This window comes from Rossellomorea sp. QJM3NY_18 (assembly GCF_056173145.1).
In genome coordinates this window covers 1,473,186-1,529,710 of sequence record NZ_CM149659.1, presented here as the reverse complement: position 1 = coordinate 1,529,710, position 56,525 = coordinate 1,473,186, and the positions used below count along the sequence as shown (strand labels likewise).

Genomic DNA, 56,525 nt, shown 5'->3' with positions numbered 1-56,525 from the left:
TTTGATCAGCTTACTTTTGGCGTGAGTGATTTTATCCGTATTTTCAAAAATGGCCTTTGTTACATCGTAGATGACGTCTTCAGAAATGTCAGCGTTCGTCACAAGCATGGCACGAACCGCAACCGTTGTCACTGCATCATCCACTTTACTGTATGTTCCAGCCGGGATTTCATCTTCTGAGTAGTAAGGATACTTCTCGATCAGCTCACTCACTTTTCCTGACTCAACAGGTACGATCGCAATGTCTTCCGTTGCAGCCAAACCTTCAACTGCTCCAGTCGGAGTACCAGACGTGATGAATGCCGCATCGATTGTACCATCCTGGATTCCTGTCGTTGAATCATCAAATGATAAATTACGAGCTTTTAAATCTTCCAGTTTGATGCCATGAATTTCGAGGATTTGAGTGGCATTCAGTAATGTACCAGAACCAGCTTCACCTACAGAAACGACTTTTCCTTTAAGGTCTTCAACTGATTTGATACCTGAATCCTTCGTTGTAACGATCTGGATTGTTTCTGGATAAAGAGTCGCAATACCTCTTGCGTTCTCTACTTTGTTGTCCTTGAACATTTCTGTACCTTCTGACGCGTAAGATGCAATATCCGTTTGCGTAAAAGCGATTTCAGTTTTGCCGTCTTTCACAGCGGCCATATTCTCAGCAGATGCACCTGAAGTAGATGCCGAAGACTTGATTCCGGTTTCATCTTCAATAATCTTAGCGAATGTTCCGCCTAACGGGTAATATGTACCCCCTGTTCCACCTGTAGCAATTCCAATGAAGTCAACCTCTTTGTTACCTTCACCATCAGATGATGAACCTCCACCTGATCCGCCGCCACATGCAGCAAGAACGACAGATAGAACTAGAAGTAGTGCAGTGCTTAGAAACAAACTGCGTTTTTTCATATTCTAATTCCCCCTATTAAATTTTATACGTTAACGTAATAATTGTAACACAGCCTGTAACAATCTTGTCAAATCAAATACATAAACTTTAAACATTTTTCATAAAAAAACCTTTTATACACAGCCCTTGTCCTACAAGTTCCCCCTATTCTGAACCTGCTAATGTATAAGGAATGTATAAAACACTTACAAGAAATACATCCTATTTCACCTGCGACGTATGTTTGTCCACACAAAAAGGACTGAAGATGAATTCACATTCTTCAGTCCCCCGCTGTTATATATCAGATTGTCTATTAGCCGATTAGTTCCTCGTCCTCAAACTTCAACTTATCTTCTTCGGAAATATTCTCTTCACGGTCCCTCAAGCTATGGGCAATCCTTGAAGATGCATTTGCAGCGATGCTTGCTACTATATCATCTAAAAAGGTATGGACACCCTTTCCGTTTTTCGTATCCAATTCACGGATGATGCCTATCTTATTTTTGTCAAGATGACCAAAAGTGGTCACGGCTATGCTTCCATATCCAAGGGCAGCCCCCAGCGCGATGGTCTCATCGACTCCAAACAAGCCCTCATCCGTTTCCACGATCGATTGAAGAGGTTCAGAAAGCTTCTTCTCTTCAGCAAGCTGATCCAATTCCACCCCGACAAGGATGGCATGCTGAATCTCCCTTTTTAATAAGACTCTCTTTACACTATCAATGCAATCTTCCATAGTAAGCTCAAGATTATATGGAAACTGCATTTCAAAGACGATTTCAGCTATATCTTCTATCATCACTCCCCGATCTTTCAATCTTTTTAAAGCAGCTTTCGTAACATCTCTTGAATGGACAGGTTTATTCATTGGTATTCCCCTTTCTAAACAGCCATGAATTTACTAAAAATTATAACACTCTTTTGAATTTTCGTATTGCAATCCGCTTTTGGGAATTCTGAAAGAGATTATGGTACAATCTTTCTGTAAACGTTAACACTGATCTTAGGAGGCTACCGTGATGACAACTGCAAGAGGAACTGTAACCGAATTAAACCTCTTTAGCAAAGAATTAAACGAAGAGATGAAGATGCTGGTTTATTTACCGGCAACCTACTCTCCCCTTTATAAATACACCCTGCTCATTGCACAGGATGGCAAAGATTACTTCCAGCTGGGGAGAATCCCGCGGCACGCGGATGAATTGCTTTCAAACAGGGAAATCGAAAATATGATCATAGTGGGGGTCCCATACAGGGACGTAGAGGATCGCAGACGGAAGTATCATCCCCACGGTGAGGAAAACGATGCATATATCCGCTTTCTGGCACATGAACTGGTCCCCTATTTAGATGAACATTATCCGACGTATCATATGGGGATGGGACGGGCTCTGATCGGAGATTCATTGGGTGCAACCGTGTCTTTGATGACCGCATTGAAATACCCGAACACATTCGGTAAGGTCCTCCTTCAGTCTCCTTTCGTCGACGAAAAAGTCCTTGATGCCGTGGAAGACTTCACACAGCCTCATCTGTTAAGCATTTACCATATAATAGGTAAGCAGGAAACCGATGTGAAAACGACAGATGGCAAAGTAAAGGACTTCCTGAAACCAAACCGACAGCTTCATGAAACATTCGATCAAAAGGGATTCAGCTCCTTTTACGATGAATTTGACGGGGATCACACATGGAAGCATTGGCAGCATGATTTAAAACGTGCATTGAAATTAATGTTTTAGCTGAACTAAAAGGCATAGGGTCTCTCCCTTGTCTCTCAGAACAGCCGTGAGCTTCAGGAATCACCCCATTGCTCTTTCGTTCGCCCTATATTAAATTTTTGAAAAATTTGCTATACTATACATATGACAATGATAGTAAAATAGAGGAGGATTGAAGAAAATGAATTATGGTATAGTCATTTTCCCATCGAAAAAGCTACAAGATATCGCGAACTCTTATAGGAAACGCTATGATCCTCATTACGCATTGGTTCCGCCACATTTGACATTAAAAAATGTCTTTAGTGCAGACGACGATCAAATTAAAGATATCGCAGGAAAGCTTTCCGTGATTTCAAAGAAATATGATCCATTCAATTTAAAGGTGTATAAAGTAAGTTCTTTTCAACCTGTAAACAATGTGATTTATTTCAAGGTTGAATCAAAGCCTGAACTACAAGGGTTGCACGATGACATGCATAATCAGAACTTCATGGGTGACGAACCGGAATTCGCTTTCGTACCTCACATCACGATCGCCCAGAAGCTTTCGAATGATGAACATTCGGATATTTTTGGATCATTGAGCATGCTGGGCATCGATCATGAGGAAACAATCGACCGCTTCCATTTGCTTTATCAACTGGAGAACGGTTCCTGGACCGTATACGAAACATTCCGATTAGGGAAGGAACAGTAAACGGTGAATGTCGAAGTTGCCAAGTCAGAACAGCAGATCCAAGAGGTATTCTATATACGAAAGACCGTCTTTGTAGAGGAACAGCAGGTTCCTCTGGAAGAAGAAATCGATGAGTATGAAAACGACTCCACCCATTTCGTTCTCTATGATGAGGACAAAGCGGTCGGTGCCGGGCGGTTTCGCATTCTAGATGGAGTTGGAAAAGTAGAAAGGATCTGCGTCCTTAAATCCATCAGAGGAAAAGGTGCCGGACGTGAATTGATGCTCGCCATTGAAGAATATGCGAAAAGGCAGCCATTATCACAATTGAAATTAAATGCCCAAACATATGCCATTCCTTTTTACGAAGGATTAGGATATCAGGTTACTTCCGATGAATTCCTGGATGCCGGAATTCCTCATAAAACAATGAAAAAAACCATCTGAATAGAACAGAGAGTCCAGTTTCAGGCTTGGATTCTCTGTTCTTTTTTGTTAATCCCTTCGTATATTCACAACTACTCCCGGCGATAATGGTGAAAGGTATGGAAAAGGGGGGAAATCATGGAAATCAAGTCCATTGCCATCGAATTGATCGTTGGATATTTTGCTCTACTCATTTTGACAAAAATCCTCGGAAAAACACAAATCACCCAAATATCAGCCTTTGATTTCATTTCCGCTTTAATTCTTGGTGAACTCGTGGGAAACTCCCTTTATGACGGGAAAACAACCGTCTACCAAATACTCGCCGCCATTTCGATTTGGGGAAGCCTGATATTCATTACTGAATACTTCACTCAAAAATCTAGGCGGTTCCGACATATGCTTGAGGGTACCCCTTCGTTAATCATCAATAAAGGACATATTAATTTTTATGAATTGAAAAAGAATCATCTGGATTTGAATCAACTTCAGCATTTACTTCGGGCAAAGGATGTATTTTCTGTAAGAGAATGTGAATACGCTCTTCTTGAATCAGACGGAACGTTGAGCGTCATTCGAAAGCCACTATATGATATGGTACAACGACAGGATCTTCAACTCCCCATCAAGGCTGCCACCCTCCCTCTTGCCTTTATAGTTGATGGTGAAATTGTCTATGATAACTTAACCCTTGCCGGACAAGAAGATAGTTGGTTATTGAGAGAAATAAAAAAACAAGGCTTCGACTCCTCCAAGGATGTACTTTACGCAGAATGGGAAGAGGGAAAAACCTTGTTGGTTCAAGGGTATTAACGGGGTTTAATGAGCAGTTGATTGTTTTGAATCAAAAATGACAGGAGTGCCTTCCGTTCAAGACTTGTGAGATATGCTGTGACCGATGTTCTGAATAGCAGCCACTGCCCCACATTCGAGACGGTGATCATATGTAGTTCCAAGTATTCCCGCATGATGTGATCGATTGTCTTTCCGTTAGGACTTGTATTTACCACACTTAAAAGGGAGTTCATTCTTTCCTCATGAAGTTCGATATTCTCCTTCACGGTTTCAGTGATGTCTTCTTCGAATCGGCCATGACCAGGTATCGCTCCTTTACAGGAAATGTGAAGGAGTTTTTCTAATGATTCCAGTGTTTGGTCTGCATCCACAATAAAGGGGATCACATGCTTCTTCAGGGTCTCACTGCCAAAATAACTGTCTGCTGCATATAAGATATCATCAACCAGGAGACCTGCTTGACTATGTGAATGCCCTGGTAAATTTATGACGTCGAAGGTGAACGGCCCAATGGTGTTTTCGCCCGTAAATAATTCTCTATCCACCTCGACTGCCTGTCCCTCAAGAAATTTATTCCTTAAGTCATTTATAGGGACAGCCCCATTGAACAAATAGATGGGTTCTAAAATGGAATTCTCGATGATGGCTTTTTCAAATTTCAGGGCAAACAACGGAATATCATACTTACTCTTAAGATAGTGGGCACCGCCAAAATGATCGGAGTGGGCATGGGTGATCACGCAGTAATCGAGGGGGAGTCCCTCTCCGTCCAATATCCTCTTCACCTTCTTAACAGCCGAATCGTCCAATCCGCTATCGATTAAAAGCCCCTTTCCATCTTTTACACAATAACCAATCGTAACCGCACCGGTAAATGCATAGCAATGTTCTGTGAATTTCTGTAGTTTCAAGTCAAATACCTCCATAGAATCGGTTCACTACACATATTCGTTAAAGTGTGTACCTTTTCCTGTGAGCTCTGCTAATAATGCGGAGGGGATGGATGATTTACTTAGTTTCTCGTATGGAGCCTTTACTTGATTGAAATGTGGAACTTGTTCGCTTGTTCCTTCCGGATGAGCTTGTGATTTATTTTTCAGTGGTTTAATCGGTTGCACGGGGAAAAAGCTGAAGTGGTTTTTATCAACCTTGATTTCTCTTTCCTGATATTGTTTGTATTGATAGTGCGGAATCGGCGCAATGTATCCCATTTTTATGACCTCCTTGGTTTTATTTACCCAATTTCAGATTGTTAAAAACTTACTCAAGCTTACTTTTTTGTCTCTGAAACCTTCCTATAAATTAGAAAGAAGAATTAACATAAAATACGTGGTTGCACGTTTTTTATGTCCATTCTCCTTGATGTTTATTCTTTCTTTTATTTTTTTCCCTTGTTTAACATATTGGAGATTGTTCCAAAGTCCAATTGCTTTCCATCGTTCACGATCGATTGGACAATTTTATCTTCCATTTCCTTGTTTACAGGTTTATTGGCGATTTTAGATACACGTTTGATGACGCTTCTAACCGTAGCTTCATCTTTGAAATTTGCGTTTTGTAAAGAGTTCGCAAGCTCTAACACTTCGTTCATGTTAACGCCTGTCTTCTTCTCTAAATTCTTAAAAAAGTTATTATTCATTTCCATCACGCCTCCTTTTAACTATAAGCATCATATGTAAAAAAACCAGGAGCGTGAATTGAATACCAAAATAAATAAAAATTGAAGATGAATGTAGCCTTCTTAAAACAAAATCCGCTTAAGCAAGGGTTGCTGGTTTTCAGACATATCGTCTGCTCGGGCTCTGTCTATCAGTGTACGGTGGGATGGCAAGGGGAACCGCTCCGCTTTCCGCGGACGTACGGCCGAGCCTCCTCAGCTTTCGCTTCCGGGGTCTCGGCACGCCCGTTTTCCGCAGGAGTCTACGCAGTTCCCCCTCACCATCAAACAAGATTAGTGTGACAGAGCTCAGGAGTGACATAAGCAATTTTTGAAAAATGACTTCTACTAAAGAAGTCACTCTCTACTCTTACTACTTTTGTATAAGAAAGACAGCTTTTAATCTTTGCATGTGCAGATATTTATATTAGGCATGTTTAAAATTATGCTTTAAGTAAGTTGATTTCCGCTGCAGGTGCTCGCGAAAAGCGAGCACCTGCAGCGGAAATCAACCAAAACGTCACTCTTTTGATAAGTATATATATAAACAAAACAAAAAGACAAAATCTCTCCAATGAGGATTCTGCCTTTTGTACCCCTTTCTAACAGAAGCTTGCTCCTACGATAATCAAGAGAATGAAAAGCACAACGATCAATACAAACGTTGAGCCATAACCGCCGCCATATCCACAGCCGCCACCATATCCACAGCCACCGTAACCATATCCGTACATAAATATCACCTCTCTTTTACCTTTAGTCTCTTATAACATATGAATAAAGAGAGGAGAACGTATGGGCTATTGGATATTTTATTGTGTGTTTGTCCAATCGAACAGGTCGAAGGTCAGGTTCCCTTCAGAATCCAATTGTGCCAGAAAGACGGATTCTACCTTGAGTTTTCTTTTAGACAGCTCACGAACTAACCATGCCAAAGGAAAACCTACTTCTGAGAGGGCTTTTTGATCGATTTTTCCATCTGTGATGACGGCTTGAGGTGGAGTGGATTTTTGTGATATGTCAAATACATCTTCTCGGACAAGGGGTTGTTTTTCTTTCTTCAACAAAACACTTAAATCACCGTTTGTGTCAAGGGACGCAAATTCCACATCGGCAACGCGGAACACATCCTTTTTCCGTAATTGTTCAAGCATTTCATCAACGGAATACTTCTCTTTCTTCAAAGCTTTTTCATCAATATTTCCATCCTTTATGAATACCGTAGGCTTGCCTTCAGCAAACCTCCTGAAGCGAATACTCTTCAAGGACAGAAAGGAAAACAGGAGGGGAAATGCAAACCATAATAGGATACTCATAAGCCCTTCACTCAATGGCAGATTCAAATCCATTGAAAGGGTCCCTGCAATGCTTCCAACTGTAATTCCAGTGATATATTCGAAGAAGGACAATTTCGACAGCTGTTTTTTCCCCAATAATTTGGTGATCGCAAACAGGGAAAGCAGGATAAATATACTTCTTAGTGCCACCTGTAAGTATTCAGGCATATGGGTTCACCTCTATCATCCCTTCGGTTTGAACAGGAGCGCACCAATAAAGCCGAAGATAATGGCGGATGAGATCCCGGAACTTGTGACTTCGAACATACCGGTAAGGACGCCTACCAATCCATGTTCCCCGGCTTCCTGCATGGCCCCGTTTACGAGTGCGTTACCGAAGCTCGTAATGGGAATGGTCGCTCCCGCCCCGGCAAAATCGATAAGGGGCTCGTATAATCCGAAGCCTGAAAGGATGGCTCCCGAGACTACCAGCAGACTTAATGTGTGCGCCGGGGTCAGTTTCGCCACATCAAACAATAATTGACCGATCACACAGATGATTCCACCTATTGTAAAGGCCCAAAAAAACATCGCTAACACTTGGTTTCCTCCTTTCAGAACTACATATATTCAATCGACACCGCATGAGCGATACAGGGAATCGACTCACCTTGTTGAAATGTCAGGGGTGATAACAACGCGCCAGTCGCTATGACTAAAATGCGTTTATACGTTCCTTTTTTCATTTCGTTCAATAAATGACCGTAAAGTACGGTGGCTGAACATCCCGGCCCACTTGCTCCTGATTGAACCGGCTGGTTTTCACCGTAAATCAGCATCCCGCAATCTTTAAATAGATGATCAGGCAGGGTGAATCCCTTTTGTTTCAACATTTCTACAGCCGTCTGCCTTCCAATTGTGGCAAGATCCCCTGTAATAATGAGGTCATAGTATGAGGGGTCCCTTCCCAGATCCTGAAAATGACCAACAATCGTATCTACAGCTGCCGGGGCCATGGCGCCACCCATATTAAATGGGTCCTTCAACCCCATATCCACCACCTTCCCGATTGTTGCAGATGTCACTCTCGGAGTCGGCATAGAGACGGATGTCCCTTCTCCAATCACAGCATAGCCGGCACCCGTAACCGTCCATTGGGCCGTCGGAGGTTTCTGGCCACCATATTCAGTAGGGTAACGGAATTGTTTTTCCGTTGCCGAGTTGTGACTGGAAGCACCTGTAACCACATGACGGGCTCCATGATAATTCACTAAAAAGGCAGAAAGTGCGAGACCCTCCATTGATGTGGAGCACGCACCGAACAATCCGAAATAGGGAATTCCATTGGTTCTTGCCGCAAAACTTGAAGGGGTGATTTGATTGATCAGATCACCGGTCAAAAAGAATTGAATATCGCTTTTTTGCAGAGATTGTTTTTCGAGAGCGATCTGAACGGCGTCCTCAATTAGAGTCCGGTTGGCTTTTTCGTACGTCCCCTGCCCCATCCATACATCATCGTAAAATTGATCAAAATCTGCTGTGAGGTTTCCTTTTTTCTCAAATGGCCCACCGACGACACCGGTTGAAAGGATGGCCGGGTTTCCAGGAAATATCCACGAACGTGTACCCTGCAGCATCAGATCACCCCCAGCTGGATTAAGATGGTCTTGATTAAAGCCACGACAAAGGCTGAAAATACCCCGAATACAATGACAGAGCCTGCCAGTTTGAAAATATTCCCTCCAACTCCGAGGACGAGCCCTTCTGTTCTATGCTCAATGGCGGCAGAAATCACGGCGTTCCCGAAGCCTGTGACAGGGACGGCACTTCCTGCCCCTGCAAATTGGCCGATGTGGTCATACACCCCGAAACCCGTCAGAAGCATGGCGAGAAAGACCATCGTCGCAACTGTAGGGTTCCCTGCAGTCTGCTCAGTGAAGTTGAAATAATAAATGTACATATACGTTACCGCCTGTCCGATTAAACAGATGAAGCCTCCCACAAAGAATGCTTTAATGACATTTTTCAGTAGGGGCCGCTTCGTTTCATATTGCTTTTCTAACTGCTCGTACTTCTTTTGTTCGGGTGTTTTTGGTGTTTTCCCCACGAAACATTCCTCCTACGTTTTCTCTTTTTGCAAATTCACGATATCACGAAATCTGTTTTCAGCATCCTTTTTTGAGATTGACCCTTTTTTCAGTCTTTCTTTTAAGCGGATGGTTTCGAGGAAGATTTTATAGTCACTGGACAATATAAAATCTTCCTCAGGATATTTATCTTCCAAATAGCGATCCATTTTCTTTTCGATACTTTTCATTTTAAATCTGTGCAAGTGCTTCACCTTGTAAACAACGAGCGTTTCTTTCTTTCCCTGGATGACAGCGACATCGTAAAGCTCCTTCATTTTGGAAATTTCCCTTTTGATGGTATGACCGTAACTGTCAGTCTCTGGATTGTCTACTAGTTCAATGGGTGGCGGGTTGGTTTTCTTCATCAGTGCAATTTTACTATCGCTTCCATCTTCCTTATTCGCACATCCAATCAATACGCATAATGAAAGTGGAATGATGATCCTTTTTTTATTCATGACAGATCCCTCTTTTGTTTGTACTCACCTTTATTTTTTTCATAAAGTCGTTTTTTATGAAAAAAAAAGACTGCCCAATTGAGCAGCCTTAGCTTTTTTTTACTTTTGATCCGCAACCGCACCCTTTTTTCTTAGTGGATGAGTTTCCTTGTTTCTGTGTATTTGCAGAGGTTTTCTTCACTTTTTATTTCCTCCTTTATCCTGTTTCCCTTTTTATTATATGTGAAGGAACCTGAGCTTGTTTCCACTAATTACCTAGAGCTTCAATCCGTTTTCCAACTTTGTACTCGAGCTTCCAGCAGGGCAGCGATTCCCGCAACGGCTAAAAGCGTGATGAGTGGAACGAAGTACAAGGGTAAAAAGAAATAACCTCCATATAGAAAACCGGATACCCATATTCCCGTACACCAATAACAAGACAATAACTCTCCGATAAACCCTTTTAAACCACTTTTTTTAGGAGAGAGATAAATCGCCTCTTCCCCGTTCTCTTCCACTTCAACATATTCATCGAAAAATGGAGCCCTTAAGAACTCAGTGATTTTATCGAAGACAATGAGATGGGTCAACCGGAAGATGGCTAAGCCAAGTGCGATCAGTTCAATAAACGTAAGTTGCAATGGAAAGACTCCCTTCAATTCACAAATTATACAAGCCCAAATTTACAAAAGAGGGCAGATGTCCGTTACCTAATTGCCTACATGACAATATGTTAGTAATGTAAATGAAATTCATTTTAAGGAGGAACTTCTATATGGGTTGCGGAAGAGATAAAGACAATAGTTCAAAAAATCGTGGTTGCGTATGTCAAGCCGTCCGTGCTATTAAAGATATTCAAGACGAAGCAAATCAAGAGTGTAACGATTGTAAAAATGATTGTTTCCTTGAGCCACTTGGTTCAATGGTAAGTCCTACTAACCGCTTGAATACTCGCATCTTCAAGTTGTATCTTAAAAACGGTGATACGTTTAAAGCGCATATCAAGGGATGCCCTTGGAAATCACCATTTTTCCGTGTAAAGGAAGTATTCGATAACTGCTGTGCGACTCTTCAAGTGTTAAAGCCTGACTATGCTGATGGTTCTGGTTCTGGTTCTAGATCCGGATCCGGGTCTGATATGGAAACTATGGGCACTAACACTGAATGGGTATTCACCGGCGAATGTATCACAGTTGACCTTGATTGCTTCTGTGCGATTCAATGTATCAAAGACGTACACGTATTCCTTGAATGCGAAGACTAATCAACATTTCAGATGAAAGAAGCCAGTCGGGTATCCCGCCTGGCTCCTTTTTTATTGCAGCCCGATCATCTTGATGGATTGTATCTCATTCTTCCTCATTTTCACTTCTTCGCCGTGAAAGCTTTTGATAGTGATATCATCCCCCGTTTCCTCCACAATGACTCCTTTCACAGCCACCTGACCATTAGCAAACTCACACGGAAAGGGTACTTTGCCGGAAATACTTTCAGAAATGTAGTCTAATTTCTCTTCTATGGACAATTCTCGGAATGGCTTTAATTTCCTGAACGCAGAAGCGGACGTCTTCCGTTCAGGGAGTTGTGGGACCGGTTGGACATTTGGTTCTTCCAGGTGCTCCTCCTGGTCCAAGAATAACTTCTCATCAACATATTTATCTTCTTGCACCCCTTGGCTCAATGGTGTTTCCAGGTCTGGTATCTTATTACTTTTACTACTCTCAGCCTGGTTGGTTTTCTTGACTGAGCGGTAAGTAACTTGCATATTGCCCTTCACTTCTTCTAATCTCGGCTGGTTTATATACAGCAAGGGTTCTCTCCCCGCTTTTTTCTCTTTTCTCATTAAGACACCTCCTAATTGATCTCCACTTTTATATGTATGCAGAAAGCGCCCAGGGGTTTCATGTTTATGGAATATAAAAAAACGGCTGAGGGAATCTTATCCCACAGCCGTTTTTTCTAAAATTATCCCAGTACGTGATAGCCTGAATCTACATGAAGGTTCTCTCCAGTAATTCCTCTTGAGTAATCACTGAAAAGGAATACTGCCGTATCTCCGACCTCTTCCTGTGTCGTATTGCGGCGAAGGGGAGCACGCTCTTCGATTTCTTTCAGGATGCTATTGAAGTCCCCGACACCTTTGGCTGACAGGGTACGAATCGGACCTGCAGAAATGGCGTTCACGCGGATACCGTGTTTTCCAAGATCGCTCGCAAGATATTTCACACTCGCTTCAAGAGAAGCTTTTGCCACTCCCATGACATTATAGTTCTGCATGACTCGTTCTCCGCCCAGGTACGTCATGCTCACGATGCTTCCACCTTCAGTCATAAGGTCCTTAGCCACTTTTGCCACTGCAGTCAGCGAATATGAGCTGATATTGTGAGCAAGCAGGAAGCCGTCTCTCGTCGTATTCATATAATCTCCGGCAAGCTCTTCTTTATTGGCAAAGGCAATACAGTGAGCCAGACCATGAATGGTTCCCACTTCTTCTTTAATAGTGGCAAAACATTTTTCGATGTCTTCATCATTCGTCACATCACATGGAAGTATGAGTGAATCTTCCCCGCCTTCCAGTGTTCCGGCTAAATCCCTGACACCTTTTTCAAAACGCTCCCCTGCATATGTAAAAATTAAACGTGCACCTGATTGATGCAGCGAACGGGCGATACCCCACGCGATACTGCGCTTATTCGCCACCCCCATTACCACATATGTTTTACCTTTTAATGAAAGAGTCATTATTATCCTCCTAATTAATACATGTTATTAGTACCTGCTACTAATTCTACCGCACTCTACTATAAAAGAAAAGAGAATTTCTATGTTATTCTCTTTTTCACATCTTCCATTTGCACGAGATGCCTCTGTTCATGTTTCCCGAGAAGCTCAAGTACTTGCCATATCGGCATGTCTCCAAATCGGTGATGGTTCATGGATTGACGATTCAAGCCTTCTTTCGTGTATTTCTCCAGAAAGTGTGTGGTGAGAGAACGTGACTCGTCCAATGCTTTCATCAAATCGTCCATTTTCTGAGGATCACTGGAAGGCTCGATGGGTGCTATCAGTTTTTGTGATGGATCATCAAATACAGATAGATCTACATCGGATTCGCTTCTACCCCCTCCACTTTTTGCAGAATCATTGGCCAAAGTCAAAAAACGCGTTTCCGCTCCGGCCAGATGAAGAACAATTTGTGCAATGGTCCATTCCTCTTGAGAAGGTTTTTGATTCAGTTTTTCATAAGGCAAACCCTCTATACTTTCCTTTACCTTTTTTCGAATCTCCACAATCTTGGTTTCCCACATATTCTTTTCCTCCTTCTTACCTTACATTATCTATTAGGGATGAGGTCATGATACTCCTTTATAAAGTGAAAACTTCCCAAGAAAAATGTTTCTTGGGAAGCAGGTTTCATGTTAGCAGTATTCACAGAATTCGAGCTCTCGTTTGAGTTCATCGACGTATTCTTTTGTACCAGTGACTATCAGGCGGTCATTCATGTGAAGTTCTGTATCCCCATGGGGAACGATGGAGTCCTTCCCTCTGAAGATCCGGACGAAGATAACATCTCCCGTGAATGGGAATTTCCGGAGTGTCATTCCTTCAAACTGACTGTTCAACATGCGGATTTCATACAGGGATGTTTCCTGATTGGTCAGGATGTTCATGACGGAAGGTGATTCAATGAGCGCCCTTAATAAAGCTTTCGTTGATAGGAATACAGAATATACTTCAATATCTTGTTCACGAAGGCTTTCATGCAGATCAGGGCTCTCCACCCTTACGATAACGCGACCTACTCCATACTCTTTTGCCGTCACTGCCAGTGTTGCATTCACCTCTTCATCCCCAGTTGAAATCACAAGGATATCCGATTCAAAGATTTCCTTCTCTTCAAGTGTATCGAGATCATAATCATCGATTTCATGGATATCGAACAGTGAATCAGCGATGCTCCGATCTGATTTATCCTGTTTCGTATGATACAGGACGGGTTCGTACAAGGAGGATTGAAGCTCCCTTGAAACGGGCATGGTTAACTGATTGGCACCCAGGAACGTAATTTTCAGCTTCTTCTCTTTTGCACTTTCCCGAGGGAAAAGCTTCTTAAAGATGATAGGTGTGATGATACATGTAATCACGGCCACCAGAATGAGCGTGCCACTCATTTGAGGGGTGATAATTTCAATTCTTTCTGCGATTTTTGCAGCAGCAATCACCAACGACAAAGTTGACGTTAGGAGAAATGCTGAAGCGATCGTCGTCTTCGTATCATACCAGTATCTCAATAAATATACCGGGATGATCTTCGAAATGAGGAAAGCGAGAACCAGTAATGGAATGAGTAAAAGCATTTTCTTGTCACTCAGTAGTGACCCAAGGTCCAGCTCTACACCGACCATCACGAAAAAAATCGGGATTAAAAATCCATATCCAAATGAATCAAGCTTATGAACCATCTCCTGATTCGGTGCAAGTAAAGATACGAGTACACCGGCAAGGAAAGCTCCCAGAATGTTCTCGGCACCCACCGTCTCTGACACGGCCACCAGTAATATGATCAAGGTGAAGACCGCACGTGTTCCGATTTGGACGGTCCCGGTCGATAGACTTCTGATGAAAGGGTTATTTTTCAGCCTCTTGGCGAGGAAGTATAATAGCAGACCAACACCAAAGAGGATCAGAAGAAGCCACATATTCCCGTGTCCTTCTCCATAAAGAGAAACGAACACAGCCAGTAAGATCATGGTCACCAGGTCTGCGATGACCGCTACCAGCAGAATGATCTGTCCGATGGCACTTTTCGTGATATGTGCCTCTTTCAGTGTAGGAACCACGACACCAAGGGATATCGTGGAGATGATCAATGTCATCAAGAACGCATTGTCAATGAGTCCAAACATGACAAACAGATAAGACAGTCCCAATGATACAAAGAAAATACCGATAAAAATGATAATCGCCAATTTCAAGCGGTTTGGTTCTTCTTTACCACTCGGCAAAAGCTCTTTTTTCTTTTTCCCGCCTGAAAAAGCCGTGAAATCAATTTCAACACCACTTAAGAACATGAGGAAGATGAACCCAAGGGTAGAAAGTGTCTCAAGCCACATGTCCTGCTGGACGAGATTAAACCCGCTCTTTCCTATAACCAATCCCATGATAATCTCCGCAATGACGACAGGGATGAAATTCAACTTGAATCGATGCAGCAAAATGGGAGTTAAAAAAGCTACCATGATCACGATCACAAGGGATGCAACAGATGCATGTTGTTCCATTCATATTTCCCCCTCTTCTTTCTATATTAGGTAATTCATAAACATTGTCGCTAAGCCAAGATATATTAAAGTACTGATGATATCATTGATCGTCGTGATAAAAGGACCGGAAGCGACGGCCGGATCCACTTTAAGCTTGTGCATCATGAGGGGCACTAATGTACCTGCGAGAGTAGCAACGAATAGTGAAATCAATACGGAGACGCCGACAAGGATCCCTAAAAAAAATTCGCCTTTCCACACGTATACAATGATGCTGACCACAATCCCGCAAGTCGTCCCGGTAATCAGTCCTGTTCCCGCTTCACGGAAGACCAGGGACATCTTATTTTCCTTTTCCAGATCCCCTGTCGCGATCCCCCTTACGGCAACGGCGAGTGCCTGAGTTCCAGTATTCCCTGCCATTCCGGCAATCAATGGGATGAACACGGCAAGGATGGCCACTTTATCCAATGTATCTTCAAACCTGCCGATGAGGCTTGCGGTGAACATTCCGAGGAATAGTAAGGCGATGAGCCAAGGGAGACGCTTCTTGGCCGCATTTATAGGGCTTCTGTCTATGGAATCCAAATCGGCGATACCGGCAAGTTTAGAGTAGTCATCGGACGCCTCTTCTTCCATGACGTCCATGATGTCATCTACCGTAATGATTCCAAGCAGATGATGTTGAAAATCAACAACGGGCAAGGCAAGGAAGTCGTAATCCTTCATCTGCCGTGCGACAGCTTCCTGGTCTTCGCTGACTCCGACAGACATGACCCGGCCACTCATAATTTCACCGATCATCACATCATCATGGCTGATGATCAAATCTCTAAGGGAAATAACCCCTACAAGCTTTTTATCATCATCCACCACATAGATATAGTAAATCGTTTCCGCATTCGGTGCTTCATTTTTCAATATATACATGGCAGACCTGACCGTCTGATTCTTTGAAATGGCCACGAACTCGGTGGTCATGATACTACCAGCTGTGTATTCTTCATAATGCAGTAACTCTTTAATCTCTTTAGCCGATTCATCATTCATGATCGTCAAATAACTGACAACCTGATCTTTATCCAGTTCATTCAATACATCCACTGCGTCATCGGCATACATATTAGAAAGCATTTCTGCTGCGTATGTAGGATTCATTTCCGCTAAGATATCCTGATAATCTTCTTCATCTATATCCAGACTTTCAAAAAGATCCGCCATTTCTTCCGGTGAAAGATAATGATACAACCGGCTTCGTAGGTCTTCATCTATTTTAGAGAAAAATTTTGCTTGATCATAAGAGTGTAATTGAACAAATTCTGAACGAAATAAATCCAGATCTTCTTCCTGAAGGGCTCTGATGAGAAGGTCTTCATCATACATTTCCTTTTCCTGCTTATCTCTGTCATTCTCCTGTTCTTGAGTTACCTCAGACATCCAATACACCCTCCTTCATAACTTCATTGAATATAGTCGTAATAATACTAGCAAATCTCAACACAATTGTCTCTTATGAAATCATAACCATCTATGTATTCCTTTGCTTTAATATGTCATACTAATGCCTGACGAATAATGAATGCAGGGATTGCTGAATCATTAATATGTCATAAAATACGGGAAAAGAAAAGGAAAAAGGCAGGTAAGGGAGTCGGATTATGATGAAAATTGATATTATCGGTGATGTTCATGGCTGTTTTACTGAATTTAGAAAGTTGACGAGGAAGCTTGGGTATGAATGGGGCAGCGGCCTACCTGTTCACACTGGTGGAAGGAAACTTGGTTTTGTGGGAGACCTGACTGATCGGGGACATCACTCCCTGGAGACCATTGCAACAGTATACGCCCTCTTTCAAAAAGATACTGTTTATTATGTCCCCGGGAACCATTGCAACAAGCTTTACCGTTATTTCTTAGGAAACAACGTAAAAATCCTTCACGGCCTCGAAACAACCGTGGCAGAACTGGGTGCCCTCCCGCAAAAGGAAAGAAATCGCTATCGGGATATGTTCATCGAATTATATGAACAATCCCCTCTATACCATGTACTGGATAAAGGAAAGCTAATCATTGCCCATGCAGGCATCAAAAAAGAACTGATCGGAAAACAATCGAACCGGGTCAAAACCTTCGTCCTTTACGGAGACATAACTGGAGAAAAGAACGATGACGGCACGCCTGTCAGAAAAGAGTGGGCACGTGACTATCAAGGCGAAGCATGGATCGTATACGGCCACACCCCAGTGAAAGAAGCACGCCTCATCAATAAAACGGCCAACATCGATACGGGGGCTGTGTTTGGCGGAATGCTATCTGCATTTAGATACCCTGAACTGGAAGTTGTGAGTGTAGCATCAAGCATGCCTTTCGTGGCGGAGAAGTTTCGTGAAGTTGAATGAGTTTTCTTGTGGGCGAAAAGAATAAAAAGAGATCCCTTCAGTCTAACTGAAAGGGATCTCTTACTGCCTATCTAGAAGCATCTTCATATCATCGGGCAAGGGGCACTCCAAGTTCATCCATTCTTTCATAATCGGATGGAAAAAGTGCAGTCTTGTACAATGAAGGGCCTGTCTGCCTATCAGTTTTACACTTCCTCCATATAAATCATCTCCTGCAAGAGGATGGCCTAAGAAGGAAAGATGAACGCGGATCTGATGGGTTCTGCCTGTTTCCAGTTTCAACACCAGGTGGGCAAATTCAGGAAACTGATCTTCCACCCTGTAATGGGTCAGGGCATATTGTCCATCTGACCGCACTTCTCTTTCAATGATGCTGTCGGATTTCCTTCCGATCGGCTTTTCTATCGAACCGGATCCATTCATAACCCCTTCTGCAAAAGCTTCATATGTCCGGTTGATTTCCCTCCCCTTCTGCTGAAGGCTGAAGAGATGATGAACGTGGCGGTGTTTTGCCACCAGTACCAGGCCCGATGTGTTTTTATCCAATCGGGTAACGATGTGTACCGTTGAAGCGAGGTCCAGTTGATTGAAATATCCCAATATGGCATTCGCAAGACTTCCTGTCGGCTCTTCTTTCGTGGGGATCGTTTTCATCCCCCACGGTTTGTCCACAACGAGCACATCACCATCTTCGTAAACGATTGAGAGAGGGATTTTTTCTGCCACCAATGTTTCACTTGTTCTTTCTTCAGGAAATCTCACCTCAAGATGATCTCCTGTAGTAAGAAGATACCGGACATTTTCTTCTTTTCCATTGATGGTGATCCTTCCTCCGTCAAACTTGACTGCCGTCAATGTACGCTTTGACAAATGCTGATCGATTAGAAACTCTCTCATCAGCTTCCCTTCATAGCCAGACGGGATGGACCACTTTAGCGAATATCCCTTCACTTTACCATTCCCCTTCATTCATCCGCTACAAATGAATCATGCACCCGTTTCCAGAACGGGAAAGGACGGAAGCGTGCGAAGCGAATTTTCTCATTTGCGACACGATATTGAATGCTTTTCACATCTTTATGAAGGAGGGATAGGTGATCAATCGTCACCAGGAAATCCGGTCCATTCACAGGCTTCAGCATGCATGTATGATGTGCAGGTAATATGAGCGGGGATCCGATGGTACGGAATACCCGATTATTGATGGAAGCCATTTCAGCGAACTGGATGGCGGGTAAGGACGGATGAATGATCGCCCCTCCCAGTGCCTTATTATAGGCAGTACTGCCTGAAGGAGTGGACAGGCATAATCCGTCGCCCCTGAACCGTTCAAAATGCTGCCCCCGGATTTCCACATCCATCACCAGGGTCCCTTCGACACTTTTGACCGTTGATTCATTCAAGGCAAGATAACGGGTTTCTTTTCCACCATGCTGATAACGGATAATCGTTTCCAATAGTGGATATTCAATGATCTGATATGGTGTCTTGGCGATGGCAATGACAAGTTTCTCAATTTCTTCAGGCACCCAGTCTGCATAAAAGCCGAGGTGACCCGTATGTACACCGACGAATGCAGTCTTATCAAGCCTCGATCTATAGCGGTGAAAAGCATATAGAAGGGTGCCGTCCCCGCCGACTGAAATGACGATATCGGGTTGATCATCATCATAGATCAGGTTGAAATCCTGGAGATACGTTCTCATTTTATGCATCAGTGTATTGGACTTTGAATCACCTTTTGATGTAATAGCGAACTTCATTCATTTACCCCCTTCAAGTCACTGTTGTTTAGGTTCAGAGCCACGCTGGTCTTTTTCCTTTTTGTTTGTGAAAATGACCTGGGCTTCCTGGATTTCTTCACGGATCAAACTCATTTCTTCATCCAGCCTGAAGGCCGCTTCGGCAGCACTTTGCAGGCGATGACGGATCTGTTCAGGAATTTGTCCACTGTACTTATAATTCAACGAATGTTCGATCGTCGCCCAGAAATTCATCGAAAGCGTACGGATTTGGATTTCCACCAGGATGTTCTTTTCACCGTGAATCGTTTGTACCGGATAGTCGATGACGACATGATAAGAACGGTATCCGCTTTGTTTCTTATGGGTCACATAGTCTCTTTCTTCAATAATTGTAAAATCCTTGCGCACGCGGAGCTTTTCCACCACCACATGAATATCCTCTACAAATTGACACATCATTCTTAATCCTGCGATGTCCTGCAATTCTGTTCCAATATTGGATAGCTTGATTCCTTTTTGATTGGCTTTATCAAGGATACTCGCGATCGGTTTAACTCTGCCAGTCACGAATTCAATGGGGGAATGAGTGTTATGAAGTTCATATTCTCCCCTCATCCCCTTAAGCTTAATCTTTAATTCATCAATCGCCTGTTTGTAGGGAGCCAAAAATTGTTCCCAGTGATTCATTCCCCTCACCTCTAAACGCCTACTTTTCAAGAAATACGTTCTCTACCTTTTTAACCATTTCGTCACCGTAGTTCCCGTTTCCTTCTATATTATCTATAAGATAATCAAGTTCTTCTATGAATTGAACTAATTCCAGTGAATACTTTTCACTTTTAGCCACGACAGCCACTTTTTCCTTAAGAGCATTTTTTAATTCCGGCCAGATTGACTCTTCCAAATATAAGTATACATATTCCTCTTCATTTTCAGCTAAGTATACGAAAGCATAGCGATCGGAGTCTGCAATGATCTGACCTGCCGCCGTTGTACCTTTTAGGAGCTCAGACTGGTCCGTATGTAAGTATAATGTTCCTTTTTCATATGTTGTGTGGTTAAATTGAATAATTTTCCTCATGCTTTTCTTCATCCTTCCATTAAACAATCAGTATCATTTTAACATAAGAAAACCATTTCATCTAAATATTGAAGTTCCCTTTTATTAAAGAGATAATAGAGGCAGTATGCAAGGAAAGGATGCTTGTGATGGCACAGGAAATTGAAATTGAATTTAAGAATCTCTTAACAGAAGATGAATTCACCCGCTTGATCTCACATTTTCATATAAATGAGGAAGATTTCATTTCTCAGGATAATCATTATTTCGATACACCGGATTATGAGTTAAAGGAGAAGCAGTCTGCTCTTCGGATCCGCGAGAAAAATGGGACGCATACGTTAACATTAAAGACCCCGTTAAAAGAAGATCTCCTGGAGACGAATCAACCCTTATCTAAAAATCAATCAGACTCACTTTTAAAAAAAGGTATATTTCCAGAAGGAGAAGTCAGAGATGTGCTGAATTCCCTTTCCATCTCTTATGAATCCCTGCAACACTTCGGAACACTCTCAACCAGCAGGGCGGAAATTCCTTATAGGGACGGACTGCTTGTCTTTGACCAAAGCTCTTACCTTCAAAAAGAAGATTATGAGCTCGAATATGAAGTGAAAGAACGTACATCAGGTGAAGCGATATTCTTAGAATTACTCGAACAGCATCAGATTCCAATTCGTCAGACAGATAATAAAATCAAACGTTTTTACTTGGAAAAATTAAAGCAGGACCGATCATGACCGATATAGAATAGGAATAAGCGTTTTATTAAAGGGGAGTCAAACATATGAATGTTCAACAGTTGAAAACGATGATGCAGCTTCAAGCCTTGAACAATCTGGGGTCAGTATCTTCTATCCAGGGTACAGCCGGTCAATCGAATGATTTGTTTCAACAATTATTAACTCAAGCCCTGCAACCAAGCCAACAAAATATAGATTTGAATCAAACACTTGGAGCCGTGAATGGAGCCCTTCTGTCCCGATCCGCCATGTCGGCTCCTATAAACACCCACCCCCTTTCTGCTCTAAACAAGGCGAACAGTAATGCCCCTCATGAAATCGATGAAATCATCACCCGTGCAGCCGATCACTTCGGCATGCCCAAAAAATTGATTCAAGCCGTCATTAAACAAGAGTCCAATTTCAACCCGGATGCCGTCAGCCCTGCAGGCGCCACAGGATTGATGCAGCTCATGCCGAGCACCGCACGGGGGCTTGGGGTCAACAACATATTCGATGCCGAAGAGAATGTATTTGCCGGTACAAAATATCTAAAGCAAATGCTCGATAAGTACAATGGGGACATCCACCTTGCACTGGCAGCCTATAATGCAGGTCCCGGAAATGTGGATAAATACAACGGTATCCCACCGTTCAAAGAAACCACGTCCTATGTCAAAAAAGTAACGGATCGCTATTTCGCCTAACGATCCCCTCATCATTCATAAAGCTGGCCGCTCATTTCGTGGCCAGCTTTTTTATAGTCTCTTTTGTTAGTATTATCAGTATTCATTATTGCTAAAGTAGCAAGTGGTGGTTGATTTCCGCTGCAGGTGCTCGCTTTCCGCGGGGCTGGCGGTGAGCCTCCTCGGCTTCGCCTGCGGGGTCTCACCTGTCCAGCGTTTCCCGCAGGAGTCGAGCACCTTCCGCTCCAATCAACTTTATGGGAATGAGGGGCAAATCAACCAGCATACACATCGATAAAACATCTTTTTGAACCGTGTGATAATAAGATCCATATTTATTAATGTTTTTACTAGTAAGCTCTGTCACGGTATCTCTTTAAGATGGTGAGGGAAACGGTGTAGATCACACAGATGGTCCAATCGACCCTTATTGACTCTTCAGCCATAATTCCCACTATTTCATGGAATTTGGGGATAGAGTGAAAATAACAGGCTACACTAATTTAGGAATAATCAGTTGATGTAAGGCGATTTGTTTGAGATATGAAAGAATGCTTGCTAGAATAAACATACAATCTAAGGAAAAAGGAGTCATTCTTATGGTCGAGAAACCACAAATGCCTTATAATCTTATCGGCGAAAAGAAACTCTCCATGCTCGTTGAAGCCTTTTATAATAGAGTATCAAATCATCCCGAGTTAGCACCGATTTTTCCGGGTGATTTAACCGAGACAGCTCGTAAACAGAAACAATTCCTAACTCAATATTTAGGTGGACCGGCTCTTTATACAGAAGAACACGGACACCCCATGCTGCGTGCAAGGCACCTCCCCTTTCCCATCACAGAGTCACGGGCTAAGGCTTGGTTAAGTTGTATGCATGAAGCAATGGATGAGGTCAACCTAGAGGGTCCTGTAAGGGATGACTTTTTTCACAGACTCGTATTAACCGCCCATCATATGGTAAATACTGAAACACCCAAGGGTTCTTCCATTGACTAGAACAAATAGCTGGCATCACCTTAAAGGGTGTGGGCGTGACAAGAAACCTCTGGAAATATATATGTTTGTTGACCCTCTTTGCCCGGAATGCTGGGCGCTTGAACCAATCCTAAAGAAATTGCACATTGAGTATGGACAATACTTCCGGATCCGCTATATTTTAAGCGGACAGCTCGCCTCCTTAAACCTTGCGACGAAAAGGAAGCAGGAAGATCTGGCACAGCAATGGGATAAAACAGCGAGTCGCTCCGGCATGTCCTGTGACGGGAGCCTGTGGATTGAGAATCCGATTGATTCACCCTATCTCGCTTCATTCGCCATTAAAGCGGCAGAACTTCAAGGAAAGCACTCGGGGATCCGCTTTTTACGTTTTTTACAAGAGCGGTTATTCCTTCAAAAGCAAGACATCTCCAATATCGAGGTACTGAAGGAGTGCGCACAGGCAGCCAAGCTTGATCTAACTGAATTCATGAACGATATCAACTCTTCTTCCGCTTCCAAAGCATTTCAATGTGATGTCAAGATCACGTCTGAAATGGAAGTTGAGGAAATTCCGACGCTTGTCTTCTTCAATGAGAATATTGAAGATGAGGGATTAAAGATTACAGGATTGTATTCCTATGAGGTATACGTACACATCATTGAAGAAATGCTTGCAACAAAGCCAGAAAAGCAACCGTTGCCTCCACTGGATGTATTCATGAAGTATTATCGGGTTGTCGCATCGAAGGAAATAGCGGTTGTGTACGATCTATCGGTAGAAGAGGTAGAGAGACAAATGAAGAAATGGACACTTCAGCAAAAAGTAAAAAAGCTCCCTGCAAAGCACGGAACCTTTTGGAAATATATCAGTCAATAATTATTTTAAAATAATTAAACATCCCTATAAACAAGAAAAGCCGATGTTGTTTCCAACATCGGTTTTTCAATACGAACAAAGGGGATGGGAGAAATTTTTCACGGTCAAACAAAGGGGTATATGTTTGCTTGTGATCAACTTCACACTGATAATATATCATGTATCCACTTGTATTGGCAAGTTGTTTGTATGGTATTTCACAATATTGTCAAAATCGAAACATGTTCTCCATTTCCCCTTCATATACATGGTTATAAGACAACTTACGGAGGGAATGACTATGCTCGCAAAAATGAAATATGGAATCCTCCTTTTACTGATCGTAATCAGCTTCTTCATAAATATCCTTGGCCTTATGCACCTGGTACCTGTTTATATCACATCACCCATCCTCTTTCTCTCACTCCTCCTCTTCTTCCACTCCCTCGGAAACCGTAACCGCTTCAAGGGCTTCAAATCGATGAAATAAATGAGGGTCGGACCTATATGATCAAATATGCCAAATTAAAAACACCCCTCCTAAAGGTAACCCTTCAGGAGGGGTGTTTGGTTCCGTAGTGTTCTTTATTATTGCAACTTCTCAAGCAGTTCTTCCATTTCATTCAGCTTTTCTTCAAAGACTTTACAAGCATCTTCCACCGGTTTGGATGTTGTCACATCCACTCCTGCTTTTTTCAACACTTCAATCGGGTAATCGGAGCTTCCAGCTTTAAGGAAATCGATGTAGCGTTCCACTGCAGGCTCCCCTTCTTCCAGGATCTGTTGACTAAGGGCCGTTGCTGCCGAGAAGCCTGTTGCATATTGGTATACATAATAATTGTAATAGAAATGTGGAATACGGGCCCATTCCAGTCCAATCTCTTCATCAATCGAAATTTCTTCCCCGAAATATTTCTTATTCAGTTCATAATACTGTTTAGTTAAGAACTCTGAAGTCAAGGCCTCTCCTTCCTGGGCTTTCTTATGGATAAGATGCTCGAATTCAGCAAACATCGTCTGACGGAAAACAGTCCCTCTGAATCCTTCAAGATAATGATTCAACAGATACAACCTTTTCTTCTCATCATCGATCGTATTCAACAGGTAATCATTTAGTAATGCTTCATTGCAAGTGGAAGCGACTTCTGCCACAAAGATGGAATAATGACCGTACGTGTATGGTTGGGAGCTGCGGGTATAGTAACTATGGACACTGTGACCGAATTCATGGGCAAGGGTGAACAGATTATTTACATTATCCTGCCAATTCATAAGGATATAAGGATTGGTGCCATATGCCCCTGATGAGTAGGCACCACTTCTCTTACCTTTATTTTCGACTACGTCCACCCAGCGATTTTCAAAGCCCATTTTCAGCACATTGGCATACTCCTCACCGAGTGGCTTTAATCCATCGAGGATCATGTTCTGTGCTTCGTCATAGCTTATATCCATTTTGACTTCCTTCACGAGTGGAGTATAGAGATCATACATATGAACCTCATCCAGACCCAGCACTTTCTTCCGAAGCTTCACATAACGCTGAAGAAGATGAAGGTTTTTATTCACTGTATCAACAAGGTTATCATACACTTCTTCCGGAATATTGTTATTCGATAATGCCGCATGTCTCGCCGAATCGTAATGTCTGACGTTGGCGATGAAATTGTCTTTCTTCACCGCTCCGCTTAATGTAGAGGCGAATGTGTTTTCAAATTTCCCGTACGTTTCATACACCTTTTTAAAGGCATCTTTCCGGACACGGCGATCACTGCTCTCCAGGAATCGGATAAAACGACCATGTGTAATGTCCACTTCTTCCCCATTTTCATCTTTGATGCTCGGAAACTCAAGGTCCGCGTTATTCAGCATGCCGAATGTATTACTTGCAGCACTGAACACTTCAGATGCCTGGGCCAGCAGCGCTTCTTCTTCAGCGGAGAGAACATGTGGACGCTGAAGGTTGATTTCCTCTAAAGCGTGCTTATACTTCTTCAGTTCATCCTTCTCCTCAAGGAAACCATTCAGCTTCTCTTCGTCAATCGATAGAACTTCCGGCACCAAATAAGCAAACTTGCTTCCTAACTGGGTATAAAGACTTTTGGCACGGTCATCGAGACCCTGATAATAGGAATTGGTCGTATCCTGGTCATAGCGCATATGAGAATATGTATACACCTTCCCCATACGTTCCATTATTTCATCCTGGAAGGCAAATGCTTTATAAAGCTGATCTGCACTATCACCCAGTGTTCCCTTAAATTCGTCTGCTCCCTTTGACATTCCTTTGATTTCTTTATATTCTTTCTCCCATGCTTCATCACTTTTGAAAATATCTTCCAATCTCCACGTTAACGTTTCATCTACCTCTTTTCTTCCAGGCAGACTTTTAATAGCTGTATCTTTTGACATATACATCCTCCATTCTGAAATCTACAGAAAATTCCTTATAGTTACATTCTCTCTCATCTACCAATTTCCTGCAACAATACAATCTTTGTTACAGCTTTTTTAATATATGCTTCCTTTTAGGAAAAAAATCATGCCTATGCTGTTCGAAGGCTGAAAAATGATCCGGGCAGCTCCAGGGTTCAGTGAGTTGAAAAGCATCATTTATTTTTCTGAGAACCTGCACCTCTTCAAGTAATCTTAAATACCCGCTTGCGATAATCTTTATCACTTCTTCGCTTTTTAGGAGAGGAAAGGAACGGAGCTCGATATGTCCTTTGATGAGTCTCCCATTTAACGCTTTGCACACACTCTCCACTGAGAAAAGACGGTCTTTTTTCAAACAATCTTTCCATACATAATATTGCCACTCTACTTCGTGATTTCTGATATGAATGCCATGGGGAATGACAGGAAGGCCGATATACAGGGGCAAATACAAAAACGTATCCCCTTCCTCGTACACTTCCCTTAAGAATACATCTGTTCTCGCCTTCTTATAATGAATTTTATTGTATATCCACTTGGTTCTAAAATCGTTCCATTTAGATAAAGAGTAGGGAGGATGAACCGGTTCATTCGGAATGGAAGGAGGAAGTGTGAACTCAGAAACGGGGATGGTGATGGGCGCTCCACTCATAAATGCCGTACCTGATACCGGAAGGAGATGGGTGTATAGTTGAAAGATGCTTCTATCCGGGAGAAACTGAAGGAGAAAATAATCCAATGATGGAGAGTATCGGATAAAAGCTTGTTGGAAGGACGTTAGATTCAGGAGCTTTTTGGACTTAAGGGGCTGGGTCAGGATCCAGAAGGGGGTAATCCTCCGTCGATGATAACCTCGAGTGCGTTGCACTATATCTGAAATCGGTATGGTTGAACACTGAATCTCGATGGCAATCTCTGCTGTATCTGTTTTCACATAAATATCTGCGACTTGCTTAAGCTCTCTAATATAATGTTCGAGACTCACTTGATTATAGAGGGAGCTGATCCTGTCATATAAAAGCTGCTTACTTAAGAGATGTTGAGGAGTCTCACCCCTCATCAACTCGCAATCAGCGCGGGACCTATGGGCAAAATGGGGTATGTTGCGGCTACCGATTCTCATGGTCAGTATAGAAGAACAATGGGGACAGACAAATGAGACATCTTTCCTTCTTAACCCTCTCAATTCCTCCCTTGAATGATGGATTGTAGTAAATACTTGCTGGTTTAATAATGCTGTTAACATAGAACACCTCCTTCTGTTATCATTCGACATAAATCATGAAAATCCTGCATAAACAAAGCCCTCAAGCAAAAAACACTTGAAGGCTTCACTCTATAACAATGGAGACATCAGTCGGGAAGTGGATTCCAAGATCCTGTATCCCATATGTCGCTTCTGAAATTCTTCCAGCTGCAATTCTTCCGATTCCTCCAGGTCATGTAAATATTCTTTTACAATGGAGGAAGTGCTTTCTGTTTTATACAGAAATGCATTCACTTCAAAATTCAAGTGAAAACTTCTCATATCCATATTTGATGTTCCGATTGATGCCATTTCTTCATCTACAATCACGATTTTACTATGCATGAACCCTTTTTGATACTCGAATATGCGGGCCCCGGCTTCCAGAAGATCAGGAAAATAAGAGCGGGAGGCATGGAATACAATCCGTTTATCCGGTTTATGGGGAACCAGTAGTCTCACATCCACACCACTTAAAGCGGCAATCTTAAGAGCTGAGAAAATATCTTCATCCGGAACGAAATATGGAGAAGCTACCCACACACTCTTTTTCGCCGACGTGATCATCGAGAAGAATATATTCTTTAATACGCTCAATTCATTGTCAGGTCCCCCCGCAATCATCTGTACTCCACCGTCGTTCGCATTTTCAAGAGGATCAGGACTTAAATATCCAGGTGTTAAGAAGTCATCGTTCGTCATATAATACCAATCCTGCAGGAAGATCAGCTGTAAGGTCCGAACCGCTTCTCCCCTTACAAACAGGTGAGTGTCCCTCCAGAAACCGAAGTGAGGATTCTTTCCTAAATATTCATCACCAATATTAAGTCCTCCCACAAATCCGATACTCCCGTCGATTACAATGATTTTACGGTGATTCCGAAAGTTGAATTTGTTGTTCAGCACAGGGATCTTGACAGGGCCGAACGCAACCACTTCAACACCTGCACCTTTTAGATCATTTATGTAGTCCTTTGATAATTGCCAGGCCCCGACGGCATCGTAAAGGAAGCGTATTTTGACTCCATTATTAGCACGCTCAATTAGGATGTCCTTAATCTGATTTCCAATTTCATCATGACGTACAATATAATACTCCATATGAATATGATGCTTTGCCGTCTTTAACCACTTTAGAATTTCACCAAATGTTTCATTTCCATTAGTAAGGAGTTTTGTTTCACTTGAAAAAGATATGGCGCTGTTCCCGATTCTTTGCGCAAGCTGAAAATGCTTCTCTTGAAATAAACCAAACATATCAGCGTTTATTTCTTTAGGACCAGGTTCAAATTTATTATACGTTTCCTGATCCAATATGTACTTCTCCTTATACATCTTCTCTTTTCTGTAGTTACGGCCAAATAATAAGTAAAAAATGAAGCCCAAAAACGGGAATGCTCCTAATACGACGAGCCATGTCAGGGTTTGGGCTGGATGACGATTTTCAAAGAAAATGAGAAACCCAATGACAATGACCGAGAATGTAAAGACAATACTAAAATACTTCACCATGCCCGAAAGATATTGATCAAAATAAAAAATATAACTTAATGCCAGGACAGCAATAAACAAAAGGACTCTTACTGTATTCTTCATATATATGACACCTTCCACCGGCTTAATGTTTCAAAAATTAAAACCCTTATACAGAGAGTGGATATAAAAAATACCGATTTCTATATGAAACCGGTATTAATCCTTACGAAAAGTGTTCACTTAACGTCTCAAAGACATGGTCATGGATGACCACTTTGCCATACTCTTCAAGGCGATGAACGGTCATTCGTGACTCATCAGCATATTCAAGCAGTATACTCAACGTATTGTCGATATCTTCTTCAGAAAAGTGTTCTTCAGAAAATTTAACATAAATAAAATATCTATCTTCGAATGCAAGCAGCTTTGTTTCTAAATGCTCCATAGGCATGTCTTTCAATCGTTGGGATAGAGAGATCGCATCTTCGAAATCATTGAATTTCAACGTGAAGTCCAATGCTACTTCTGCTTCCCCATCCTGATCCTGTTTGATTTGGAAATGCTGATCGAGAAGATCCTCTATACGCTCATCGACAGGAAGTTCCTTGAGCTTATCCTCTGGAATGGGAAGCTCGAATCGCTGGCCATCCTTTGAGACCTGAGCTCTTGTTACAAGTACTTCAAGCCCTTTGTCTAAAGCCTGAACTTGAATCCAAAGCGGTCCTTCAATTCCGAAATCTTCTTCCTGATGAACCTCATCCATCATTTCCCAGAAGAGCTCTTCACTCCGTTCGCGATTATACCAGATCTCCTCACGGTCAAATCCGCGATCTTCTATATCCCCGTAAGAAATATAGAATTTGACTGTATTTTCATTAATGCGCTCGATTTCCAATTAACACCTCTCCCTTCTTGCATGATGTTAGTGAAGGGACTACACCCTCTGAGCTCTTTCGCTCCATTGCTGGTGAAGATAGAAGATACATTTAGGTTAGTTTGTACCTTGTACTTCTATTTTATGATAAAACCTCAGTAAATGGAATTAAACTAACACCCATTTTTTCTCACAAATTCCTCTAGGTGTTTTTGACATTTTAGCGGATATTTGCAGAAAATTCAAGTGATAAAACTTATTCTAATATAAAGAGACTGACCCGAAAGGAGACGCAACGTTCCTTAAAGGGTCAGCCCCTTTTACTTATATATTCCCATACTTAGAAAAGGATACTTTAGTTTACCATTCTTTGAGCTTCGAGAAGTTGGAATGTCCGAACCTTTCTTGGAAGGAAACGTCTGATCTCATCTTCATTGTATCCGACCTGAAGACGCTTTTCATCCAGGATGATCGGACGTCTTAAAAGTCCGGGGTTTTTTTGAATCAATTCGAACAGCTCTTGAAGTGGTAAAGTTTCTAGGTCTACATTAAGCTTTTGAAATGTTTTAGAACGGGTTGAAATGATTTCATCTGTTCCATCCTCAGTCATACGAAGGATTTCTTTGATTTCATCAATGCTTAATGGCTCAGAAAATACGTTACGTTCGGTATATGGAATCTCATGCTCTTCTAACCAAGCTTTTGCCTTACGACAAGATGTACAACTAGGTGAAGTGAATAATGTAACCACGAATCATTCACACTCCCTTAAGGAATTTTTATAATATAGAGTATTTTATTTAAACGCCGTTAATTAAAATTAGTTTAAATAAGAAATCTCTATTATGTATTATACATGAATTACAGTCCCATGAACATAGTTTTAACTAATTTGTCAAATTTCCTATACAGAGGTTTAACATAGCTAAATATTCTGTTTCTATTAAGGGTTTACCCGGTACAACATGATCCTAAACATGATATTGAACATTTCCATTTTTTCATTTAGAAAACCTTATTGCGAATAGGCAATAAGGTTTTTCTTGGTTTAAAGATCTTTTAATACATCCCCATCACGTTCTTCATCTTTCTTAAGAACTTCTTCGACGGGTTGATAAGATGCACCATAAAATTTATGGTCCTTGTAGGTATGAATGAGCTCGTATGTTTTTTTCATGGATTCGAAGATAAGATCTTCAGATTCATGTCGGGGAGCCCAATATAGGATTTCCATTTCATTTATTTCGTTTGTGGCGAGTGAACGGCGGGCATATCCAATGCTGACGGCGTGTTCGAAGCCTTCACGCTTGTAGAATTTCAACCGTTTCTCTGTGTCAGTGTCATCGTAGTTCACCGGTTCGACTTCCAAAATGATCGCTTTCTTCTTTTCTTTTAACTGATCGAGTAATTTATGGCCCAGACCTTGTCCACGGGCATCCTTTGAGACAAAGAGATAATCGATAAAGATAAAGTCTTCAAGTTCGACGTACATGAGTACATGGTGGGGCCCTTCATCTTTGTGATAGATGTCGCTTCTTTCTTTTAACAGAGATTCAAGATGTTCTTTTGATTTCATTTCCTCTACAGGGAAATATTGATTTAATTTTTCATACCAGTGCATGGATCTACTCCTTTGATTGAATTTTTAAGAGACATTGACTAACGTGATACCATTATCATTCTCAGAAAAAAATAGGTTTATGTTAGATGTTAGTCTTATCCGTGGGATAATCGTACGGAATCACAGGCTGTACGCCTATGAAGAGGGTAATGTGGTTGAAAGCGGTTAATCTTACCAATACTTTAATGATAACAATATTTGAACTCTTTTTCAAATGGAAAGCAATGCTTCGGTCCCGGATTCTCCTTAAACGAGAAAAAAGACTGACCTGCATGGTTCTGAGGTCAGTCTCTTCTATTAAGGAGTGTAGTCAACACCTTCAGTATAGGAATTACCTGCATCCCACAGAAGGAATTCATTGATTCCTTGATCATTCAACGCTTTGATCTGCGCCTCTACTTCTGCTTTTCCATAAGGTTTATAGTTTCCGCTGCCAAGCCAGGAGGCGGTGAAATCCTGAAGCCATGGCCTTGAGATCGGCTTATTTTTCAGGTCAGCTATTTTCGCTTTTTCTACCTTGGAGTATTCCGTTACCAGTTCGTACGGCTGTAGATCCGGTTTTGCAATTCCGAAATAAGGTGTCCAATGACTTGGATAAATCATGGATGAAATGACATCCACATTCTCAGATATCTTCGAGAAATTCTGGCCGATACCAGGTGCCTCCGGAAGAGTTGCCGTATACCCGAAAATATCAACGGATACTTTCACTCCATATGGTTCCAGCTTTTTATGAGCATATTCCACAAAATCAGTAACGGCATGTACACGTTTCTGTACATTATCACTGTCTTCCTTCGCATACTCCCCTCCATTATAAGTGAGTTCATCATCACGCTTCTCGAATCCTTCAGGGAATCGGACGTAATCGAACTGGATTTCCTGGAAGCCCATTTTTGCTGCTTCAATGGCGATGCCTACATTATAATCCCATACTTCTTTGAGGAATGGGTTGACGAAGGAGTCCCCTCCTCCATTTGACCATACCTTATCTCCGTCTTTAAATGATAAGTCAGGCCGCTGATTCGCGAGCACCGTATCCTTAAAAACCACGACACGTGCAATCGGATAGATTTTCTTTTCTTCTAAAGTCTTTAACATCGCTTTGGGATCTTTGATATATGGCTGACCCACTTTAGCATACGGGGAAGACTCTTCCGGTTCATATGTTACATTCCCTACGTCATCTTTAATATCAATGACCATGGCATTCAAATCTGTATTATCCATTAATTTCGTAAGAGTATCAAAACGGGCTCCGCCAGCTGAATGTGCCGTGACATATACCCCTCTTACCGCATCCGGATAATCGAAGTTTAGTCCGGAATCATAGACAAATCGTGGCATTGGGCTTGTAATCTCTTTTTTACTCATTGAAAAAGCTCTCTTCTCATGTTTTACCGGACCATCTTCAGCTGCACTTGCTGACTGGAAGGGCAAGATGCACATTGTGACTACACATAAAGATGTCGCTACCTTACTCCATTTCAAAATGAACCTCTCCTCTATTAAGTATGCTATCTAGTAAATTATGTAACTCCTTATCCTATTCTAACAAGGAAATTACTTGAAAGAAAAGGGTTATTCCACCTAGTCTGTCGAAATTTCCAAGGAAATGAATATTCTTCAATATATAGTATGAATCATCTTAAGAATTAGACTTTATCAACGGAAAAAGCTCCCCTCATTGAAGGGAGCTTTTGTTATCCTCTTAGCTTTTGTATGATGCTTGATATTGTGCAAATTCTTTCTCGGAACAGTAAACGAAATGTCCCGGGACCACTTCACGCATTTCAAGATTGTCATCCTCTGTATAGTTATGAACAGAAGGATTGTACTCTTTTCTCCTGCGGGTGCGCTCATACTCTGGATCCGGTAACGGAATCGCTGATAGAAGCGATTGAGTATAAGGATGAAGCGGATTTTTGTACAGGGCGTCACTTGTTGTCAACTCTACAAGCTTCCCATAATACATAACACCAATCCGGTCACTGATATACTTCACCATGGAAAGGTCATGGGCGATGAAAAGATAAGTTAATCCTTTTTCCTTTTGAAGCTCCTGCATCAGATTGACAACCTGCGCCTGAATCGAAACGTCAAGGGCTGAAATCGGCTCATCGGCAATGATGAAATCAGGATCTACAGCAAGCGCACGGGCGATCCCGATACGCTGACGTTGTCCCCCTGAGAACTCATGAGGATAACGTCCGGCATGTTCCTTGTTAAGTCCCACTGTTTCAAGGAGCTCATGAACTTTCTTCAGGCGTTCTTCCTTAGAAGTAGCTAATCCATGAATGTCAATGCCTTCAGCAATGATATCCGCTACCTTCATACGGGGATTTAGACTCGCATAAGGATCCTGGAAGATCATTTGCATTTTACGATTGAATTTCTTTAATTGAGAGCGTGACTTCTTCCCGTGAACATCCTCACCGTTAAAAAGAACCTGCCCGTCTGTTGCATCATAAAGACGGATGATCGTACGGCCTGTCGTTGATTTTCCACAACCGGATTCTCCAACAAGTCCAAGGGTTTCCCCTTTGTAAATATCAAAGCTGATATCATCTACCGCTTTAACCATATTCGGTTTTCCCGGATTAAAGTACTGCTTTAAATTTTTAATTTCAAGTAACTTTTCTGCCATTATGAACGAACCCCCTCAACAAGTACCGGCTCTCTATAATTTGAAGGCATTAGTCTCTGCCTAACTTTCACTGCTTCTGGCGGCTCTACTTGGGGAGCGCTTGGATGTAATAACCATGATTTCACGTAGTGAGTGTCTGATACTTGATAATATGGCGGTTCCTGTTCAAAATCCACTTTCAATGCATATTCACTTCGGAGAGCGAATGCATCCCCTTTTGGAGGATTCAGTAAATCAGGCGGAGTACCAGGAATCGCTACAAGCTCCTGTTCACCTTCCGTGTCGGTTGTCGGCATCGAACCGATTAATCCCCATGTATACGGGTGACGAGGGTCGTAGAAAATCTCATCGACCGTTCCCGTTTCTACAATCTGACCACCATACATGACCGCTACACGATCCGCAACGTTCGCCACCACTCCAAGATCATGGGTGATGAAAATGATGGATGTTTCAATTTTATTTTGAAGGTCCTTCATCAGCTCAAGGATCTGTGCCTGAATCGTAACGTCCAATGCTGTTGTCGGTTCATCGGCAATAAGGATTTTAGGATTACATGCAAGAGCGATGGCGATGACGACACGCTGACGCTGTCCACCTGAAAACTGATGCGGATATTGCTTAAAGCGGGTTTCAGGGCTAGGAAGACCAACCAGCTTCAATAATTCAATCGCGCGTTTCTTTGCGTCATTTTTATTCATGTTTTGATGCTTTACAAGTGGTTCCATAATCTGTTTCCCGATTGTCATCGTTGGATTTAAAGAAGTCATCGGATCCTGGAAGATCATCGAGATATCTTTACCACGGATTTTTTGCATATCTTTTTCGGGAAGCTTCGCTAAATCTTTCCCTTCAAAGTGGATCTCCCCGCCTTTAATGAATCCCGGCGGGTTTGGAATCAATCTCATAAGGGCTTTCGTCGTTACGGACTTACCTGAACCCGACTCCCCTACAATCGCTAATGTTTCACCTTTATCTAAATGGAAATCTACACCCCGGACAGCCTGTACTTCTCCTCCATGCGTATTGAAGGAGACGTGTAGATCTTTCACTTCTAAAATTTTCGACATTATATTATCTCCCTTCCATTACTTACGCATTTTCGGATCAAGTGCGTCACGCAGTCCATCAGCCATTAAGTTGAAGCTTAGAATAACTAATGATATGATAGCTGACGGTACAAGCATCATATGAGGATATGACTGGATAGATCTGTAACCATCATTAACCAATGACCCTAGAGACGCCCTTGGTGGAGCGATCCCTAACCCGATAAAGCTTAAGAATGCTTCTGTGTATATTGCAGCAGGAACCGTGAACATTGTCGTAATGATGACAGGTCCCATTACATTCGGCAGCAAGTGTTTAAAGATCAAACGATTACTGCTTGCCCCTAAAGTGCGTGAAGCAAGGACGAATTCCTGATTCTTTAATTGAAGAACTTGACCGCGGACAATCCTTGCCATACCGGTCCAACCGGTTATGACCATCGCCATCGTAATCGAGAAAATACCAGGCTCAAATATCAGGATGAAAAGGATGACAACAATCAGATTAGGAATCCCCACTAAAATTTCAATGATACGCTGCATAATGTCGTCGACTCTTCCGCCGTAGTATGCCGAGATCCCCCCGTATGAAATTCCGATAAGGAAATCAATTACAGCAGCAAGCAACCCAATATATAAAGATACCCGTGTTCCATTCCAAGTACGTGTCCAAAGGTCACGTCCGAGGTCATCTGTACCAAACCAATAATTCTCTTTGATTTGTCTCGATTCATATACATCAAATCCGTCAGCATCTTTACCGTCGAACGGGAGCCAACCGATACCTGAAAGCGCTTCAATTTTCGGAGGCAGCTTAGCGTGGCGAATATTTTGATCACTGAATTTGTATTCGTTCATTCCGGGTCCGAATATCGCAAAGAATGCGATGATGAGAGTGATGATGATCCCAATGATTGCTCCTCTGTTCTTTCTAAGACGGAGCCATGAATCTTGCCAGAAATTGAGACTTGGTCTCTCTATCTTCTCTGCTGCATCTTCATTAGCCATCTGAGGTTGAAAGAGGTCTGGACTTAGTTGTTCTAACTTCTTTTTGTTTGCTTCCATTATTTCTTCCCTCCAGCTAAGCGAATACGCGGATCAATGATTCCATATAGGATATCTACCAAGAAGATAACACCAATGAATAAAGCACTAAAGAAAAGGGTAATACCCATAATGACCGTGTAATCGTTCGTGTTGATTGATAATACGAATTGCTCACCAAGACCAGGCACCGCAAAAATTCGCTCAACCACTAATGCCCCGGTCATAACGGCTACTGTCATCGGTCCAAGAATGGTGACAATCGGAATCATCGCATTACGGACGCCATGCTTTACAATCGTACCGGTTTTTGAAATCCCTTTAGCAGTTGCTAGTAAAATATAATCAGAGTTTAATATTTCAAGCATCTCTGTACGCATAAAACGTGCTATTGTTGCAACAACACCTACAGTTAGAGCCAGTGTAGGGAGAATCGTATGCTTGTACTCCCCCCAAAGGGCTACAGGCAGCCATTCCAATTTGACACCAACATAGTACTGAAGTAATCCTGCAAATACAAATGAAGGAACAGAAATCCCCAATACCGCTAATGTTGTGGATCCATAATCAACCCAAGTATTGTGTCTGATTGCGGCTATTATTCCTATCAGTAAACCTAAAAGAGTACCTAAAACCATTGCTTGGAATCCAAGAAGTGCGGAAGGACCAATACGGTCGCCAAGAATTTGTGTTACAGGACGATTATCATATTGGAAGGACAATCCCAAATCTCCTTTCGCCAGCCCAACCATATAGTTGATATATTGCTCTGGCAGCGGGTCGTTGAGACCGTATTTATCCAGGATGATTTGTTGTTGTTCCGGAGACAGCCTTTCTGTGTTTTGCAGTGGAGATCCAGGCAGGAGCTTCATCAGAAAGAAAGTGGCGGTTGCAATGATAAGCAAAGTGATGATCATATAAACGATACGTTGAATAGTATATCTGACCATTCTTTAGCCCCCCTTTTTTATCTTATTTTTCTACATTTTTAATTATAGCTATTTTCGACAAATTTTCAATGTATTTTTACTTTTTTGATAATTATCGACATTCACTGGAAAAGGAGAGCATATGCTCATGCATACGCTCTCCCTTTAAAGGTGTGTCTACTGAGTTAATACTTACTCAATCGAAGCCCATTTGTATGAATTATCTGCACCAAATGAATGGCGTAGAACATTCTTAACATACGGACGCTCTAGATAAGAAACACCAGCTTGGTACATTGGGCTGATCGCTTGATCATCAAACAGGATCTTTTCTGCGTCAACCATTGCCTGCCAACGTGCATCTAAATCGTCAAGAAGTTCACCTTTAGCTTGTTCAACTTTCTTGTCATACTCAGGATTAGAGTAACCCATTTGGTTATGAGCACCGTCAGTCACGAACATGTCAATGAAAGTCATTGGATCTGGATAGTCAGGACCCCAACCAGCGAATGAGAAGTCATATTGACCTTTTGATTCTAATTCAAGCTTTTGCTTAAATGGTTGAGCTTTGATCTTAACCGTTAATCCTTCAAGGTTTTGCTCAAGTTGCTCTTTTAAGAATTCACCGATTTTCTTAGAGTTGTCAGAGTCATAGTTTAATAATTCTAATTCAATAGAATCTTTACCTAACTCTTCTTTTGCTTTAGCCCAGTAATCTGCAGCTTTCTTAGCGTCAAATTCGCCGAAATCGCCTACCGCTTCACGGTACTCAGTACCATCAGGACCCGTTACGAAATCTTTTGGTACTAAGTAGTACGCAGGGATCGATCCGTCATTAAGAAGTACGTCAACCATACCTTGCTTGTCATAAGCAGCATCGATTGCTTTACGAGCGTTAACGTTTTTCAGTACTTCATTACCCTGGTTTAAACGAAGGAAGTAGACAGACGTTTCAGCTCTTGTTTTAAAGTTTTCATCAGATTTGTATTTATCAACAAATTCAGCTGAAAGTGTAGCGATATCCGCTTTGTTTGTTTCAAAAAGGTTTACACGCGTTGCAGTATCTTTTACGATGTTGAAGTTAACTTCTTTCAGCTTAACTTTATCTGCATCCCAGTAATCGTCATTTTTTGATAATTTGAAGCTTTGTTCATGCTTCCACTCAGAAAGTGTGAATGGACCGTTATACACAACCGTGTCAGCTTCAAGACCGAATTTGTCGCCTTGCTCTTCCACGAATTTTTGATTTTGAGGATAGAATGTTGCGAAAGAAAGTAGAGCTTTGAAATATGGTACCGGTGTTTCAAGCTGTATTTCTAATGTTTTGTCATCAGTAGCTTTAATACCTAATTCTTCAACTGGAACTTCACCAGCATTAACTTTAGCAGCGTTTTTGATATCGTACATGATGTACGCATACTCTGCACCAGTGTCAGGGTTTAAAGCTTTTTGCCAAGAATAAACGAAGTCGTTAGCCGTAACAGGATCCCCGTTGGACCATTTCGCATCACGGATCTTAAACGTGTATGTTTTACCATCTTCGCTTACTTGTGGCTCTTCTGCAGCCATACCAAGTACAGGCTCGTCATTTTCACCTAAACGGTAAAGACCTTCAAATACGTTGTTCATTACGTTGAATGACACTGAGTCAGTAGCCAGAGTAGAGTCCATTGATGGGATCTCGGAACTCTCTACCAAATTAAGTACTTGTTCTTTCTTTTCGTCAGAACCGCCTGCACCTGATCCTTCTTCATTGCCTTCAGTCTTCTTGTCGCCGCCACATGCAGCCAAGAAAGTACTTAGAGCCAGAAGAAGAACCAGCAAGAATGAAAACTTTTTCTTCATCTTGAAATTGACCTCCTCGTAAATCTCATATTTATTTATCTTCTAATTTTCAGAAGATTTGTTACTTATTATACATGATAGAGAAATTATTGCAATATGAATTTAACAGTTTTTTTGCAAAATTATCAGATTAGTAGGTATATTGTTGTTAAAATACTGGTATATCAACGTTTTGTCTAAACATTTTGGAGAGTTTGTCCCATTACAAATGTTACAATCGTAAATTTCATCTAAATGAAACACTTTACATTATGGATGATTTTTCATCTTCTAACGCTCCCATTCTATTATAATTATTAAAACATCAGACTAAATATAAATAATAGAATTAATACTTATTTCACTCTGTAACAGTATTTGAAATGAGATACCGTTGCTGAAAGATTTGTATATATATGAATGAGGATTGAATTATTCTTCTTCCTTCATGTATACTTTGGATAAAAACATCTTAAGGAGCATTATGAAACGATTGAAACTGTTCTACATACTTACCTTTCTTATTTTCATCATCGCCGTGGTAGTGGCTTCACTGCAGGAAAAGGGTCTGCTTCTTTCTATTATAGATAGCTTGTTTGTGATCGGGATTGCCTATATCAGCATTGGTGCCCTCCTTTATATTTTTGAAAGAGGATTTTTTAACGGGATCGTGTATGCTCTTAAAAGATTTCGCAACAGCACGAAACAGGGAAAGTATATTTCTCAGTTCGATGACCTGGATGAGATGAAAGAAGCTCACGAAGAATATGGAGTACAACGTTCCTACTCCATTACGAAATCTTTTTTACTGACCGGAGGACTGACACTCGCCCTTTCCATCATCATGACCTATCTTCTGTACACTTGAATTTACCTATTTTTTCTCATATAATATCTACATATGAATGAAATTATAAGCATGGATGAAGAGTAGTACTTTTCAGGATGATTAAAAGAGAGCTTGTGGTTGGTGCGAACAAGTATTCATTTGAAAAGGAATGGACTTCGGAGCTTTATGTGTGAAACGGAGTAGCATATAACGGGATGACCTTACGTTAAAGAGGTTCCATGCACGTCATGGACTAAGCTGGCTCTAACGGGCACTTAGGGTGGCACCGCGGAAATCATCCCATTCGTCCCTATTTTTCATAGGACGGGTGGGTTTTTATTTTGTGTAAAATTAGGGAGGAAATGAAATGAAGACAATATTCAGTGGCATTCAGCCGAGTGGTACGATCACTCTCGGCAATTACATCGGGGCGATGAAGCAATTCACCGAGCTCCAGGAAGAATATAATTGTTACTTCTGTGTGGTGGACCAGCACGCGATCACGGTTGCTCAGGATAAAATGAAGCTGCGCAAAAACATCCGCAGCCTTGCCGCCCTGTATATCGCCTGTGGCATCGATCCTGAGAAATCCACATTATTCATTCAATCGGAAGTTCCTGCACATGCACAGGCAGGCTGGATCCTGCAGTGTGTGACCTATATCGGGGAACTTGAAAGAATGACGCAATTCAAAGATAAATCTCATGGTAAAGAAGCCGTTTCAGCAGGATTATTGACATATCCACCGTTAATGGCCGCTGACATTCTGTTATATGGAACCGATCTTGTTCCTGTCGGGGAGGATCAGAAGCAGCATCTGGAACTGACCAGGAACTTGGCAGAACGGTTCAACAATAAATACAATGATATCTTTACTGTACCTGAAGTAAGAATCCCCAAAGTCGGTGCCCGTGTGATGTCCCTTCAGGACCCGTTGAAGAAGATGAGTAAATCCGATTCGAATCAGAAGGCGTTCATTACACTCCTTGACGATCCAAAACTGATCGAGAAGAAAATCAAAAGTGCTGTAACCGATTCAGATGGCATCGTAAAATATGATAAAGAAAACAAGCCCGGGGTGTCGAACCTCCTTTCGATCTATTCGATCCTTGAAGGTACTTCTATAGAAGAAATTGAACAGAAATATGAAGGGAAAGGATACGGGGCCTTCAAAAGCGACTTAGCACAGGTGGTCATAAGCGCCATCAAGCCGGTACAGGACCGCTACTATGAATTGATCGATTCCGAGGAATTGGATGATATTCTTGATCGCGGTGCCGAAAAGGCAAATTTCGCAGCAAACAAAATGCTGAAGAAGATGGAAAAGGCCATGGGATTGGGACGAAAAGAGAGAAAGAGAAAATAATCGTGGGGACCAGAGACTGCTTGTGCGGTATCTGGTCTTTTCTTTCGATTTATTCCCTGCCCGCATATAAAAAAACCTCAAGCCCTTTCCGGACCCAAGGTTTACTACGACTATTAATTTACCTTTGGACGATTTTCCACTTCCCATAGTTTCTCAAAAAACGGCTGCCCCTTTATCAAATTCTCACAGAGAGTGAGGTGCTTGTCCGACCAACCGTACTGGGTTTCTTCATATAGCATCTGCCATATGTCTTCAAAGTCCATTTCCCGTATGGTGCGGTAGCGCTCTGGTGCCCATTCGGTGTACCAATACCGGATTTCCGCCGTGTTGTTTGAACTGTGAAGTTGATCAAGGGCCATGAATAACAGCTGCTTCAGTTGTCTTTCCTTCCTCGTCAGTCCACTCATCATATAAGGATTCGGGGAAAGAATGTGATATGCATCCTCCCTTTTGCCATCCGGCTCGATGGAATACTGTACCGTTTCATGACTTTCAACCATTTCATACACCAGTTGTTCCTGTCTTGGTATGAGCCTGCTTTTTCTGATTGGGACAGTGTAACCGATTGTATCCACTGCCAGTATCCCGGTACCATCTGTCACAATGAAACAATAATCCAATTGGATCCGTTCGTGGTTTTTTCGCAGATATGCTTTTTGATAAACTTGATGGAGCAGTTGTTGAGGTAACTCTGATAGATCATTCTCGATGTAATGAAACAGTGTCGTGTCTACTTTAATCAGAGGAACCTGATCCAGTAATTCAATAACGTCCTCTTTTCTCCACTCATGAAAATGGCAGACATTGTAGCCATTTTCTTCGCCTTCGAACCAATTTACCCATACATCATGAAGATATAACATGATTGACCCCTCGCTTTGCTTCAATCTTATTTGTCAATCAGTATAGGCTAATCCGTGTTAATTTATTCCTATCATCAGGGGTTTTATGATAGTCATTATATTTTTCTGCGGGGTATATAGATCGAGAGGGTGATGATGAAGATTCCCAAAAGGAATAAATAACATTCAACACGTGTCGTGACGAAGAATATATAATCTGTAAACGTCATTCCGGTCGTAAGCAAATTTAAATACATGATTAAACTCACTCCTCCTGAAACAGCCAGTCCAAATCCTATAAAGAGCCCAAACAATTGTACCACCATACCTTCCGCCTCTATCCTTGCATTAAGATATTGGAGCCCGTCCATGCTTAGTATATTTTATGATAGGAACAGGAAGATATGACGGCACAGGACATCCTATTTTCAGGAAAATCCCACTGATTCAGCAATCCCCCTGTTTTCTATGGCAAAAATACTGAGGACGGTTCTCCTATGAGGGAAATGGTTGACGAATCCTGCTTCTTTAAAAGGTGTTGTACCAATCGATAGCCCGAGGAGTAGCCGAGCATTTTCGGAAAGGATTTCTGTCCAAGAAGGAGCTGATCGTGAAGGGGGCTGCTCCGTTTCACTTCCAAGTTAGGCTTTATCCATTTTTCGTAAAAGCGGGCCAACTCTTGTTCGTCATACGCTTTTGTCCAGGGAGCTACATACTTCTCTCCACAGTATTCCTTGACAGCATTTTCTGCCAGTCCTTCAAAGATGATGGAGTCAAGGAGCGTGTATTGGTCCTCCTTTTTGCTTAACCGCTGCATTCGGACACAGTGATGATATTCATGGACAAATAACGCTTCGTATTCTTTTGGATCTTCCTGGTCAGTAACGAAAAAGAAGATTTCATCTTTAAAGCATACCCCCGATTTTTTCATGGATGATTGGAACATCCCCCTATTTTCCTGAACGGGGAATAGATAGATCGGGACGCTCGGTCCATTCCACTTCCGCTTATATTTTTTCTCAAAGAGAGCAAATCGTTCCCAAAGTTTCTTTTCTTTCATTTTTTCGTAAATATCTCCGGCGAGACGTGCAGAGCGATACATTCCGTGTTTCGTGAGGTATTGATAAAACGATTGCTGATCGTCCTTTCCATTTTTCGTTTTCTTAAGGAGATCCAAGGGATTATCGATCCACTCTGCCAACCATTCATCTGTAGGTACAACTGCCACCTTCATCCCTCTTTCCATGCTTTTTAACATGTATATGTAAAAGAGGAAAGATTCACAACAAAAAGAGCCTGCTACATGTAACAGGCTCTTCTTTGTTAACTCTGATATTTTTTGAATACGATGGTGGCATTGTGACCACCAAATCCTAATGAATTACTCATCGCTACATTTACTTCTTGTTTTCTTGCTTCGTTTGCAACATAGTCGAGATCACAATCAGGATCCGGTGTTTCAATATTGATCGTAGGAGGAAGGACACTATCTTTCATCGCCAGTACAGTGAAAATCGCTTCAACTCCGCCTGCTGCACCTAGAAGGTGGCCCGTCATTGATTTCGTCGAACTCATGGCCAGTTTATAAGCATGATCCCCGAATACTTCCTTCACAGCCATCGTTTCGTATTTATCATTATATGGGGTACTTGTTCCGTGGGCATTGATGTAATCCATCTCTTCCGGAAGGATCCCGCCATCTTCAAGTGCCATTTTCATCGCTCTTGCGCCGCCTTCTCCAGCCGGTGCCGGGGCAGTGATGTGATGGGCATCTCCGGTACATCCGTACCCGACGATTTCTGCATAAATCGTCGCTCCACGTTTTACAGCATGATCAAGTTCTTCCAGAACTACGATTCCCGCTCCCTCTCCCATTACGAAGCCATCACGGTTGGAATCAAAAGGTCTTGATGCTTTCTCAGGATCTGGATTGGTGGAAAGTGCTGTGTTTGCACAGAATCCAGCAACGGACATTTTCGTGATGGGTGCTTCTGCTCCACCGGAAACCATCACATCCGCATCCCCACGCTGAATGACCTTGAAGGCATCACCGATTGAGTTTGTACCGGTTGCACAAGCCGTTACGGTACAAGAGTTGAACCCTTTCGCTCCGAGCATAATGGATACTTGTCCAGCTGCCATATCAGGAATGATCATCGGCACGAAGAATGGGCTCACCCGGCGATATCCACGTTTTTGGAATGTCTCGTATTGCTGTTCGAATGTTTCCATTCCCCCGATACCCGAACCGATCCATACACCGACACGATGTGCATTTTCGTCTGTGATATCAAGTTTTGAATCTTTTACTGCCATTAACGATGCGGCAATCGCATAGTGAGTGAAGCGGTCCATCTTCCTTGCTTCTTTTCTTTCCACTCCGAACTCTTCAATGTTGAAGTCTTTTAGTTCTGCCGCTACTTTAGCAGGATAGTCATCGGCGTTTAAACGCGTTAAAGGCCCTACCCCAGTCTTTCCGGCCAAAATATTCGACCAGGTCGATTCTACATCATTACCTAAAGGCGTGACGCTTCCTAATCCTGTAACCACTACACGCTTCTTATTCATTCTAATCCATCTCCTTTATCTGCAAGTTGTCGATAAGCTTCTGATACTCTATTATTTACCCCAGCGCATAATGATCGCGCCCCAAGTTAAACCGCCACCGAATCCTACCATGACGACAACATCATTCTCTTTCACTCTTCCCGCTTCAAGATCTTCAACTAAAGAAACCGGGATCGAAGCCGCTGAAGTATTTCCATATTTATTTACGGTCTTAGACATTTTTTCCACCGGCAGCTCCAGGCGTTGCCTCGATGCTTCCATGATACGGATGTTGGCCTGGTGAGGAATCAGGAAATCTACGTCCTCTTTACTTAAACCTGCCTTTTCAATTACATTAATACTGGATTCGCCCATTTGACGAACAGCGAACTTAAACACTTCCCGACCGTTCATGATCAATTTTTCATCCTGATATAAATGCTTCGCTCCTGATCCGTCCGCTCCCAATTCAAAGGCAAGAATCCCCTTGCCGTCAGGAACCGGTCCAAGGACCGCCGCACCGGCAGCATCCCCGAATAGGACGGCCGTGTTACGATCCTCCCAGTCCGTGATTTTGGATAATTTCTCCACACCGACCACGAGGACATTCGTGTACGCACCATTATCGATGAATTGCTTTGCCGTAATCATACCATACATAAACCCGGCACAAGCGGCACTGATATCCATTGCAGCCGCCTTCTTTGCACCCAATCGTTCTTGAAGGAGGCAGGCAACAGATGGGAATGGATGATCCGGGGTAACGGTTGCAACCATGATCAGATCGATTTCCTCGGGATTGATCTCCGCATCAGCGATTGCCTTCTTTGCGGCTTCGAAAGCCATATCAGAGGTATTTGTTTCATTATTTGCTATTCTTCTCTCTTCAATGCCTGTTCTCGTACGAATCCATTCATCCGAAGTATCCACCATTTTCTCAAGGTCCGCGTTTGTTAAGATCTTTTCAGGAAGATAACGTCCAATTCCAATAATACCTGTATTCATACTGGCGTTCCCTACTTTCGTTTATAATTTTTCCTATACTCAATGGTTATTATCAATTATTATGACTTGGTACTAATTTTATCGAAGATTTCTACTTTCTGCAATTATTTTTTACTTTTCACTACCTTCTACACGTTTTTGACTGACGTAATAAAAAACGGGCCACCGAAATTTTCCGATGACCCGTCCTTTTATAACTATTCTTTATGTAAGGCATCCTGCTTGCCTAATTCATAGGCTTCACTCATGACCTGTGTGAATAAAGTCATGAATGGCTGCAGCATTTCAGGAGAGAACTCGACACCTGCTTGATCGAGTTGTTCCTTCGCTTGGGGGAAGTACTTCATGGCAATCTGCATAAACTCCATTGTTTTATCTTGATTCATTGCTTCGATTCCTTTCCATTCGGCAATTTGCCGGTGTCAATATAGTCCTTTACATGTTGCTTCATTTCAGATTGAAAATCTTTCGGAATGAGCGGACTGAATTTCCCCATGGAAATCACACCGTCTTCAAAATCAAATTCCAGGTTGCCTGACTTGAGCTCATCGTGAACGAACCTTTCGGCTACTACTTCATACAACTTATCAGCCTCCTGGACGGTGCTTGTCAGGACCGTTGATTCCCCGAGATCGGATTGATCGGATACGTACCCAATGGCATAAAGTCCCTTTTCCTTAAGTTTTTCGATTACAGCTACATTATAGCCGTCACCTGCAGGATACACAACATCGATATCCTCATTCAGGAGGGTGTCCAACTCTTTAAGGGCCCTCGCTTGATCGTCCCAATGATTGGTGTACTCTGCCTTAACCTCGGTCTCACTGTTCTGATACTTCGCTCCATCTATAAAACCTTGTACTTCAGGCTGCCAATCAAAGGCCGCTATCACACCGATCTTTTTCGTTTTAGAGTGAAAGGCTGCTGTCATTCCTCCGAAAAAGCCCATTGCATATCCCTTGAACTGTAGGCTTGTTGTGTTTTTCTCCGTGGCATGTCCATTAAAGCTGACAAAATGCATGTTGGGATGTTCCCCTGACAAATCGTTAAAGACATCCGCATACTCACTTCCATGTCCAAATACTAAGGTGACATCCTTATCATCAAATTCTTCCACTGCATGCTTGATTGATGTATCATTCTTCATTCCCTCTTTATAGAAGACGTCTGCATTATAATCCGATTGAATTTTTAATAATCCTCTGTATCCTTTTGTTCCCCATACTCCATCATTCACTGCTTCAGGAACAAGTAAACCAACCTTTTCTATTTCCTCGCTGTTTCCTGTTGAACAGCCACTTATTCCAATCAGGAATACAATCATGAAAAACATGTACCATTTCTTACTCATGTTCAGCAACTCCTTTAAAGCCCATGCAGCATCTATAAAAGGTTCATTACATCATCCCTATTTTACCCTCACCTCTATCCACATGAAAAGAAAAAGTTTTCTCATTCCTCCATTTCATGCAAGCGTATCCCTTTTTCTTGTTGATCAATGATGCTCATGTGTGACTTGGATGGTCTGACAATCACTTCTTTTCCGACTGAATCGATTTCACGGTGACCAGCTGAAAATGTTTCATTTGTAATGTATGATAGAACTTCATTCCAGCTCATGTCTGAAAGAGGCTTCAAGGTAAAGGTGTCTTTCTTTGAGGAAAGATTGACAATCATTTTGGCTGCGTCCTTCACATAGATCGCCCCCGAGGGATCATCCACATAATCCGTCACTTCCCCTCTGCCGGTCAAAATCTGTGCAAACAGAAATTCTTCCGGTTGATGGATGCCATATAATGTTGGAAGGTAGAAAGCAGCTCCTTCCTCTTCAAGACCTATGTTTCCTTTCCCATTGGAATAGATTCGAATCATATGGAAGGGTTGGTCCACTTTTCTGAGCAGTTTATCTACTTCCGACAAATAACCGGCTCTATTCCCTCTTACCTGGTCATAGTAAGGAAGGAATACACTGGACCCTCTGCGTACGTTCTTATCCCATTCCCCATAAGGAACATACTCCAGATTTGCATTCCTTCCAATTTCCATCCATTTATCCTTCGTCTTTTCGTCCTCATCGATGGCGGTCACGGTCCATCCTTTTTCCAGAAGGGCATTACAGAGTTCGAATCCCAAAAACTGTTGTGCTGCAAAAACGAATGCATGATGGTCCAAGTCAATCACTCCAATTAATTTGTTATAACTCTTTCTCATGCAGGGAAAAGTAAGAGGCGATCTTCCCTCCAAGAGACCCTCGCTTCTCAGGAAGAATAAAGAACAGATCCGTTGAAATCCCTTTTGCTAAACGCTCCGTATATATATCTTTTATGAGAGTGAATTGATTTTTATAACGATTTAGAGTCATTGACTGAACAATATACAGGGGAATAGGGATCTCCTGGAGTATTTTGTAGTCCTGTGATTGTTGTGAGATGAAGGCTTCACAATCCTCTTCCTTCATCTTCAGCATGAATGAAAGTTCTTTTATCACTTTTTTATAAAAGAATTTCTGTTCCTTTTCTTGTTCTAAATGGTCATACATCGATACGCAGGGGGAGAGCAGGACGGCACTTCTAATATCATGTGCCAATTTCGGATAGAGATTTTTCAATACTAATGCTCCCATCCCTTCAGCCAATATGTGAATCTTTCCATTGATGATTTCGTTGCGTTTCACATACTGATAGAGGCGCCTGGCCAGTTGCACGGCTTGATCGCTACCCCAATTCGCTCCATACAGATTACTATAATATACAATGTACCCCTTGGCTGTCAGCTCTTGAATCCACTTATACCTTGCCTCATGCTGCACCCAGAAACTGCTCTTTTCATCTACATAGTGATGGGAGTCCCCTATAATCATTACAGCGAATCCATTTGGTCGTTCAGGGTAATGGATCATGCACCACTCTTGCTCTAATTGAAACAATCGTTGATACATTTAAATTTCTCCTTTTACATACTAAGTCTCTATAGTTTATGTGATGAGGCTGCATTTGTAAGGGAGATAGCCCATGGAAAACCATTTATTTGTAAATTTTGTCCACTCTCCTACAACGGATGACAGGGTTTACATTTCACAGATTAGTCATTTATTAATTGTTAAAGCTGTGGTAAACTAATAAAGATTGAAATGAGTGACAACATACGATTGTATGTGAAATACATAGGAATGAGGTGACTTGGCGTGAGATTTTTTTGGATGTTCTTCTGGGCTTTTGCATTGTCCGAAATGCTGACTTACGTTGTAAGTTCTATGAATGGTAACGAATTCCATTTTCAAACAGGATTAATCCTTTCCGTTTGTTTTACGGTATTGGTATTCCTCATCACGCTTGTTATTCCAAACGAGCCTGTAGAAAACCATTAAGAAAAGCAGCCAAATCCGGCTGCTTTTTTTAGTTTAATGAATCGATAGACCATTTTCACGTGCATCAATCGTGATGGTTTGACCCTGTCGTATGTGTCCTGAAATGAGCTCCCTTGCAAGCTTAGTCTCGATTTCCCTCTGAAGGTACCTTTTTAAAGGACGGGCTCCATAAACGGGATCATAGGCAGATTCTGCAATGAATTCTTTCGCCCCTTCCGTCAGTGAAAGGATGATTTGCTGTTCCTCTACCCGATGCTGAAGGTCCTCAATGAGTTTATCTATGATTCCCTTTATATTTTGAATGGTTAAAGGTTTAAATAGGATAATATCATCCACACGGTTAAGGAACTCAGGGCGGAAAGCAGATCGCAGCTGGCCCATGACGAGATCTTTCGTCTTAGAGTCAATCTCTTCTTCCCCTTTATTCCGTTCAAGGAGATGAGCAGAACCGATATTGGAGGTCATGATGATCACAGTGTTCTTACAATCAATGGTCCTCCCCTGAGAATCGGTGATCCTGCCATCGTCAAGCATTTGCAGAAGAATATTGAATACTTCGGGATGGGCCTTTTCAATTTCATCAAGTAAAATGACAGAATACGGTTTACGCCTTATGGCTTCCGTCAGCTGACCCCCTTCTTCATACCCTACATATCCAGGAGGTGCACCGATCAAACGGGAAACCGCATGCTTCTCCATATATTCAGACATATCGATTCGGATCATCTGTTCTTCACTGTCAAATAACGTTTGGGCGAGTGTCTTCGCAAGCTCTGTCTTCCCGACTCCTGTCGGCCCCAGAAAAATGAAGGAACCAATCGGTCTGTTCGGATCCTTGATCCCTGCCCTTGCCCGAATGACGGCATCACTAACCAGCCCAACAGCTTCATCCTGGCCGATAACCCGTTCATGCAGGATGTGATCAAGCTTCAACAACTTCTCCCTTTCTCCTTCTACAAGCTTTGTGACCGGGATCCCCGTCCATCTCGCCACAATATTCGCCACTTCTTCTTCTGTCACTTCTTCACGAAGCAGGCGCCCTTCCTGTTCTTTCAGCATTTCCTGCTCTACCGCCGCAAGTTCTTTTTCCATGGCCGGAATCCGTCCGTGCCTGAGCTCCGCGGCTTTATTCAAATCATAATCACTTTCGGCTTCTTCCAACTGGCGCCGGAGTTTCTCTAATTCTTCACGCTTCTCCTGTACCACTGAGATGCTTTCTTTCTCCTGTTGCCATTTTAATTTCATGCTATTCGCTTTTTCCTTCAGATTGCTTAAATCTTCACGGATTCGTGCGAGCCGCTCAAGACTTGCAGCATCTTTTTCCTTATTCAACGCTGCTTCCTCAATTTCGAGCTGCATCACTTTACGAGTGACTTCATCGAGCTCTGAGGGCATCGAATCGATTTCCGTCCGAATCATGGCACATGCTTCATCGATTAGATCGATTGCCTTATCAGGGAGGAACCGGTCTGAAATATAACGATCAGACAGCCTGGACGCAGCTACGATGGCCCGGTCATGAATATTGACCCCATGATGGATTTCAAATCGTTCCTTCAACCCTCTCAGAATGGAAATCGTATCCTCCACATCCGGTTCCTGTACGAGCACTTGTTGAAACCGTCTTTCCAGGGCAGGATCCTTCTCTATATACTTCCGGTATTCATTGAGGGTCGTTGCCCCGATACAGTGAAGCTCCCCTCTGGCAAGCATCGGTTTCAGGATATTCCCCGCATCCATGGCTCCCTCTGTTTTTCCTGCTCCGACAATCGTATGGAGTTCATCAATGAAAAGAAGAATGCGTCCTTCACTCTTTTTCACCTCTTGAAGGACGGCCTTCAGCCGCTCCTCAAACTCACCCCTGAATTTCGCTCCTGCGACTAAAGAGCTCATGTCCAGCTCGAAAATCGTCTTATCCTTCAAGCCTTCAGGAACGTCCTTACGAACAATCCTCTGGGCAAGACCTTCCACGATGGCGGTTTTCCCTACACCCGGTTCTCCAATCAAGACGGGATTATTCTTCGTTTTCCGGGAAAGAATGCGAATCACGTGGCGGATTTCACTATCTCTCCCGATGACAGGATCGATTCTCCCCGACCTCACGTCAGCCACAAGATCCCTTCCGTATTTCTTGAGTGCTTCATATTTCACTTCCGGGTTTTGTGTCGTCACCCTGCTCCCTCCTCTTATCTCTTCAATGATTTCTCTTAGGTTCTTTTCCGTTACCCCTTGCTGTGTTAAGTACAGCGTAATCGGATGATTCTTCTGCATCCACAGGGCAAGTGTAAGATGCTCAATGGAAATATAGTCGTCTTCCCATTTACGTTTCAAACTCTCACTGTCCGCGAAGAGTTGATGGACATCCCTTGAAAGATACTGTCCATATTGAATCCCTTCCCCTTCTACTGCAGGGATGTCATGTAACTTCTCATCTACCCATTTTATCAGACTCTGAATGCTTCCCCCCGCCCGCTCATATATGGTACGGAGGAAGCTTTCTTCCGACCCGAGAAGGGATTTCCATAAATGAAGGGCGCTAACATCTGTATGTAGCTTTTCCTTTGCCAATTGACCAGCCGAAACCAACCCTTCCTGAATGCTGTGGGTCATATTATCAATATTCATTATCTGCCACCTCGTATTTGACCTTTATTGACCTTTAATTTCATTATATCCCTTTCTTCCGAAAAAGGGAAAGAAAAAGGAACAAGGATAGCCTTGAACGGGGCACCCTTGCTCCTAATGGTTAAGGTTTTCTCATATACGACCAAAGACGGTTGTGATTGGAGTTCTCAGGAAACCTGTCCCCTGCTTTCAAACGCAGTTTTTGCGGATTCTTCACCATGCTCCCGGTTTCACCGATTTCTATATACTCACCATTGTTCGGTGCTTTTTCTCCGGCCCTGAATTGTCGTGACTGTCCCATTTTTACCCCTCCTTTTTCGAAGCAATGCTTCTTTCCTATTTTTCTACAAGCATGACCTTTCATGCATGCCAGATGAAGGATAAATATGATAATTACGTTACGGTTCGGTTAACATTCGGAAAAGGGGGTTTACAGTCTTTCCCTTAATGGTGTTAAATTAAAAAATGTGGAGAAAAAAAGCTTGGAGGATATATAATGGATTTTTATTTGATTATTAAATATTTATTTTTGGGGATTTTTCAAGGGTTCACTGAACCGATCCCGATCTCATCGAGTGGACACCTGCTGCTTGCTCAGCATTTCCTCGGAATCAAAGACACAACACTGACCTTTGAAATTCTGGTCAATACGGCTTCATTACTCGCCGTGCTCATCATTTACCGGGAAGACATCATGCGACTCATTGTGAATGGACTCGGTTATTTCAAACAGAAAACACCTGAAACAAAACGTGATTTTCATTTCATTATATATTTACTGATCGGCACAATCCCTGCAGGGGTAATCGGTATATTATTCGGCGATGTCATCGAAGAACATCTTACTTCTGTCATCACGGTAGGAATCACTCTCATCATCACAGGTATCGCCCTTTGGATGATCCGTAACTTAAGAGGAAGAAAAAATGATGGAGACTTAAATGTAAAGGACGCGATCATCATCGGTCTTGCACAGGCAGTTGCCCTCATCCCTGGAATCAGTCGTTCAGGTGCAACGATCGTCGCAGCCATGGCAAGCGGTATGAAGGCAGAAACAGCCCTCCGTTTCTCTTTCCTCCTTTATATTCCCGTCAGTGTGGGCGTAATGGTATTTGGAATAAGCGACATGATGGGTGATCCGAACCTTGCTTCCATGGCGATTCCATATATCGTTGCCTTCATTGCATCCCTGATCGCTTCTTACTTCTCATTGAAGTGGTTCATGAATATTATGGCAAAAGGGAACTTGAAATACTTTGCTATTTATTGTGTCGCGGTGGGAGCTGCCGTCCTGATTTTCACCTAACCTTCTATCCGCCTGAGTTTCTTTGATATCTGAAGAATGAAATTGACTGTGAAAATTGCCCGGTCTCCATTTGCCAGATCGATTGATTAACCTAAAAACCCCCTGAAGCTAACCTGCTTCAGGGGGTTTCTCATGTATTGGGTATTACCTGATTCCCAATGCGATCTTCGCATAGCGGGACATATTGTCTTTGCTCCATGGTGGATTCCAGACGATGTCAACCTCTGTTTCTTTCACTTCGGGAATGTCACTCAATGCTGTTTTCACTTGATCGACGATTGTTCCGGCAAGAGGGCATCCCATTGACGTGAGGGTCATGGTCACTGTCGCTTTTCCTTCTTCACCCAGATCCACATCATATACTAAACCTAAGTTAACTATGTCTATTCCTAATTCAGGGTCGACAACCTGCTCTAAAGCACCCATCATATTATCTTTAAGATCTTGATCCATGCTAATCACTCCTTTACGCTTATACTTGTCTCTTACCCATTTTCATTACTCATCTTAACAAATAACCACATATAAAACAAAAGGTTACGCTGATAAGTGCTTCTCGAACCACTCGACGAGCCGTAGCACGCCTTCTCTCGTGACTTTGTGATCGGCTTTATCATCTTCTATGAAAAGCAGATGGTCTTCACGTTCCTCATAATAAGGCAATATGCTGTCATAGAATTCCCTGGTAAAATGGAAGGGGACGACTTTGTCGCGCTTTCCATGCCAGAACATAAGGGGTCTGCCCCCAAGCTTCTCGGGTTGAAGGCTTAGATCATAATGGGCAAGCTCCCTCATCATGCTTTCGATTTCCCCCTCGGCAAATGGCAGATCATATCCCAAAGCTTCCACTTGAGCCAGCTGGGCCTGTGCAAATTTTACATATGTAGGATTCCCCATCAGTGAAACGGCTGAAGAGATCCATTCATATTGAGTCAAAGCACCCAATGTAACGATCCCTCCCATGGATGTACCTGCAACACCGATTCCATTGGGTGCAATCATCCCTTTTTCATCAAAGCGCTCTTTCAAGATGGATAATTCATGAATGGTATTCAACACGATCTTCCAAAAAACTTCTCCCAATTGATACTCTGACTTTCCAGAAGATCGTTCTCCGTGCTCTAAACAATCCGGGAGTATCACTCTGAACCCCTTTTCAGCAAGAAGGTATGCGTAGTGGAGATTATGCTCTTTCGCACTCGTAAAGCCATGAATAAAGAAGCATGTCGGTAACGGTTTATTCATGTCCTCTTCCTTCACAAGATGAAGAAACGGGATCATTTGTATGTTTGATTTATCAATAAGAATCATGTTGGTTCTCTCCCTCCTGATGGCTTTTCACTTTACTATGATATCCTAGATTTGGTAGTATGTATAATATTTAAATCGAAGGCGTATGTAAACATTTCTTAAAATCTATGTGCAGCCGGTGGACAACTTTCTACGTGTAACGCTACACTAGAATAGCCTTCATACCAATAAGATTGGGGATTTGTATTGATGAACTCACAAGAAAAACATCTGATTGTTCTGGATCTCGATGGAACATTATTAACCGATGAGAAGAAAATCTCGTCCAAAACACATGATATTTTAAAAAAAGCCCGCCTAAGAGGGCATGAAGTGATGATTGCAACAGGCAGGCCGTTCCGTGCAAGTGAATTGTATTATCAACAATTACAGTTGACGACCCCCATTGTCAATTTCAATGGAGCATTCGTACATCACCCAACTGATCAGTCATGGGGAATCTACCATGAACCAATGGATCTAAAAGTGGCAAAGCAAATCATTGATGCATGTGATGATTTCACGTTCCGTAATATCGTCGCTGAAGTAATGGATGATGTCTATCTTCATTATCATGACGAAAAGATCATCGATGTATTCATGATGGGTAATCCATCCATCTCAACAGGTGATATTCGGAACGTATTATCAGATCACCCTACATCCATGCTCATTCACGCTGAGGAAGAAGATGTAGCTGACATTCGTGCACACTTAGATGATGTTCATGCAGAATTGATTGACCATCGTCGCTAGGCTGCACCTTGGCACATCATTGAGATCGTTAAATCCGGATTGAATAAAGCTGTAGGAATAGAGCGTGTTGCTTCTTCCTTGAACATCCCTCAAGAAAGAATCATCGCATTCGGTGATGAGGACAACGATCTTGAGATGCTCGAATACGCAGGAACAGGTGTTGCCATGGGTAACGCCATTGATCCACTGAAGGATATTGCGAATGCAGTGACACTTTCGAATGAAGAGGATGGCATCGGACGCTACCTGCAAAAACGCTTCGACCTATAAATCTGATGGAAACGGTGGGTAAATCTTCTTACTGTACGTTCCCCATCCGAGAGCCATACTAGAAAAGAACGCATCCAGCGTTCCAACTTGCACAAGGGGTGGTAAGTGATGGGTAGAAATAAATCGAAACGATTTGTACAACAAGGTAAAATTGCTGTATCAAAACATGACGAACGTATCCCGTATCATCTGACGTATGCAGAAGCAGAGGCTAAGAAGCTCGCTTCACATGGTGACGGTGCAGGGGGGCTGGAATAATGAGCAATCCACTATTCCAGCAGGCACGTAACGCTGTAGCTTCAGCTAAACAAGCATGCAATACGGGAGAAAACGCTCAAATGTCCATTGATAAAGCGAAGAATGCTTTGTCATCTGCTTACGCTAACTCGAATGTCGAAGAGCAGAAGCAGCTTCACGCTTTTCAAGATGAGTTGAACCGCCTATCATAAGCGAGATCAAACAGGGTTGCCCGTAAAAAGGCAACCCTGTTTATTTTAGGGAAGAGCGACAAAATAAGTGTGAATGGCTTTCAAGGTGATACCCCTTTCTATCCAGGTTCACCCAAAGTATTTGTTAAACACGAGAATCTAATCTTTTCGAAAGAAACCGAATATCCCTGTTGTCTGGACGATATTTGTAAAGGCATTGGGATCCACGTCCTTGATCGTATGTTCAAGCTCGTACAATTCATACCGTGAAATGACGATGATCAACATCTCCTTGTCCTCTCCGGAAAATGCCCCTTTGGCAGGTAAAGTCGTAATCCCCCTTACCAGCTTGGAATGAATGGCTTCACGTAATTCATTCGATTTCTTGGTGACGATCATCGCAGTCAGCTTCTCATGACGTGTATGAATCGTGTCGATCACACGTGTGGAAGCGTATAATGTGACTAGCGTATACAGTGCTTTTTCCCAGCCGTAAAGGAATCCTGCAGATATGATGATAACGGCATTCATTAAGAAGAAATAAGATCCGACCGGCTTATCTTTCATTCTTGACAGGATCATGGCGATAATATCCATCCCCCCGGTGGATGCGCCCCATTTCAATGTGATCCCGACACCGACAGCAGCAATGACCCCGCCGAATACGGCATTCAGAAGGATGTCCGGTGATAATTTAATGACAGGGAGCACTTCCAGGAAAAAGGAAGTCAGAAAGACCGAAATAAAGCTATACACAGTAAATGAACGGCCGACCTTAAGCCACCCCAGAATGGTGACAGGAATATTAAGGATGAATAATAAAATACCTGTTGAAATATTGAATGGTGCAAATTCCTTCAGTAAGCTTGACAACAACTGGGCAAGTCCCGTAAAACCACTTGCATACACATTTGCGGGAATAAGAAAGAAGTTCATGGCAATGGCTCCTAAAAGGGATCCGACCAGAACCACGACAAATTTCTTCGCCTCTAATTGAACATGATCTCTCGACATACACATACC

64 protein-coding genes, 1 pseudogene and 1 other annotated feature (1 of these 66 only partly in view) are annotated in these 56,525 nt (G+C 42.3%); of the genes and pseudogenes, 18 read left to right on the top strand and 47 right to left on the bottom strand.

The features are described 5' to 3' along the window. Nucleotides 1–909 carry the 5' portion of a TAXI family TRAP transporter solute-binding subunit gene (locus AC0VXY_RS07890; RefSeq protein WP_475527475.1) on the bottom strand. The gene continues 87 nt to the left of window position 1, outside the view, so 909 of the gene's 996 nt are visible here — the first part of the coding sequence; the start codon lies at nt 907–909; its stop codon lies off the left edge, out of view. Between the two features lie 296 nt (nt 910–1,205). Beyond that, a complete protein-coding gene (locus tag AC0VXY_RS07885) occupies nt 1,206–1,760 on the bottom strand; it encodes a phosphatidylglycerophosphatase A family protein (RefSeq protein WP_435991814.1) in 555 nt (184 codons plus the stop codon). 151 nt (nt 1,761–1,911) lie between these two features. Here AC0VXY_RS07885 and AC0VXY_RS07880 point away from each other — a divergent pair, with 151 nt between their 5' ends. The 4 genes from AC0VXY_RS07880 (at nt 1,912) to AC0VXY_RS07865 (ending at nt 4,531) form a co-directional block, all read left to right on the top strand. After that, nucleotides 1,912–2,634 (top strand): alpha/beta hydrolase, encoded by a 723-nt coding sequence (locus AC0VXY_RS07880; RefSeq protein WP_435991816.1) that lies wholly within the window; start codon nt 1,912–1,914, stop codon nt 2,632–2,634. A 160-nt stretch (nt 2,635–2,794) separates the two neighbouring features. Continuing rightward, complete coding sequence (locus AC0VXY_RS07875) at nt 2,795–3,313, top strand: YjcG family protein (RefSeq protein ID WP_430338169.1); 519 nt, start codon at nt 2,795–2,797, stop codon at nt 3,311–3,313. Nucleotides 3,314–3,316: 3 nt separating this feature from the next. Next, nucleotides 3,317–3,739: a GNAT family N-acetyltransferase gene (locus AC0VXY_RS07870; RefSeq protein WP_435991818.1), complete on the top strand. Its 423-nt coding sequence runs from the start codon at nt 3,317–3,319 to the stop codon at nt 3,737–3,739. 117 nt (nt 3,740–3,856) lie between these two features. Further along, the gene (locus AC0VXY_RS07865) at nt 3,857–4,531 is read left to right on the top strand and encodes a DUF421 domain-containing protein (protein WP_475527474.1); all 675 of its coding nucleotides are present in this window, start codon (nt 3,857–3,859) and stop codon (nt 4,529–4,531) included. Here AC0VXY_RS07865 and AC0VXY_RS07860 read toward each other — a convergent pair. From AC0VXY_RS07860 to AC0VXY_RS07815, 10 genes are all read right to left on the bottom strand, one after another. Continuing rightward, nucleotides 4,528–5,424: an MBL fold metallo-hydrolase gene (locus AC0VXY_RS07860; protein ID WP_475527473.1), complete on the bottom strand. Its 897-nt coding sequence runs from the start codon at nt 5,422–5,424 to the stop codon at nt 4,528–4,530. The genes AC0VXY_RS07865 and AC0VXY_RS07860 overlap by 4 nt on opposite strands. Nucleotides 5,425–5,451: 27 nt before the next feature. After that, a complete protein-coding gene (locus tag AC0VXY_RS07855) occupies nt 5,452–5,724 on the bottom strand; it encodes a hypothetical protein (RefSeq protein ID WP_435991824.1) in 273 nt (90 codons plus the stop codon). 167 nt (nt 5,725–5,891) lie between these two features. After that, the gene (gene spoVIF, locus AC0VXY_RS07850) at nt 5,892–6,152 is read right to left on the bottom strand and encodes a sporulation-specific transcription regulator SpoVIF (RefSeq protein ID WP_034763965.1); all 261 of its coding nucleotides are present in this window, start codon (nt 6,150–6,152) and stop codon (nt 5,892–5,894) included. A 620-nt stretch (nt 6,153–6,772) separates the two neighbouring features. Continuing rightward, nucleotides 6,773–6,904 carry a YjcZ family sporulation protein gene (locus AC0VXY_RS07845; RefSeq protein ID WP_082386193.1) on the bottom strand — a complete coding sequence of 44 codons (132 nt, stop codon included), beginning with the start codon at nt 6,902–6,904 and terminating at the stop codon, nt 6,773–6,775. 78 nt (nt 6,905–6,982) lie between these two features. After that, entirely contained in the window at nt 6,983–7,675 is a 693-nt protein-coding gene (locus tag AC0VXY_RS07840; protein ID WP_435991827.1) for a DUF421 domain-containing protein, read from the bottom strand. Nucleotides 7,676–7,690: 15 nt separating this feature from the next. Continuing rightward, complete coding sequence (spoVAE, locus tag AC0VXY_RS07835) at nt 7,691–8,047, bottom strand: stage V sporulation protein AE (RefSeq protein WP_034763503.1); 357 nt, start codon at nt 8,045–8,047, stop codon at nt 7,691–7,693. A gap of 20 nt (nt 8,048–8,067) precedes the next feature. After that, on the bottom strand, nt 8,068–9,084 hold the full coding sequence (gene spoVAD, locus AC0VXY_RS07830; RefSeq protein WP_435991830.1) for a stage V sporulation protein AD: 1,017 nt from the start codon (nt 9,082–9,084) through the stop codon (nt 8,068–8,070). After that, on the bottom strand, nt 9,084–9,554 hold the full coding sequence (gene spoVAC / locus AC0VXY_RS07825; protein ID WP_435991832.1) for a stage V sporulation protein AC: 471 nt from the start codon (nt 9,552–9,554) through the stop codon (nt 9,084–9,086). Before spoVAC ends, spoVAD begins: the two co-directional genes overlap by 1 nt. Nucleotides 9,555–9,566: 12 nt before the next feature. Beyond that, a complete protein-coding gene (locus tag AC0VXY_RS07820) occupies nt 9,567–10,034 on the bottom strand; it encodes a sporulation protein (RefSeq protein ID WP_475527472.1) in 468 nt (155 codons plus the stop codon). Between the two features lie 263 nt (nt 10,035–10,297). Next, entirely contained in the window at nt 10,298–10,654 is a 357-nt protein-coding gene (locus AC0VXY_RS07815) for a DUF1360 domain-containing protein (RefSeq protein ID WP_435991836.1), read from the bottom strand. A gap of 134 nt (nt 10,655–10,788) precedes the next feature. On the opposite strand from AC0VXY_RS07815, the gene AC0VXY_RS07810 reads away from it, so the two are divergent. Beyond that, nucleotides 10,789–11,277, top strand: a complete 489-nt coding sequence (locus tag AC0VXY_RS07810) for a CotY/CotZ family spore coat protein (protein ID WP_475527471.1) — start codon at nt 10,789–10,791, stop codon at nt 11,275–11,277. 51 nt (nt 11,278–11,328) lie between these two features. On the opposite strand, the gene AC0VXY_RS07805 is transcribed toward AC0VXY_RS07810, so the two are convergent. The 5 genes from AC0VXY_RS07805 to mgtE form a co-directional block, all read right to left on the bottom strand. Then, nucleotides 11,329–11,856 (bottom strand): CotO family spore coat protein, encoded by a 528-nt coding sequence (locus tag AC0VXY_RS07805; RefSeq protein WP_475527470.1) that lies wholly within the window; start codon nt 11,854–11,856, stop codon nt 11,329–11,331. 122 nt (nt 11,857–11,978) lie between these two features. Continuing rightward, nucleotides 11,979–12,755, bottom strand: coding sequence for an enoyl-ACP reductase FabI (gene fabI, locus AC0VXY_RS07800; RefSeq protein WP_475527469.1), 777 nt, complete (start codon nt 12,753–12,755; stop codon nt 11,979–11,981). Nucleotides 12,756–12,835: 80 nt separating this feature from the next. Further along, complete coding sequence (locus AC0VXY_RS07795) at nt 12,836–13,321, bottom strand: DinB family protein (RefSeq protein ID WP_435991842.1); 486 nt, start codon at nt 13,319–13,321, stop codon at nt 12,836–12,838. Nucleotides 13,322–13,432: 111 nt separating this feature from the next. After that, nucleotides 13,433–15,295 (bottom strand): monovalent cation:proton antiporter family protein, encoded by a 1,863-nt coding sequence (locus AC0VXY_RS07790; protein WP_475527468.1) that lies wholly within the window; start codon nt 15,293–15,295, stop codon nt 13,433–13,435. A 21-nt stretch (nt 15,296–15,316) separates the two neighbouring features. Beyond that, nucleotides 15,317–16,660: a magnesium transporter gene (mgtE, locus tag AC0VXY_RS07785; protein WP_435994564.1), complete on the bottom strand. Its 1,344-nt coding sequence runs from the start codon at nt 16,658–16,660 to the stop codon at nt 15,317–15,319. A gap of 278 nt (nt 16,661–16,938) precedes the next feature. Between mgtE and prpE the strand changes: the two genes are divergently transcribed. Then, nucleotides 16,939–17,676: a bis(5'-nucleosyl)-tetraphosphatase PrpE gene (gene prpE / locus AC0VXY_RS07780; protein WP_475527838.1), complete on the top strand. Its 738-nt coding sequence runs from the start codon at nt 16,939–16,941 to the stop codon at nt 17,674–17,676. Nucleotides 17,677–17,736: 60 nt separating this feature from the next. On the opposite strand, the gene AC0VXY_RS07775 is transcribed toward prpE, so the two are convergent. From AC0VXY_RS07775 to AC0VXY_RS07760, 4 genes are read right to left on the bottom strand one after another with little or no spacing between them, the layout of a single operon-like run. After that, nucleotides 17,737–18,627: an RluA family pseudouridine synthase gene (locus AC0VXY_RS07775; RefSeq protein WP_475527467.1), complete on the bottom strand. Its 891-nt coding sequence runs from the start codon at nt 18,625–18,627 to the stop codon at nt 17,737–17,739. A gap of 14 nt (nt 18,628–18,641) precedes the next feature. Beyond that, nucleotides 18,642–19,439, bottom strand: coding sequence for an NAD kinase (locus AC0VXY_RS07770; protein ID WP_435991848.1), 798 nt, complete (start codon nt 19,437–19,439; stop codon nt 18,642–18,644). An 18-nt stretch (nt 19,440–19,457) separates the two neighbouring features. After that, the gene (yjbM, locus tag AC0VXY_RS07765) at nt 19,458–20,108 is read right to left on the bottom strand and encodes a GTP diphosphokinase (RefSeq protein WP_435991850.1); all 651 of its coding nucleotides are present in this window, start codon (nt 20,106–20,108) and stop codon (nt 19,458–19,460) included. A gap of 19 nt (nt 20,109–20,127) precedes the next feature. Beyond that, a complete protein-coding gene (locus AC0VXY_RS07760; RefSeq protein WP_475527466.1) occupies nt 20,128–20,502 on the bottom strand; it encodes a UPF0738 family protein in 375 nt (124 codons plus the stop codon). Between the two features lie 128 nt (nt 20,503–20,630). On the opposite strand from AC0VXY_RS07760, the gene AC0VXY_RS07755 reads away from it, so the two are divergent. The 5 genes from AC0VXY_RS07755 (at nt 20,631) to AC0VXY_RS07735 (ending at nt 24,215) form a co-directional block, all read left to right on the top strand. Continuing rightward, a complete protein-coding gene (locus AC0VXY_RS07755) occupies nt 20,631–21,218 on the top strand; it encodes a CYTH domain-containing protein (protein WP_475527465.1) in 588 nt (195 codons plus the stop codon). Between the two features lie 47 nt (nt 21,219–21,265). Continuing rightward, nucleotides 21,266–21,907, top strand: a complete 642-nt coding sequence (locus AC0VXY_RS07750; protein ID WP_475527464.1) for a lytic transglycosylase domain-containing protein — start codon at nt 21,266–21,268, stop codon at nt 21,905–21,907. A 578-nt stretch (nt 21,908–22,485) separates the two neighbouring features. Next, a complete protein-coding gene (locus tag AC0VXY_RS07745; protein ID WP_475527463.1) occupies nt 22,486–22,887 on the top strand; it encodes a globin domain-containing protein in 402 nt (133 codons plus the stop codon). 61 nt (nt 22,888–22,948) lie between these two features. Beyond that, a complete protein-coding gene (locus AC0VXY_RS07740; RefSeq protein ID WP_475527462.1) occupies nt 22,949–23,746 on the top strand; it encodes a ClpXP adapter SpxH family protein in 798 nt (265 codons plus the stop codon). 280 nt (nt 23,747–24,026) lie between these two features. Continuing rightward, nucleotides 24,027–24,215 carry a hypothetical protein gene (locus tag AC0VXY_RS07735; RefSeq protein WP_435991864.1) on the top strand — a complete coding sequence of 63 codons (189 nt, stop codon included), beginning with the start codon at nt 24,027–24,029 and terminating at the stop codon, nt 24,213–24,215. Nucleotides 24,216–24,313: 98 nt separating this feature from the next. Here AC0VXY_RS07735 and pepF read toward each other — a convergent pair whose 3' ends face one another. The 12 genes from pepF to AC0VXY_RS07675 all read right to left on the bottom strand — a co-directional run bounded on the left by pepF (nt 24,314) and on the right by AC0VXY_RS07675 (nt 38,892). Beyond that, a complete protein-coding gene (gene pepF / locus AC0VXY_RS07730; RefSeq protein ID WP_475527461.1) occupies nt 24,314–26,137 on the bottom strand; it encodes an oligoendopeptidase F in 1,824 nt (607 codons plus the stop codon). Between the two features lie 88 nt (nt 26,138–26,225). After that, nucleotides 26,226–27,407, bottom strand: a complete 1,182-nt coding sequence (locus AC0VXY_RS07725; RefSeq protein ID WP_475527460.1) for a competence protein CoiA — start codon at nt 27,405–27,407, stop codon at nt 26,226–26,228. Between the two features lie 90 nt (nt 27,408–27,497). Then, nucleotides 27,498–29,003 (bottom strand): cardiolipin synthase, encoded by a 1,506-nt coding sequence (gene cls / locus AC0VXY_RS07720; protein WP_435991870.1) that lies wholly within the window; start codon nt 29,001–29,003, stop codon nt 27,498–27,500. Between the two features lie 103 nt (nt 29,004–29,106). Next, nucleotides 29,107–29,778 carry an adaptor protein MecA gene (gene mecA / locus AC0VXY_RS07715; protein ID WP_435991872.1) on the bottom strand — a complete coding sequence of 224 codons (672 nt, stop codon included), beginning with the start codon at nt 29,776–29,778 and terminating at the stop codon, nt 29,107–29,109. A 334-nt stretch (nt 29,779–30,112) separates the two neighbouring features. Further along, nucleotides 30,113–30,508 (bottom strand): transcriptional regulator SpxA, encoded by a 396-nt coding sequence (spxA, locus tag AC0VXY_RS07710; RefSeq protein ID WP_032089161.1) that lies wholly within the window; start codon nt 30,506–30,508, stop codon nt 30,113–30,115. A 297-nt stretch (nt 30,509–30,805) separates the two neighbouring features. After that, on the bottom strand, nt 30,806–31,378 hold the full coding sequence (locus tag AC0VXY_RS07705; protein ID WP_475527459.1) for a GNAT family N-acetyltransferase: 573 nt from the start codon (nt 31,376–31,378) through the stop codon (nt 30,806–30,808). Between the two features lie 297 nt (nt 31,379–31,675). Further along, a complete protein-coding gene (locus AC0VXY_RS07700; protein ID WP_475527837.1) occupies nt 31,676–32,827 on the bottom strand; it encodes a putative glycoside hydrolase in 1,152 nt (383 codons plus the stop codon). Between the two features lie 262 nt (nt 32,828–33,089). Then, nucleotides 33,090–34,025: an ABC transporter ATP-binding protein gene (locus AC0VXY_RS07695; RefSeq protein WP_435991876.1), complete on the bottom strand. Its 936-nt coding sequence runs from the start codon at nt 34,023–34,025 to the stop codon at nt 33,090–33,092. After that, nucleotides 34,025–35,095, bottom strand: coding sequence for an ABC transporter ATP-binding protein (locus tag AC0VXY_RS07690; RefSeq protein ID WP_435991878.1), 1,071 nt, complete (start codon nt 35,093–35,095; stop codon nt 34,025–34,027). Before AC0VXY_RS07690 ends, AC0VXY_RS07695 begins: the two co-directional genes overlap by 1 nt. 18 nt (nt 35,096–35,113) lie before the next feature. After that, nucleotides 35,114–36,139 (bottom strand): oligopeptide ABC transporter permease, encoded by a 1,026-nt coding sequence (gene opp3C, locus AC0VXY_RS07685; RefSeq protein WP_475527458.1) that lies wholly within the window; start codon nt 36,137–36,139, stop codon nt 35,114–35,116. Beyond that, the gene (opp3b, locus tag AC0VXY_RS07680) at nt 36,139–37,068 is read right to left on the bottom strand and encodes an oligopeptide ABC transporter permease (RefSeq protein WP_475527457.1); all 930 of its coding nucleotides are present in this window, start codon (nt 37,066–37,068) and stop codon (nt 36,139–36,141) included. The genes opp3C and opp3b overlap by 1 nt, the downstream gene beginning before the upstream one ends. A 171-nt stretch (nt 37,069–37,239) precedes the next feature. Further along, on the bottom strand, nt 37,240–38,892 hold the full coding sequence (locus AC0VXY_RS07675; RefSeq protein WP_475527456.1) for a peptide ABC transporter substrate-binding protein: 1,653 nt from the start codon (nt 38,890–38,892) through the stop codon (nt 37,240–37,242). A gap of 463 nt (nt 38,893–39,355) precedes the next feature. On the opposite strand from AC0VXY_RS07675, the gene AC0VXY_RS07670 reads away from it, so the two are divergent. Continuing rightward, on the top strand, nt 39,356–39,739 hold the full coding sequence (locus tag AC0VXY_RS07670; protein WP_475527455.1) for a DUF3899 domain-containing protein: 384 nt from the start codon (nt 39,356–39,358) through the stop codon (nt 39,737–39,739). Between the two features lie 43 nt (nt 39,740–39,782). Beyond that, nucleotides 39,783–40,015 (top strand) — a binding site (T-box leader). 52 nt (nt 40,016–40,067) lie between these two features. After that, nucleotides 40,068–41,066, top strand: coding sequence for a tryptophan--tRNA ligase (trpS, locus tag AC0VXY_RS07665; protein ID WP_475527454.1), 999 nt, complete (start codon nt 40,068–40,070; stop codon nt 41,064–41,066). Nucleotides 41,067–41,179: 113 nt separating this feature from the next. Here the strand turns inward: trpS and AC0VXY_RS07660 are convergent, their stop codons facing one another. The 9 genes from AC0VXY_RS07660 to AC0VXY_RS07620 form a co-directional block, all read right to left on the bottom strand. Next, nucleotides 41,180–41,929 carry a DUF3603 family protein gene (locus AC0VXY_RS07660; protein WP_475527453.1) on the bottom strand — a complete coding sequence of 250 codons (750 nt, stop codon included), beginning with the start codon at nt 41,927–41,929 and terminating at the stop codon, nt 41,180–41,182. A 95-nt stretch (nt 41,930–42,024) separates the two neighbouring features. Then, nucleotides 42,025–42,234, bottom strand: a complete 210-nt coding sequence (locus AC0VXY_RS07655; RefSeq protein ID WP_435991890.1) for a YuzI family membrane protein — start codon at nt 42,232–42,234, stop codon at nt 42,025–42,027. A gap of 140 nt (nt 42,235–42,374) precedes the next feature. Next, on the bottom strand, nt 42,375–43,166 hold the full coding sequence (locus AC0VXY_RS07650; RefSeq protein ID WP_475527452.1) for a DUF2268 domain-containing putative Zn-dependent protease: 792 nt from the start codon (nt 43,164–43,166) through the stop codon (nt 42,375–42,377). A 65-nt stretch (nt 43,167–43,231) separates the two neighbouring features. After that, on the bottom strand, nt 43,232–44,476 hold the full coding sequence (gene fabF, locus AC0VXY_RS07645; protein ID WP_435991894.1) for a beta-ketoacyl-ACP synthase II: 1,245 nt from the start codon (nt 44,474–44,476) through the stop codon (nt 43,232–43,234). Between the two features lie 51 nt (nt 44,477–44,527). Then, nucleotides 44,528–45,460 (bottom strand): beta-ketoacyl-ACP synthase III, encoded by a 933-nt coding sequence (locus AC0VXY_RS07640; protein WP_435991896.1) that lies wholly within the window; start codon nt 45,458–45,460, stop codon nt 44,528–44,530. Nucleotides 45,461–45,657: 197 nt separating this feature from the next. Continuing rightward, entirely contained in the window at nt 45,658–45,846 is a 189-nt protein-coding gene (locus tag AC0VXY_RS07635) for a ComZ family protein (protein WP_034763435.1), read from the bottom strand. Next, nucleotides 45,843–46,811: a BMP family ABC transporter substrate-binding protein gene (locus AC0VXY_RS07630; RefSeq protein WP_475527451.1), complete on the bottom strand. Its 969-nt coding sequence runs from the start codon at nt 46,809–46,811 to the stop codon at nt 45,843–45,845. The genes AC0VXY_RS07635 and AC0VXY_RS07630 overlap by 4 nt, the downstream gene beginning before the upstream one ends. A gap of 101 nt (nt 46,812–46,912) precedes the next feature. Further along, nucleotides 46,913–47,671 carry a hypothetical protein gene (locus AC0VXY_RS07625; RefSeq protein ID WP_475527450.1) on the bottom strand — a complete coding sequence of 253 codons (759 nt, stop codon included), beginning with the start codon at nt 47,669–47,671 and terminating at the stop codon, nt 46,913–46,915. Then, nucleotides 47,655–48,398, bottom strand: coding sequence for an alpha/beta fold hydrolase (locus AC0VXY_RS07620; protein ID WP_435991903.1), 744 nt, complete (start codon nt 48,396–48,398; stop codon nt 47,655–47,657). The genes AC0VXY_RS07625 and AC0VXY_RS07620 overlap by 17 nt, the downstream gene beginning before the upstream one ends. A 261-nt stretch (nt 48,399–48,659) precedes the next feature. Here AC0VXY_RS07620 and AC0VXY_RS07615 point away from each other — a divergent pair, with 261 nt between their 5' ends. Further along, a complete protein-coding gene (locus tag AC0VXY_RS07615) occupies nt 48,660–48,827 on the top strand; it encodes a YjzD family protein (RefSeq protein WP_309137639.1) in 168 nt (55 codons plus the stop codon). Nucleotides 48,828–48,860: 33 nt separating this feature from the next. Here AC0VXY_RS07615 and clpB read toward each other — a convergent pair whose 3' ends face one another. Both clpB and AC0VXY_RS07605 read right to left on the bottom strand, forming a co-directional pair. Next, entirely contained in the window at nt 48,861–51,452 is a 2,592-nt protein-coding gene (clpB, locus tag AC0VXY_RS07610; RefSeq protein WP_475527449.1) for an ATP-dependent chaperone ClpB, read from the bottom strand. Nucleotides 51,453–51,573: 121 nt separating this feature from the next. Beyond that, nucleotides 51,574–51,753, bottom strand: coding sequence for a YjzC family protein (locus AC0VXY_RS07605; RefSeq protein ID WP_034763424.1), 180 nt, complete (start codon nt 51,751–51,753; stop codon nt 51,574–51,576). A gap of 192 nt (nt 51,754–51,945) precedes the next feature. On the opposite strand from AC0VXY_RS07605, the gene AC0VXY_RS07600 reads away from it, so the two are divergent. After that, the gene (locus AC0VXY_RS07600; protein WP_435994571.1) at nt 51,946–52,758 is read left to right on the top strand and encodes an undecaprenyl-diphosphate phosphatase; all 813 of its coding nucleotides are present in this window, start codon (nt 51,946–51,948) and stop codon (nt 52,756–52,758) included. 144 nt (nt 52,759–52,902) lie between these two features. Here the strand turns inward: AC0VXY_RS07600 and AC0VXY_RS07595 are convergent, their stop codons facing one another. Both AC0VXY_RS07595 and AC0VXY_RS07590 read right to left on the bottom strand, forming a co-directional pair. Beyond that, complete coding sequence (locus AC0VXY_RS07595; protein ID WP_475527448.1) at nt 52,903–53,211, bottom strand: metal-sulfur cluster assembly factor; 309 nt, start codon at nt 53,209–53,211, stop codon at nt 52,903–52,905. A gap of 84 nt (nt 53,212–53,295) precedes the next feature. Continuing rightward, nucleotides 53,296–54,069, bottom strand: a complete 774-nt coding sequence (locus tag AC0VXY_RS07590) for a prolyl oligopeptidase family serine peptidase (protein ID WP_475527447.1) — start codon at nt 54,067–54,069, stop codon at nt 53,296–53,298. A 189-nt stretch (nt 54,070–54,258) separates the two neighbouring features. Here AC0VXY_RS07590 and AC0VXY_RS07585 point away from each other — a divergent pair. The 3 genes and pseudogenes from AC0VXY_RS07585 (at nt 54,259) to AC0VXY_RS07575 (ending at nt 55,523) form a co-directional block, all read left to right on the top strand. Continuing rightward, a pseudogene (locus AC0VXY_RS07585) lies at nt 54,259–55,074 on the top strand (Cof-type HAD-IIB family hydrolase). Nucleotides 55,075–55,182: 108 nt separating this feature from the next. Then, complete coding sequence (locus AC0VXY_RS07580; protein ID WP_179886584.1) at nt 55,183–55,332, top strand: hypothetical protein; 150 nt, start codon at nt 55,183–55,185, stop codon at nt 55,330–55,332. After that, the gene (locus AC0VXY_RS07575) at nt 55,332–55,523 is read left to right on the top strand and encodes a DUF3813 domain-containing protein (protein WP_475527446.1); all 192 of its coding nucleotides are present in this window, start codon (nt 55,332–55,334) and stop codon (nt 55,521–55,523) included. The genes AC0VXY_RS07580 and AC0VXY_RS07575 overlap by 1 nt, the downstream gene beginning before the upstream one ends. A 138-nt stretch (nt 55,524–55,661) precedes the next feature. Here the strand turns inward: AC0VXY_RS07575 and AC0VXY_RS07570 are convergent, their stop codons facing one another. Beyond that, nucleotides 55,662–56,516, bottom strand: a complete 855-nt coding sequence (locus AC0VXY_RS07570) for a YitT family protein (protein WP_435991913.1) — start codon at nt 56,514–56,516, stop codon at nt 55,662–55,664. Nucleotides 56,517–56,525: the final 9 nt, after the last annotated feature.

Coding starts and splice junctions, on each gene's coding strand:
- AC0VXY_RS07885 (WP_435991814.1), bottom strand. CDS start 1,760: ATGAATAAACCTGTCCATTCAAGAGATGTTACGAAAGCTGCTTTAAAA.
- AC0VXY_RS07880 (WP_435991816.1), top strand. CDS start 1,912: ATGACAACTGCAAGAGGAACTGTAACCGAATTAAACCTCTTTAGCAAA.
- AC0VXY_RS07875 (WP_430338169.1), top strand. CDS start 2,795: ATGAATTATGGTATAGTCATTTTCCCATCGAAAAAGCTACAAGATATC.
- AC0VXY_RS07865 (WP_475527474.1), top strand. CDS start 3,857: ATGGAAATCAAGTCCATTGCCATCGAATTGATCGTTGGATATTTTGCT.
- AC0VXY_RS07855 (WP_435991824.1), bottom strand. CDS start 5,724: ATGGGATACATTGCGCCGATTCCGCACTATCAATACAAACAATATCAG.
- spoVIF (WP_034763965.1), bottom strand. CDS start 6,152: ATGAATAATAACTTTTTTAAGAATTTAGAGAAGAAGACAGGCGTTAAC.
- AC0VXY_RS07845 (WP_082386193.1), bottom strand. CDS start 6,904: ATGTACGGATATGGTTACGGTGGCTGTGGATATGGTGGCGGCTGTGGA.
- AC0VXY_RS07840 (WP_435991827.1), bottom strand. CDS start 7,675: ATGCCTGAATACTTACAGGTGGCACTAAGAAGTATATTTATCCTGCTT.
- spoVAD (WP_435991830.1), bottom strand. CDS start 9,084: ATGCTGCAGGGTACACGTTCGTGGATATTTCCTGGAAACCCGGCCATC.
- AC0VXY_RS07820 (WP_475527472.1), bottom strand. CDS start 10,034: ATGAATAAAAAAAGGATCATCATTCCACTTTCATTATGCGTATTGATT.
- AC0VXY_RS07810 (WP_475527471.1), top strand. CDS start 10,789: ATGGGTTGCGGAAGAGATAAAGACAATAGTTCAAAAAATCGTGGTTGC.
- AC0VXY_RS07805 (WP_475527470.1), bottom strand. CDS start 11,856: ATGAGAAAAGAGAAAAAAGCGGGGAGAGAACCCTTGCTGTATATAAAC.
- fabI (WP_475527469.1), bottom strand. CDS start 12,755: ATGACTCTTTCATTAAAAGGTAAAACATATGTGGTAATGGGGGTGGCG.
- AC0VXY_RS07795 (WP_435991842.1), bottom strand. CDS start 13,321: ATGTGGGAAACCAAGATTGTGGAGATTCGAAAAAAGGTAAAGGAAAGT.
- AC0VXY_RS07790 (WP_475527468.1), bottom strand. CDS start 15,295: ATGGAACAACATGCATCTGTTGCATCCCTTGTGATCGTGATCATGGTA.
- mgtE (WP_435994564.1), bottom strand. CDS start 16,660: ATGTATGATGAAGACCTTCTCATCAGAGCCCTTCAGGAAGAAGATCTG.
- prpE (WP_475527838.1), top strand. CDS start 16,939: ATGAAAATTGATATTATCGGTGATGTTCATGGCTGTTTTACTGAATTT.
- AC0VXY_RS07770 (WP_435991848.1), bottom strand. CDS start 19,439: ATGAAGTTCGCTATTACATCAAAAGGTGATTCAAAGTCCAATACACTG.
- yjbM (WP_435991850.1), bottom strand. CDS start 20,108: ATGAATCACTGGGAACAATTTTTGGCTCCCTACAAACAGGCGATTGAT.
- AC0VXY_RS07760 (WP_475527466.1), bottom strand. CDS start 20,502: ATGAGGAAAATTATTCAATTTAACCACACAACATATGAAAAAGGAACA.
- AC0VXY_RS07755 (WP_475527465.1), top strand. CDS start 20,631: ATGGCACAGGAAATTGAAATTGAATTTAAGAATCTCTTAACAGAAGAT.
- AC0VXY_RS07750 (WP_475527464.1), top strand. CDS start 21,266: ATGAATGTTCAACAGTTGAAAACGATGATGCAGCTTCAAGCCTTGAAC.
- AC0VXY_RS07745 (WP_475527463.1), top strand. CDS start 22,486: ATGGTCGAGAAACCACAAATGCCTTATAATCTTATCGGCGAAAAGAAA.
- AC0VXY_RS07740 (WP_475527462.1), top strand. CDS start 22,949: ATGTTTGTTGACCCTCTTTGCCCGGAATGCTGGGCGCTTGAACCAATC.
- AC0VXY_RS07735 (WP_435991864.1), top strand. CDS start 24,027: ATGCTCGCAAAAATGAAATATGGAATCCTCCTTTTACTGATCGTAATC.
- pepF (WP_475527461.1), bottom strand. CDS start 26,137: ATGTCAAAAGATACAGCTATTAAAAGTCTGCCTGGAAGAAAAGAGGTA.
- AC0VXY_RS07725 (WP_475527460.1), bottom strand. CDS start 27,407: ATGTTAACAGCATTATTAAACCAGCAAGTATTTACTACAATCCATCAT.
- cls (WP_435991870.1), bottom strand. CDS start 29,003: ATGAAGAATACAGTAAGAGTCCTTTTGTTTATTGCTGTCCTGGCATTA.
- AC0VXY_RS07705 (WP_475527459.1), bottom strand. CDS start 31,378: ATGCACTGGTATGAAAAATTAAATCAATATTTCCCTGTAGAGGAAATG.
- AC0VXY_RS07700 (WP_475527837.1), bottom strand. CDS start 32,827: ATGTGCATCTTGCCCTTCCAGTCAGCAAGTGCAGCTGAAGATGGTCCG.
- AC0VXY_RS07695 (WP_435991876.1), bottom strand. CDS start 34,025: ATGGCAGAAAAGTTACTTGAAATTAAAAATTTAAAGCAGTACTTTAAT.
- AC0VXY_RS07690 (WP_435991878.1), bottom strand. CDS start 35,095: ATGTCGAAAATTTTAGAAGTGAAAGATCTACACGTCTCCTTCAATACG.
- opp3C (WP_475527458.1), bottom strand. CDS start 36,139: ATGGAAGCAAACAAAAAGAAGTTAGAACAACTAAGTCCAGACCTCTTT.
- opp3b (WP_475527457.1), bottom strand. CDS start 37,068: ATGGTCAGATATACTATTCAACGTATCGTTTATATGATCATCACTTTG.
- AC0VXY_RS07675 (WP_475527456.1), bottom strand. CDS start 38,892: ATGAAGAAAAAGTTTTCATTCTTGCTGGTTCTTCTTCTGGCTCTAAGT.
- AC0VXY_RS07670 (WP_475527455.1), top strand. CDS start 39,356: ATGAAACGATTGAAACTGTTCTACATACTTACCTTTCTTATTTTCATC.
- trpS (WP_475527454.1), top strand. CDS start 40,068: ATGAAGACAATATTCAGTGGCATTCAGCCGAGTGGTACGATCACTCTC.
- AC0VXY_RS07660 (WP_475527453.1), bottom strand. CDS start 41,929: ATGTTATATCTTCATGATGTATGGGTAAATTGGTTCGAAGGCGAAGAA.
- AC0VXY_RS07655 (WP_435991890.1), bottom strand. CDS start 42,234: ATGGTGGTACAATTGTTTGGGCTCTTTATAGGATTTGGACTGGCTGTT.
- AC0VXY_RS07650 (WP_475527452.1), bottom strand. CDS start 43,166: ATGTTAAAAAGCATGGAAAGAGGGATGAAGGTGGCAGTTGTACCTACA.
- fabF (WP_435991894.1), bottom strand. CDS start 44,476: ATGAATAAGAAGCGTGTAGTGGTTACAGGATTAGGAAGCGTCACGCCT.
- AC0VXY_RS07640 (WP_435991896.1), bottom strand. CDS start 45,460: ATGAATACAGGTATTATTGGAATTGGACGTTATCTTCCTGAAAAGATC.
- AC0VXY_RS07635 (WP_034763435.1), bottom strand. CDS start 45,846: ATGAATCAAGATAAAACAATGGAGTTTATGCAGATTGCCATGAAGTAC.
- AC0VXY_RS07630 (WP_475527451.1), bottom strand. CDS start 46,811: ATGAGTAAGAAATGGTACATGTTTTTCATGATTGTATTCCTGATTGGA.
- AC0VXY_RS07625 (WP_475527450.1), bottom strand. CDS start 47,671: ATGAGAAAGAGTTATAACAAATTAATTGGAGTGATTGACTTGGACCAT.
- AC0VXY_RS07620 (WP_435991903.1), bottom strand. CDS start 48,398: ATGTATCAACGATTGTTTCAATTAGAGCAAGAGTGGTGCATGATCCAT.
- AC0VXY_RS07615 (WP_309137639.1), top strand. CDS start 48,660: ATGTTCTTCTGGGCTTTTGCATTGTCCGAAATGCTGACTTACGTTGTA.
- clpB (WP_475527449.1), bottom strand. CDS start 51,452: ATGAATATTGATAATATGACCCACAGCATTCAGGAAGGGTTGGTTTCG.
- AC0VXY_RS07605 (WP_034763424.1), bottom strand. CDS start 51,753: ATGGGACAGTCACGACAATTCAGGGCCGGAGAAAAAGCACCGAACAAT.
- AC0VXY_RS07595 (WP_475527448.1), bottom strand. CDS start 53,211: ATGGATCAAGATCTTAAAGATAATATGATGGGTGCTTTAGAGCAGGTT.
- AC0VXY_RS07590 (WP_475527447.1), bottom strand. CDS start 54,069: ATGATTCTTATTGATAAATCAAACATACAAATGATCCCGTTTCTTCAT.
- AC0VXY_RS07580 (WP_179886584.1), top strand. CDS start 55,183: ATGGGTAGAAATAAATCGAAACGATTTGTACAACAAGGTAAAATTGCT.
- AC0VXY_RS07575 (WP_475527446.1), top strand. CDS start 55,332: ATGAGCAATCCACTATTCCAGCAGGCACGTAACGCTGTAGCTTCAGCT.
- AC0VXY_RS07570 (WP_435991913.1), bottom strand. CDS start 56,516: ATGTCGAGAGATCATGTTCAATTAGAGGCGAAGAAATTTGTCGTGGTT.